The 55,703-nt window shown below is 74.6% G+C and carries 51 protein-coding genes, 1 pseudogene and 1 riboswitch (1 of these 53 running past the window's edge); of the genes and pseudogenes, 27 read left to right on the plus strand and 25 right to left on the minus strand.

From position 1 onward, the window contains the following. Positions 1-272 precede the first annotated feature (272 nt). Both ADL22_RS06105 and ADL22_RS06110 read left to right on the plus strand, forming a co-directional pair. Positions 273-1,394: a hypothetical protein gene (locus ADL22_RS06105; RefSeq protein WP_159048585.1), complete on the plus strand. Its 1,122-nt coding sequence runs from the start codon at positions 273-275 to the stop codon at positions 1,392-1,394. Between the two features lie 56 nt (positions 1,395-1,450). Next, positions 1,451-1,539: riboswitch (ZMP/ZTP riboswitch) on the plus strand. 27 nt (positions 1,540-1,566) lie between these two features. Next, on the plus strand, positions 1,567-2,436 hold the full coding sequence (locus ADL22_RS06110; RefSeq protein WP_066974456.1) for a bifunctional 5,10-methylenetetrahydrofolate dehydrogenase/5,10-methenyltetrahydrofolate cyclohydrolase: 870 nt from the start codon (positions 1,567-1,569) through the stop codon (positions 2,434-2,436). 7 nt (positions 2,437-2,443) lie between these two features. On the opposite strand, the gene ADL22_RS06115 is transcribed toward ADL22_RS06110, so the two are convergent. Continuing rightward, a complete protein-coding gene (locus ADL22_RS06115; protein WP_159048586.1) occupies positions 2,444-2,905 on the minus strand; it encodes a hypothetical protein in 462 nt (153 codons plus the stop codon). A 363-nt stretch (positions 2,906-3,268) separates the two neighbouring features. Here ADL22_RS06115 and ADL22_RS06120 point away from each other — a divergent pair, with 363 nt between their 5' ends. After that, complete coding sequence (locus ADL22_RS06120) at positions 3,269-4,654, plus strand: DUF5685 family protein (RefSeq protein ID WP_066974460.1); 1,386 nt, start codon at positions 3,269-3,271, stop codon at positions 4,652-4,654. Positions 4,655-5,077: 423 nt separating this feature from the next. Continuing rightward, positions 5,078-6,403 carry a bifunctional class I SAM-dependent methyltransferase/N-acetyltransferase gene (locus tag ADL22_RS06125; protein WP_199836229.1) on the plus strand — a complete coding sequence of 442 codons (1,326 nt, stop codon included), beginning with the start codon at positions 5,078-5,080 and terminating at the stop codon, positions 6,401-6,403. Positions 6,404-6,526: 123 nt separating this feature from the next. On the opposite strand, the gene ADL22_RS06130 is transcribed toward ADL22_RS06125, so the two are convergent. Both ADL22_RS06130 and ADL22_RS06135 read right to left on the minus strand, forming a co-directional pair. Further along, positions 6,527-7,750 (minus strand): cytochrome P450, encoded by a 1,224-nt coding sequence (locus ADL22_RS06130; RefSeq protein WP_066974462.1) that lies wholly within the window; start codon positions 7,748-7,750, stop codon positions 6,527-6,529. Positions 7,751-7,849: 99 nt separating this feature from the next. Next, complete coding sequence (locus ADL22_RS06135; RefSeq protein ID WP_079063875.1) at positions 7,850-8,221, minus strand: cupin domain-containing protein; 372 nt, start codon at positions 8,219-8,221, stop codon at positions 7,850-7,852. Positions 8,222-8,292: 71 nt separating this feature from the next. On the opposite strand from ADL22_RS06135, the gene ADL22_RS06140 reads away from it, so the two are divergent. Continuing rightward, complete coding sequence (locus ADL22_RS06140; protein ID WP_066974464.1) at positions 8,293-9,252, plus strand: helix-turn-helix domain-containing protein; 960 nt, start codon at positions 8,293-8,295, stop codon at positions 9,250-9,252. Between the two features lie 202 nt (positions 9,253-9,454). Beyond that, complete coding sequence (locus ADL22_RS06145) at positions 9,455-10,465, plus strand: hypothetical protein (protein ID WP_066974466.1); 1,011 nt, start codon at positions 9,455-9,457, stop codon at positions 10,463-10,465. 108 nt (positions 10,466-10,573) lie between these two features. On the opposite strand, the gene ADL22_RS06150 is transcribed toward ADL22_RS06145, so the two are convergent. After that, positions 10,574-11,614, minus strand: coding sequence for an alcohol dehydrogenase catalytic domain-containing protein (locus ADL22_RS06150; protein WP_066974468.1), 1,041 nt, complete (start codon positions 11,612-11,614; stop codon positions 10,574-10,576). Between the two features lie 180 nt (positions 11,615-11,794). Next, the gene (locus ADL22_RS06155) at positions 11,795-13,219 is read right to left on the minus strand and encodes an aspartate aminotransferase family protein (protein WP_079063876.1); all 1,425 of its coding nucleotides are present in this window, start codon (positions 13,217-13,219) and stop codon (positions 11,795-11,797) included. Positions 13,220-13,327: 108 nt separating this feature from the next. Here ADL22_RS06155 and ADL22_RS06160 point away from each other — a divergent pair, with 108 nt between their 5' ends. Beyond that, positions 13,328-14,074, plus strand: a complete 747-nt coding sequence (locus ADL22_RS06160) for an SDR family oxidoreductase (RefSeq protein ID WP_066974470.1) — start codon at positions 13,328-13,330, stop codon at positions 14,072-14,074. Positions 14,075-14,104: 30 nt separating this feature from the next. Here the strand turns inward: ADL22_RS06160 and ADL22_RS35980 are convergent. Beyond that, positions 14,105-15,382: pseudogene (locus ADL22_RS35980) on the minus strand (DUF6309 family protein); the annotation flags it as partial. Between the two features lie 351 nt (positions 15,383-15,733). Between ADL22_RS35980 and ADL22_RS06170 the strand changes: the two are divergent. Together ADL22_RS06170 and ADL22_RS06175 are read left to right on the plus strand one after the other, a co-directional pair. Further along, entirely contained in the window at positions 15,734-17,182 is a 1,449-nt protein-coding gene (locus ADL22_RS06170; protein WP_066974474.1) for a glutamate decarboxylase, read from the plus strand. Positions 17,183-17,330: 148 nt separating this feature from the next. After that, complete coding sequence (locus tag ADL22_RS06175; protein ID WP_066974476.1) at positions 17,331-18,065, plus strand: DUF4389 domain-containing protein; 735 nt, start codon at positions 17,331-17,333, stop codon at positions 18,063-18,065. Here ADL22_RS06175 and ADL22_RS06180 read toward each other — a convergent pair. From ADL22_RS06180 to ADL22_RS06195, 4 genes are all read right to left on the minus strand, one after another. Then, complete coding sequence (locus ADL22_RS06180) at positions 18,052-18,813, minus strand: GNAT family N-acetyltransferase (RefSeq protein ID WP_066974478.1); 762 nt, start codon at positions 18,811-18,813, stop codon at positions 18,052-18,054. The genes ADL22_RS06175 and ADL22_RS06180 overlap by 14 nt on opposite strands. Before the next feature lie 244 nt (positions 18,814-19,057). Beyond that, positions 19,058-23,437: a type VII secretion protein EccCb gene (gene eccCb / locus ADL22_RS06185; protein WP_066974480.1), complete on the minus strand. Its 4,380-nt coding sequence runs from the start codon at positions 23,435-23,437 to the stop codon at positions 19,058-19,060. 57 nt (positions 23,438-23,494) lie between these two features. Beyond that, positions 23,495-23,947, minus strand: a complete 453-nt coding sequence (locus tag ADL22_RS06190) for a hypothetical protein (protein ID WP_066974482.1) — start codon at positions 23,945-23,947, stop codon at positions 23,495-23,497. 135 nt (positions 23,948-24,082) lie between these two features. Further along, positions 24,083-25,282 (minus strand): FAD-dependent oxidoreductase, encoded by a 1,200-nt coding sequence (locus tag ADL22_RS06195; RefSeq protein WP_079063877.1) that lies wholly within the window; start codon positions 25,280-25,282, stop codon positions 24,083-24,085. A 198-nt stretch (positions 25,283-25,480) separates the two neighbouring features. Between ADL22_RS06195 and ADL22_RS06200 the strand changes: the two genes are divergently transcribed. Together ADL22_RS06200 and ADL22_RS06205 are read left to right on the plus strand one after the other, a co-directional pair. Next, on the plus strand, positions 25,481-26,092 hold the full coding sequence (locus tag ADL22_RS06200; protein WP_066974484.1) for a TetR/AcrR family transcriptional regulator: 612 nt from the start codon (positions 25,481-25,483) through the stop codon (positions 26,090-26,092). Between the two features lie 271 nt (positions 26,093-26,363). Next, positions 26,364-26,819 carry a hypothetical protein gene (locus ADL22_RS06205; RefSeq protein ID WP_066974486.1) on the plus strand — a complete coding sequence of 152 codons (456 nt, stop codon included), beginning with the start codon at positions 26,364-26,366 and terminating at the stop codon, positions 26,817-26,819. A gap of 71 nt (positions 26,820-26,890) precedes the next feature. On the opposite strand, the gene ADL22_RS06210 is transcribed toward ADL22_RS06205, so the two are convergent. From ADL22_RS06210 to ADL22_RS06235, 6 genes are all read right to left on the minus strand, one after another. Further along, positions 26,891-27,118: a hypothetical protein gene (locus ADL22_RS06210; protein WP_159048587.1), complete on the minus strand. Its 228-nt coding sequence runs from the start codon at positions 27,116-27,118 to the stop codon at positions 26,891-26,893. Between the two features lie 801 nt (positions 27,119-27,919). Continuing rightward, positions 27,920-29,116: a rod shape-determining protein RodA gene (rodA, locus tag ADL22_RS06215; RefSeq protein ID WP_066974490.1), complete on the minus strand. Its 1,197-nt coding sequence runs from the start codon at positions 29,114-29,116 to the stop codon at positions 27,920-27,922. 180 nt (positions 29,117-29,296) lie between these two features. After that, positions 29,297-30,055, minus strand: coding sequence for a class I SAM-dependent methyltransferase (locus ADL22_RS06220; RefSeq protein ID WP_066974629.1), 759 nt, complete (start codon positions 30,053-30,055; stop codon positions 29,297-29,299). 382 nt (positions 30,056-30,437) lie between these two features. Continuing rightward, positions 30,438-32,087 (minus strand): APC family permease, encoded by a 1,650-nt coding sequence (locus tag ADL22_RS06225; RefSeq protein WP_066974492.1) that lies wholly within the window; start codon positions 32,085-32,087, stop codon positions 30,438-30,440. A 160-nt stretch (positions 32,088-32,247) separates the two neighbouring features. Then, on the minus strand, positions 32,248-32,502 hold the full coding sequence (locus ADL22_RS06230) for a hypothetical protein (RefSeq protein ID WP_066974495.1): 255 nt from the start codon (positions 32,500-32,502) through the stop codon (positions 32,248-32,250). A gap of 128 nt (positions 32,503-32,630) precedes the next feature. Further along, positions 32,631-33,296 (minus strand): C39 family peptidase, encoded by a 666-nt coding sequence (locus ADL22_RS06235; RefSeq protein ID WP_066974501.1) that lies wholly within the window; start codon positions 33,294-33,296, stop codon positions 32,631-32,633. On the opposite strand from ADL22_RS06235, the gene ADL22_RS06240 reads away from it, so the two are divergent. Then, entirely contained in the window at positions 33,295-34,065 is a 771-nt protein-coding gene (locus ADL22_RS06240) for a maleylpyruvate isomerase family mycothiol-dependent enzyme (protein ID WP_079063878.1), read from the plus strand. The two genes, ADL22_RS06235 and ADL22_RS06240, sit on opposite strands and share 2 nt — an antisense overlap. On the opposite strand, the gene ADL22_RS06245 is transcribed toward ADL22_RS06240, so the two are convergent. The 3 genes from ADL22_RS06245 to ADL22_RS06255 all read right to left on the minus strand — a co-directional run bounded on the left by ADL22_RS06245 (position 34,058) and on the right by ADL22_RS06255 (position 36,522). Then, positions 34,058-34,777 (minus strand): MBL fold metallo-hydrolase, encoded by a 720-nt coding sequence (locus ADL22_RS06245; protein WP_066974503.1) that lies wholly within the window; start codon positions 34,775-34,777, stop codon positions 34,058-34,060. The two genes, ADL22_RS06240 and ADL22_RS06245, sit on opposite strands and share 8 nt — an antisense overlap. Positions 34,778-34,787: 10 nt before the next feature. Next, the gene (locus ADL22_RS06250) at positions 34,788-36,020 is read right to left on the minus strand and encodes an MFS transporter (RefSeq protein WP_066974505.1); all 1,233 of its coding nucleotides are present in this window, start codon (positions 36,018-36,020) and stop codon (positions 34,788-34,790) included. Between the two features lie 76 nt (positions 36,021-36,096). Continuing rightward, positions 36,097-36,522: a carboxymuconolactone decarboxylase family protein gene (locus ADL22_RS06255; RefSeq protein ID WP_066974507.1), complete on the minus strand. Its 426-nt coding sequence runs from the start codon at positions 36,520-36,522 to the stop codon at positions 36,097-36,099. Between the two features lie 191 nt (positions 36,523-36,713). Between ADL22_RS06255 and ADL22_RS06260 the strand changes: the two genes are divergently transcribed. Further along, positions 36,714-38,213, plus strand: a complete 1,500-nt coding sequence (locus tag ADL22_RS06260; RefSeq protein ID WP_066974509.1) for a PLP-dependent aminotransferase family protein — start codon at positions 36,714-36,716, stop codon at positions 38,211-38,213. Positions 38,214-38,345: 132 nt separating this feature from the next. Here the strand turns inward: ADL22_RS06260 and ADL22_RS06265 are convergent, their stop codons facing one another. Further along, positions 38,346-38,924: a nucleotide triphosphate diphosphatase NUDT15 gene (locus tag ADL22_RS06265; RefSeq protein WP_324615510.1), complete on the minus strand. Its 579-nt coding sequence runs from the start codon at positions 38,922-38,924 to the stop codon at positions 38,346-38,348. Between the two features lie 101 nt (positions 38,925-39,025). After that, positions 39,026-39,547: a GNAT family N-acetyltransferase gene (locus ADL22_RS06270; RefSeq protein WP_066974511.1), complete on the minus strand. Its 522-nt coding sequence runs from the start codon at positions 39,545-39,547 to the stop codon at positions 39,026-39,028. Between the two features lie 204 nt (positions 39,548-39,751). On the opposite strand from ADL22_RS06270, the gene ADL22_RS06275 reads away from it, so the two are divergent. Both ADL22_RS06275 and ADL22_RS06280 read left to right on the plus strand, forming a co-directional pair. Continuing rightward, on the plus strand, positions 39,752-41,008 hold the full coding sequence (locus tag ADL22_RS06275; protein ID WP_066974635.1) for an SLC13 family permease: 1,257 nt from the start codon (positions 39,752-39,754) through the stop codon (positions 41,006-41,008). 64 nt (positions 41,009-41,072) lie between these two features. Further along, complete coding sequence (locus tag ADL22_RS06280; protein ID WP_066974513.1) at positions 41,073-41,567, plus strand: universal stress protein; 495 nt, start codon at positions 41,073-41,075, stop codon at positions 41,565-41,567. 122 nt (positions 41,568-41,689) lie between these two features. Here ADL22_RS06280 and ADL22_RS06285 read toward each other — a convergent pair whose 3' ends face one another. Further along, positions 41,690-42,757, minus strand: coding sequence for an aldo/keto reductase (locus ADL22_RS06285; RefSeq protein WP_066974516.1), 1,068 nt, complete (start codon positions 42,755-42,757; stop codon positions 41,690-41,692). 181 nt (positions 42,758-42,938) lie between these two features. Between ADL22_RS06285 and ADL22_RS06290 the strand changes: the two genes are divergently transcribed. Beyond that, positions 42,939-43,802: a helix-turn-helix transcriptional regulator gene (locus tag ADL22_RS06290; protein WP_066974518.1), complete on the plus strand. Its 864-nt coding sequence runs from the start codon at positions 42,939-42,941 to the stop codon at positions 43,800-43,802. 70 nt (positions 43,803-43,872) lie between these two features. Here ADL22_RS06290 and ADL22_RS06295 read toward each other — a convergent pair whose 3' ends face one another. Beyond that, positions 43,873-44,727 carry an oxidoreductase gene (locus tag ADL22_RS06295; RefSeq protein ID WP_066974520.1) on the minus strand — a complete coding sequence of 285 codons (855 nt, stop codon included), beginning with the start codon at positions 44,725-44,727 and terminating at the stop codon, positions 43,873-43,875. Between the two features lie 221 nt (positions 44,728-44,948). Between ADL22_RS06295 and ADL22_RS06300 the strand changes: the two genes are divergently transcribed. The 4 genes from ADL22_RS06300 to ADL22_RS06315 all read left to right on the plus strand — a co-directional run bounded on the left by ADL22_RS06300 (position 44,949) and on the right by ADL22_RS06315 (position 48,046). Next, the gene (locus tag ADL22_RS06300) at positions 44,949-45,821 is read left to right on the plus strand and encodes a helix-turn-helix transcriptional regulator (protein WP_066974522.1); all 873 of its coding nucleotides are present in this window, start codon (positions 44,949-44,951) and stop codon (positions 45,819-45,821) included. A gap of 117 nt (positions 45,822-45,938) precedes the next feature. Continuing rightward, positions 45,939-46,670, plus strand: coding sequence for an HNH endonuclease family protein (locus ADL22_RS06305; protein WP_066974524.1), 732 nt, complete (start codon positions 45,939-45,941; stop codon positions 46,668-46,670). Between the two features lie 56 nt (positions 46,671-46,726). Next, positions 46,727-46,960, plus strand: coding sequence for a hypothetical protein (locus tag ADL22_RS06310; protein WP_234430565.1), 234 nt, complete (start codon positions 46,727-46,729; stop codon positions 46,958-46,960). 228 nt (positions 46,961-47,188) lie between these two features. Next, positions 47,189-48,046, plus strand: a complete 858-nt coding sequence (locus tag ADL22_RS06315; protein ID WP_066974528.1) for a S1 family peptidase — start codon at positions 47,189-47,191, stop codon at positions 48,044-48,046. A 102-nt stretch (positions 48,047-48,148) separates the two neighbouring features. On the opposite strand, the gene ADL22_RS06320 is transcribed toward ADL22_RS06315, so the two are convergent. Then, positions 48,149-48,607 carry a DUF4345 domain-containing protein gene (locus tag ADL22_RS06320; protein ID WP_066974530.1) on the minus strand — a complete coding sequence of 153 codons (459 nt, stop codon included), beginning with the start codon at positions 48,605-48,607 and terminating at the stop codon, positions 48,149-48,151. Positions 48,608-48,624: 17 nt separating this feature from the next. Further along, a complete protein-coding gene (locus ADL22_RS06325) occupies positions 48,625-49,056 on the minus strand; it encodes a protein-tyrosine phosphatase family protein (RefSeq protein ID WP_066974532.1) in 432 nt (143 codons plus the stop codon). 332 nt (positions 49,057-49,388) lie between these two features. Here ADL22_RS06325 and ADL22_RS34525 point away from each other — a divergent pair, with 332 nt between their 5' ends. The 7 genes from ADL22_RS34525 to ADL22_RS06355 all read left to right on the plus strand — a co-directional run. Further along, the gene (locus ADL22_RS34525; protein ID WP_066974534.1) at positions 49,389-49,673 is read left to right on the plus strand and encodes a hypothetical protein; all 285 of its coding nucleotides are present in this window, start codon (positions 49,389-49,391) and stop codon (positions 49,671-49,673) included. A gap of 235 nt (positions 49,674-49,908) precedes the next feature. Next, positions 49,909-51,135, plus strand: coding sequence for a helix-turn-helix domain-containing protein (locus ADL22_RS36610; RefSeq protein ID WP_066974536.1), 1,227 nt, complete (start codon positions 49,909-49,911; stop codon positions 51,133-51,135). Then, on the plus strand, positions 51,132-51,635 hold the full coding sequence (locus ADL22_RS06340) for a hypothetical protein (RefSeq protein WP_066974538.1): 504 nt from the start codon (positions 51,132-51,134) through the stop codon (positions 51,633-51,635). Before ADL22_RS36610 ends, ADL22_RS06340 begins: the two co-directional genes overlap by 4 nt. Before the next feature lie 397 nt (positions 51,636-52,032). Beyond that, positions 52,033-53,973, plus strand: coding sequence for an ABC transporter ATP-binding protein (locus ADL22_RS06345; RefSeq protein WP_234430561.1), 1,941 nt, complete (start codon positions 52,033-52,035; stop codon positions 53,971-53,973). A gap of 248 nt (positions 53,974-54,221) precedes the next feature. Then, positions 54,222-54,398 (plus strand): hypothetical protein, encoded by a 177-nt coding sequence (locus ADL22_RS35660; protein ID WP_199836228.1) that lies wholly within the window; start codon positions 54,222-54,224, stop codon positions 54,396-54,398. 225 nt (positions 54,399-54,623) lie between these two features. Beyond that, the gene (locus tag ADL22_RS06350) at positions 54,624-54,953 is read left to right on the plus strand and encodes a hypothetical protein (protein ID WP_066974540.1); all 330 of its coding nucleotides are present in this window, start codon (positions 54,624-54,626) and stop codon (positions 54,951-54,953) included. A gap of 119 nt (positions 54,954-55,072) precedes the next feature. Next, positions 55,073-55,703: the 5' portion of a hypothetical protein gene (locus ADL22_RS06355; protein ID WP_066974542.1), read on the plus strand. The gene runs 491 nt beyond the window's last position; only the first 631 of its 1,122 coding nucleotides appear in the window; its start codon is at positions 55,073-55,075; its stop codon lies off the right edge, out of view.

Raw genomic sequence — 55,703 nt, forward strand, 5'->3', positions numbered from 1 at the left:
GCCCGGGGGTGGGGGGAGTGGACTGCTCAGCCGGGGGGCGGGGGGCGAAAGCGGTCCGGCCGTGGCCGGCGACCGTGACGGATGAGGGAGCACTCATGGTCGTAGAAACGATTCGCCCCGGCGATTGGTCACTGCGCGCACCCCCGGCCGGCCCCGCGCGCTTCCTCTCATACCATCCCAAAGCACTGGGTGAGAGCCGGGCAATATCACCTCTTACAGTGATCTCTCCGTGAGAACCGGACCAACCTCGGCCAAAAAGCGTTGTCGCAAACATGGAACCGAGGGAGTTGTGGGAGCGCCACGCGGTACTCGCCCAGGCGTTTTGCATCAGCGATGACGAGGTCCGCCGGACGCAAGGACTCCTCGACGAGGCCGAGGCCCGCCGTTCGCGGACCCTGGCCGCCTTCGCGGTGACCGTGGGCAGCGACGAGGTGGTCGCCGACCTGCTCGGCCTGGACGCCCGCGAGGTCCGCCTGGCGCGCCGTACGGTCGGCAAGGACGACGCCCGCGCGGTGGCCAAGAACCTGCTCGAGGAATCCGCCCGGGAACGCCGCGCCGCGCTGCGCTCCCACCCTCCGGAGCAGCCCGAGCCGCCCCGCCCGGCCCCGGCCGGCGGCGGTACGGGTACGGGCACCGGGACCGCCGGCGCACCGGGCAGATCCTGGCCCGCCGCCGGTACGACCCCAGCGCCCCCGGCCCAGCCGCAGGCCCAGGCTCCTGGCCAGTACCAGCCCCAGCCGCAGCATCAGGCGCAAGCCCAGCATCAGCCGCAGTCCCAGCCCCAGGCCCCTGATCCCGCGCCCCGCGTCCCTCCCCGCCCGGCTCCCCAGCCTCCCGCCCCGTCCGCGCCCGCCACCGAACCGGCCTGGTCGCCGGCGCTCGACGCGGTCCTGGTGCACAGCCACCACACCGGCGCCGACCTCACCGCGCTCGCCGCCGAACTCGGCCTCGACGTCACCATCCTGGCCGCCCGCGCCCACCAGCTCTCCGCCGAGGCCCGCACCACCCGCGCCGCGCCCTCGGACCGCATCGGCCGTCACCGGCGGATGACCGACGTCCCGCCCGCCGCCGACCACGGCTCCTTCCCGCCCACCGACGCCCCGCCGCACCAGGCCCCGTACGAACCGCACGCCACCTGGGCCTCACCCGCCCACCCCACCCCCTGGGCCCCGCAGGACTCCTACGCCGCCTGGGCGCCACAGGACGCACACTCCGCCTGGGCGCCGCAGGACCAGCACGCCGCCTGGCCGACGCCACCGTCCCCGATGCCCTCCGCCCCCACCTGGGACCCCAGCGCGGTCACCGTCGCCCAGCACGACTGGGACGGCATCCTCAGCCAGTGGGAGGCCGCGACCGCCGCCCCGCACCCCTCGCCCGGCCAGCAGTCCCCCTGACCCCAGGGCGGCCCCTCCCACCCGGCTACGGGGCCGCCCGGCCATCGCCTACAGTGGTGCCGAGCCGTGACTGGCGCTTGGGTGGAGTACCACCGGGGAGCGGCTCGGCCGAGACCGGCCGCTGCCGTGCGCCTGGGCGATTCCGTACGACGTACGACGCTCAGGAGGCGCCATGTCGCAGACCACGTCCCCCACCGCCCGCCTGATGGACGGCAGTGCGCTCGCCGGCCGGATGGTCGAGGAGGCCGCCGCGCGCGCCGCGGACCTCACCGCCCGCACCGGCCAGGCCCCCTGCCTCGCCACCGTCCTCGTGGGCGACGACCCCGCCTCGGTGACCTACGTCCGGATGAAGCGCAACCGCTGCGCCAAGGCCGGCATTCTGTCCCGGCACGTCGCGCTGCCGGCCGCGACCACCACCGCGGGACTGGTCGGCGCGCTCCGCGAACTGTCCGAGGACCCCGGTGTGCACGGCATCCTGCTCCAGCACCCGGCCGGACCGCATATCGACGAGCGCGCCGCCTTCGAGGCCATCGCCCCGGAGAAGGACGTCGACGGCGTCACCGCGCACTCCTTCGCCGCGATGAGCCTCGGCATGGACGGCTTCGTGTCCTGCACGCCCGGCGGCATCATGCGCCTGCTGGACCACTACGGCGTCGAACTGGCCGGCAAGCACGCGGTGGTCGTCGGGCGCAGCGCGATCCTCGGCAAGCCGGCCGGCATGCTGCTGCTCGGCCGCGACGCCACCGTCACCTACTGCCACTCCCGCACCGCCGATCTGACCGCCCGCACCAGGGAGGCCGATGTGCTGATCGCGGCCGTGGGCCGGGCCCGCTTCCTGCGCGGCGACCAGATCAAGCCCGGCGCGGTCGTGATCGACGCCGGCTACAACCCCGGCAACGTCGGCGATGTCGACTTCGATTCGGCCGCCGGGGTCGCCGGCCTGATCACCCCCGTCCCCGGCGGCGTCGGCCCGATGACCATCGCCACCCTCCTCACCCAGACCGTGGACGCCGCGGCCCGGCAACTGGGCGCCGAGAGCTGACGAGCCGTCAGCGCACCCGGACGGTGGTCCGCCATGACAGGACCGCCTGGGAGCAGACGTGGCCGGGGGCGGCGCGGCAGGTGCGGTGCGCGGTGAGCGCGGAGGTGCCCCGGCCGACCGCCGTGAAGCGCGCGGCGGCGCCCCCGGTCGGCGTCCGCCCGGCCGCCGTCCGCCGCAGCACCGCGGGCGCGTTGGACACCGGGAGGCTCCAGGTGAACGTCGTACCGCGCCCGCGCGCGCCGGTGAGCCGCACCTCGACCACCTCGCCGCGGCGCACGGACAGCGCCCGGCCGTTGTCCCGCTCGGTGAGCACCACCCGGTGGGGCGCAGGGGCCGAACGCTGACCGTGGGGGGCCGGGGCCGGGGCCGGGGCCGGGGCCGGGGACGCGGCGGCTGGTCCGGTGGCCAGGACCGCGGCCGTGCCGAGCGCCGCACCCGCGGCACACACCACTGACAGATACCTCGTCATCGCCATGACTCTCCAAATGTGAGCGGATATACGGGAGTTGGGGCCGGTCGCGGGCGGCGTCCGGGCGTCGGTCCGGACGGCGCGTGCGCGACGGCGCGGTCATGCTGTCAGTAAGGGATGAACGGGTGGTATCAGCAGAAAGGGTGAAACCGGCCGGTGTGCCGTCCCCTGGGGCGCGCGGTGGCCGTCTTCCGGGGCGCGGGGTGCCCGTCTCCTACGGCGCGGAGTGCCGGTCCCGCGGGCCCGACATGAGCCGGATGTTCCCCGGCGCCGCGATCGTGTGCGCAGGTCACGGAGGCGGTGGGTAGCATGCGCTGCGGCCGCGCTGTCGGTCATGTCCATGCCATACGGGGGAAGTTCTACGTGTTCGGAATCGTCAGGCCCTGCGCCCACCGCCTCTCGCCGGATCTCAAGGCGGAGTGGGTGGCGCACCTCTGCGGCCTCTGTCTCGCCCTGCGCGCCGATCACGGCCAGTTGGCCCGGATCGTCACCAATTACGACGGGCTGATCGTGTCCGTGCTGACGGATGCCCAGTCCCGGCGGTCGGACCTGCGGCGCCGCACCGCCGGGCCCTGCCCGTTGCGCGGGATGCGCACTGCCTCGGTTGCCCGGGGCGCGGGCGCCCGGCTCGCCGCGTCGGTCTCGCTCGTGCTCGCCTCGGCCAAGATCCGCGACCATGTCGCCGACGGGAACGGCGTGCTGCGCCGCCGCCCCATGGCCGCCGCGGCCCGCCGGGTCGCCGCGGGCTGGGACCGGGCCGGTGCCCGCACCGGCGCCAGGCTCGGTTTCGACACCGCCGTACTGGTCGACGCGGTCGACCGCCAGGTGGGCATCGAGCGGCTGGCCCGGCCCGGCACGCCCCTGACGGTGATCACCGAACCGACCGAGACGGCCACCGCCGCGGCCTTCGCGCACACCGCCGTGCTGGCCGGGCGGCCGGGGAACGCCGAGCCGCTGGCCGAGGCCGGCCGGCTCTTCGGCCGGCTGGCGCATCTGCTCGACGCGGTGGAGGACCGCGCCGCGGACGCCGCCGAGGGCGCCTGGAACCCGCTCACCGCCACCGGCGCCGGTCTGGCCGAGGCGCGCCGGCTGTGCGACGACGCCGTGCGCGGGATCCGACTGGCCCTGGGCGATGTGGAGTTCACCGACGCAGCGCTGGTCCACGCGCTGCTGGTGCACGAACTGCGCCGCTCGGTGGACCGGACCTTCGGCACCACCTCCTGCTCCCACGTGGGCGAGGGCACGTCGGGGTCGTACGACGGGCAGGGCGGCGCCGCGTACCCCGGTAGTCCGTACTCCAGCAACCCGTACGGCGGCGGGCCCCAGGGGGCGTCGGCGGGCGGGCCGTACGCGGCCGGCCGGCAGCATCTCAACGCTCCGCAGGCCCCGTACGGCGGCGGCCCGATTCAGCCGGGCGGGCCGGGCGGGCCGGGCGGCCACGGGGGAGGCCACGGCCATCCGCCGCACGGTCCGAAGAGGCCGCAGGCGCCGCGGGGTTTCTGGGCGGGGTGTGCGCTCGCCATCGGGCTGTGCTGCACCTGCAAGGTCTGCTGCGCGTCGGAGTTCGAGGGACCGTGGTCGGGCAAGAAGCGCGAGGGGTGCTGCCACGCCTGCGACGGCTGCGGCGGCGACACCGGCTGCAGCAGCAGCGATTGCGAATGCTGTGGCAGCTGCTGCAATGGGTGCAACTGCTGTGGCGACGGTGGGTGTTGTGATGGCTGCTGCTGTTGTGATGGTTGCGACTGCTGAATGCTGCCTGCTGACTGATCGCTGCCTGCTGAGCGGGGGAGGGCATGTGCGGCGCACGGCACTTCGGGCGGAAACCGTTGGTGGGGTGTGTGGCGGGACTGTTAGCGTCAGGGCCGCCGGGCGCTAGCGCGCCCGCGGGCCTGGAATGAAGGGGAGATGAGTTGATGACTGTCATGGAGCACACCGCCGTGTGCGGTGCCACGGGTCGTCCTCAATTCCTGGGCCCCCTGCTGACCTGAGCCTTCGCCCGCCGGTGCCGGCCGACCGTGCGCTACGCCGGTTGGGCGGTTCTGCTCAGGTGCGCCCTGGGGCCCCTTCCTCCCAAGGGTTTCTCCGTTGTCCCAGCCTTTGTCGCCCCGATCTTCGCCGCCCCGATCTTCGCCGCCCCGATCTTCGTCATCCCAGCCTCTTGCCGATCCGGTCATCGACGCCTTCTTCGCCCTGCACCGCGGGCTGCCCCGGCAGAGTGCCGGGTCGGATGCCTCCACCCGGCACCTGCTGCGGCTCGCCGGGCCGCTGCCGCCGCGCCCGCGCGTCCTGGACCTGGGCTGCGGACCGGGCCGGTCCGCGCTGGTGCTGGCCGCCGATACCGGTGGGCAGGTCACCGGCATCGACCTGCACCAGCCCTTTCTGGACGAGCTGTTCGCCGCTGCCGAGCGGCGCGGTCTGCGCGACCGGATCACCGCGCTGAACTGCTCCATGGGCCACCCACCCTTCCCCGACGGCGCCTTCGACGTGCTCTGGGCCGAGGGCTCGGCCTACGCCATCGGGTTCGACACCGCCCTGCGGAACTGGCGCCGGCTGCTGGCGCCCGGCGGCGTCCTGGTCGTCACCGAGGCCGAATGGACCGGTCCCGACCCGTCGCCGCAGGCCCGCGCCTACTGGGCCGAGGTGTACCCCCTGCGCACCGCCGACCGGAACATCGCGGCCGCGGAAGCCGCCGGCTACCAGGTGGCGGCCCACTGGCCGCTGCCGGAGAGCGACTGGTGGGACGAGTACTACACCCCGCTCGCCCAGCGGCTGGCCACCGCCGACCGGACCGGGCCGGGCATGGACCAGGCCCTCGCCGCCCTCGACCGGGAACTCACTCTCCGCCGGGAACACGGCACGGACTACCGCTACGCGGGGTATGTGCTGCGCCCCCGCACCGGGTCCGCCCCAGTGCCCGTCCACGCGCCCGCCTCCGCCCTGGAGGACGGGATGACCATGGCCGCCGAGGCCGACGCTGCCACCGCCCGGACCGCTCGTCCCGAGACGCCCGAGGACGCCGCCGCGATCCGCGCGGTCAACCTGGCCGCCTTCCCGACCGCCGGTGAAGCCGACCTGGTCGATGCCCTGCGCGCCGACCCCGATGCCTGGATCGACGGGCTCTCGCTGGTCGCCGAGGCGCCGGACGGCACCGTCGCCGGGCACGCCCTGCTCACCCGCTGCCGCATCGGCGGCCGGCCCGCCCTGGCCCTGGCGCCGTGCGCGGTGCTGCCGGACCACCAGCGGCAGGGCGCCGGGACGGCCGCCGTCCGGGCCGCGCTCGCCGCCGCCCGGGAGCGGGGCGAGAGCCTGGTGGTGGTCCTCGGCCACCCCGGCTACTACCCGCGGTTCGGCTTCGCCCCGGCTTCCCGCTTCGGCATCCGGGCACCGTTCGACGTCCCCGACGAGGCCCTGATGGCTCTCAGCCTGGACGCCTCCCGTCCCGTGCCGTCCGGGGCGATTCGCTACCCGGCGGCGTTCGGCGAGGTGAGCGGGGGATGAGCGGAGGGTGAATGCGGCCGGGGGCCCGCCGGGCGGCGGCCTGGTGGGGCCCCGGCGCGCCCGTTAGGCCGCTGGCGGGGTACGCCGGGGTGCCCCGCCGGCGCCGCGACCGGTCCGGGCGCGTCAGGCGGCGTCCCAGGTGACGGGCAGACGCCGTACGCCGTGCAGGGTCAGGTCCGTTCGCAGGGGCACCTCCTCGGCGGGTATGGCCAGCCGCAGGGTCGGGAAGCGGGTGAGCAGCGCCGGGAAGGCGACCCGCATCTCGACCCGGGCCAGCTGCTGGCCCAGGCACTGGTGGATGCCGTGGCCGAAGGACAGATGGCCGGTCGCCTTGCGGCGCAGGTCCAGGCGGTCGGGATCGGGGAAGCGCAGCGGATCGCGGTTGGCGGCCTGCACCGAGACGGTGACCGACTCGCCGGCCCGGACCAGCTGCCCCGCCACCTCGACGTCCTCCAGCGCCGTGCGTATCCCGGTGTGCGTGATGCTGAGATACCGCATCAGCTCCTCCACCGCCTGGTCGGCCAGGCCCGGGTCGGCGCGCAGGGCGTCGGCCTGCTCCGGGTGGGTCAGCAGGGCGAAGGTGCCGAGCCCGATCATGTTCGCGGTGGTGTCCAGTCCCGCGCCCAGCAGGAAGCTGCCCAGACCGGCCACTTCCTCCTCCGTGAGGTCGCTGCCGGCCAGGTCGCTCAGGAGATCGTCGGTGGGCCGCGCCCGCTTGGCGGCGACCAGTTCCCGTACGAACTCCTGGAGCGCGGCCATGGCGGCGTACTGGTCCTCGACCGTCCCGCCGGTGCTGCTCGCGGCCAGGGCGTGGTGCTGGAAGCGGTCGCGGTCGGCATAGGGCACACCGAGCAGTTCGCAGATCATCAGCGCGGGGACGGGGTGCGCGTACGCCGCCACGAGGTCCACGGACGGGCCCTGGCGCTCCATGGCGTCGAGGTGATCGGCGGTGATCTGCTCGACGCGGGAGGTCAGTTCGCGCATCCGGCGGACCGTGAACTTGCCCATGAGCAGCCGGCGGTAGCGGGTGTGGTCGGGCGGGTCGATGCCGGTGAGGTCGCCGACCGGGGCCGGCGGGATCGTGGCGCCTTCCATGCCCGGGAAGGGGAAGTGCATCAGCTCGTAGCGCGAACTGAAGCGGGTGTCGGCGGTGATGGCGCGGGCCGCGGAGTAGCCGGTGGCCAGCCAGCCGAGGTGCCCGTCGGGATAGCGCATCCGGCGGAGCGGCTGCTGCTCGCGCAGGGCCGCCAGCTCGGCGGGCGGGTCGAACGGGCGCCCCGCGGGGCGCGCGGTCGGCAGCCCGTCGAGCGGCGTGGACGGTACGGGTGTGGTGGCGAGATCGTTCATGACGCCATTGTGGCACATGAATGGCGCCATGGCGAGAGTTATGGCGCCGAATTTGGCGCCATGCGGTGCCGCGTGGCGCCATGGTGGCGTCCTGGGGTGTCAGCCCTCCGGGTAGAAGACGAACAAGGTGCAGCCCGTCGTCGTCTGCGGGACGTGCCAGGAGCCGGCGGGGGCGTGGAGGAAGGTGCCGGCCGGATAGTCCCGTCCGCCGTCGTTGAAGACGCCGGAGACCACGAAGACCTCCTCCGGGCCGGGCTCGTGGACATCGATGCCCTCCCAGTGGCTGCCCGGGTCCATCTCCAGGACGTGCGCCGAGGCGCCGTTCTGCCCGGTCCACAGCGAGCGGACGCGGATGCCGGGGAAGACCTCGCGGACCGGCGCGTCCGCCACCTCGGACCAGGCGTAACCGACCTGATCGTGCGGCTTGTTGGAGTCGGTGGAAGTGCGCGGTATCTGCTGGTGCGTCGTCATGGGGACAGCGTTGCGGAGTGCCTGGGTGCCGGCCGAGTGTCAGGAAAGACATCCTGCGGTACTTTTCTGTCATGAATGCCGTCCACCGTGTCGTCGCCCTCGTCCGTCCGCCGCAGTCGACCTTCGAACTGGGCTGTGCGGCCGAGGTGTTCGGGATCGAGCGCGGGGGCGTCCCGGTCCGCTACGCCTTCGGGGTGTGCGCGGAACGGCCCGGCCCGGTGGCCACGCTCGCCGGGTACGACATGCACGTGACGGAGGGACTGGCCGCCCTCGAGCGGGCGGACACCGTCGTCATTCCCGGATGGCTGCCCCCGGAGGCCCCGCCCTCACCGGCCGTCATCGAGGCCCTGCGGCGGGCGCACGGGCGCGGCGCGCGGCTGGTCAGCATCTGCTCGGGCGCGTTCGCGCTGGCGCACACCGGCCTGCTGGACGGGCGGCGGGCCACCACCCACTGGGCGCGCGCCGGCCAACTGGCCGAGCGGTTCCCGGCCGTCCAGGTGGACCCGGACGTGCTGTACGTGGACCACGGCGACGTGGCGACCAGCGCCGGAGCCGGGGCCGGGATCGACCTGTGCCTCCACCTGGTCCGCGTTGACCACGGGGCCGGCTACGCCGCGCGGGTCGCCCGCAGCATGGTGATGCCGCCGCACCGCGAGGGCGGGCAGCTCCAGTTCACCGCCCCGCCGCACCCGGTCCAGATGGACGGCTCGCTGGCGCCCCTCCTGGAGTGGATGACGACCCGGCTCGCCGAACCGTTCACGGTCGACGAACTGGCCGCCCGCGAAGGGATGTCGGCCCGTACGCTGGCCCGCCGGTTCGCCGACCAGTTGGGGGAGAGCCCCGGCCAGTGGCTGCTGGCCCAGCGCATCGCCGCCGCCCGCGAACTGCTGGAGACCACCGATCTGCCCCTGGAGGCCATCGCCCGCCGCGTCGGCCTCTCCTCGGCGACCAACCTCCGCCGCCGGTTCCTGCGCGCCCTGGGGACGACACCGGGCGCCTACCGGCGGGCGTTCCGGACCACCACGGGGTGACCGTCCCGGGGCGTGCCGCGGCTGTGGTGTGATGGGCGGTGGGCGTGTGCAACACGGGTGGGCGTGCGCAATGCCGGTGGGTGTGCGCAACGCCCGTGCGTCGGGCGCCGGACACCCGGCGCGAACGGCCCGGCGGGCGGCCGTCCGCGCGCCGGACAGCGCGCCCCGTGCCCCTGGAAACGATGGGAGGTTCAGGTTCCGGATGAGTGTGCGCTACTCCGCGGAGCGGGCCGAGGTCCGCTGCGACCAGTGCCCGGGCCGCCCGGTCCTGCCCACCCACCGGGAGGAGACCGACCCCCGCCGCTGTGTGCGCTGCCAGGGCGAACACCGCTGGCTGCCGCAGCCGCACCCCGAGGACCACCTGTGCCGGGTCTGTCGCCGCGAGTGCCCCGGCTGCCAGGCGCTCACCCCGGACGGCGGCCCCTGCCGGGCCTGCCGGGGCCTGTGCCGGACCTGCTCGGCGCCGCTGCCGCATCGCGGCCCGGAGGCGGACGAGGTGGTGCGGATCGCTCCGGAACGCCGCAAGGACCACCGCCACCGGTGGGCCCGCACCTACTTCCCGCGCACCTGGGACCGCGACCGGTGCGACGCCTGCCAGGAGGGGCCGGCGGCCTCCGACCCGGTGCGCGCGGTGCTGTCCGCGCTGCCGGCCAAGGTCGTCCGGGCCTGCGGCGGCGCCGTCCCGCCCGCCGTCGTCGAGACCGCCCGGAGCGAGCTGCGGCACCGGACGGCCCGCCAGCTGGTCGCCCGGATCGAACGCCGCTGGTGGGGCGGCTGGGCCGCGCGGCCCCTCAGCCGCCCGGAATCCGCCGACCGGGAGGGCTACCGCCCCGACGACGTAGCGCTGTGGCTGCTGGCCCCCACCCCCTGCGCCGGGGGCTGCGAGGACGGCTGGCGCCTGACCGGCCGGACCGGCACGGAGGACGTGCCCTGCCCGGTGTGCCGGGGCGGCCGGCGGCCGGCCGAGCGGCCCGGCGCGGACGACGACGAGGAGCGCGAGCCCGCCGCGGCCGCCGACCGGACCACCGCCGAGGCCGTGGCGTACCGGCCGCCAATGCGCGAATGCCCCGGTAAGGACGGCACCTGCGGCGTGCCCGTCGCCGACCCCTACCCCCGGTGCCCGGCCTGCCTGGACTGGCCCTGGTGCGACTGCCGCCGGCGCCGCTACGACCCGGATCGCGCCACGTCCTGCCCGGCCTGCGCGGCGCGGTGACGCGGCGAGGGGCGGGAGGCCGGACAGGCGGTGCGGCCGCGCCACGCCGCTCCCGTAAGGAAGCCACGACGCACCGCACGGCCCCCTAGGCCACGAGCCGCCGCCCGTTCACCCCGCGCGCCCCGCCTCCGTGTGCGCGAGGACCATCCGGAAGCGCGCGGTGCCGGCGAGCATCTTGCCGTACGCCTCGTTGGCCTGCTCCAGCGGCATGGTCTCGACCATCGGGCGGATGCCCTGGAGGACGCTGAACGCCATGGTGTCCTCGACGTCCCGGGCGGTGCCCGACGGGTGGCCGCGTACGACCAGGCCGGGCATCAGCAGCTGCGCCGGGGTGATCGTCAGCGGCTCGGCGTCGGCGCCGATGACGACCAGCTCGCCGCGGTGCGCGAGCCCGTCGACGGTGGCCGAGATGGCGGCGGAGTTGGCCGCCGTGGCCAGCACCACCCGGGCGCCGCCCAGGGACCGCAGCGCCTCCGCGACGGGTGTGCCGGCCGTGCTGTCGATGTAGTGGTGCGCGCCCAGTTCCTCGGCCAGCTCCGCCTTGTCGGCGCCGCGCGCGATCGCCACCGTCTCGAAGCCCATCGCCGCGGCGAACCGCACGCCCAGGTGCCCCAGGCCGCCCAGGCCCAGCACCGCCACCAGATCGCCCGGCCGGGCCGGGCTGCGCCGCAGCCCGTTGTACGTGGTCACGCCCGCGCAGGCCATCGGGGCCGCCTCCGCCGCGGACAGCCCGGTGGGGATCCGCGCCAGCGCGTCGGCCGGTGCGATCACCTCCGCGCCGAAGCCGCCGTCGTACGACCAGCCGGGCACCTTCAGCTCCTCGCAGACCACGAAATCGCCCTGCCGGCAGGCCGCGCAGTGGTGGCAGCTCCCGCCGAACCAGCCGACCGCCACCCGGTCGCCGACCTGCCAGTGGCCGCCCGTGCCGTCCCCGGTCTCCGCCACGCGCCCGGCGATCTCATGGCCGGTGACCAGCGGGAACTGGACGTCCGGCAGGGCGCCGTTGACGAACATGGCGTCGCTGTGGCAGATCCCGCAGGCGTCCACGGCGATCCGCACCTCGTGCGGGCCCGGCCGCCGCGTGGTCCGCTCGGTGATCTCGAAGGGCGCCCCGGCGGCGCCGACCTGCGCGACTCGGTAGCTGCTCATCTGGAACTCTCCCCTGTGCCGGCTCTGCTCGTGCCTGCCGGTGCAACGGCCTCCTCTCCCCAGCACAGCAGCTCCGGGCCGATCACGCGCGGCGAGGTGGACAGCGGGGCGTGCGGGGCGCGCACGGGGCGCGTACCGGGCCCGCGCGCCGCCCGGGGGCGCGTACGGTCCGGCCGCCGCTCAGCGCAGGGCGGGGAACGCCTCGGCGATCGCGGCGCAGGTCTCTTCGATGTCGTCGTCCGTCAGGACGGCCGGGACGAACCAGCAGGCCAGGCCGTACGCGTTGATGTGCACACCGCGGCGGAGGAGTTCGTGGCGGAGGGTGTCGTAGCGGTGGCCGTCCAGCGCGAAGAGGTCGCGGTACTGGCGGGTGGGGGAGCCGTCCGGGCTGAAGACGATCTGGAACATCGCGCCGACGCCCTGGACGGCGCACGGCACCCCGTTGTCGTGCGCCGCCCGGCGCAGCGCGGTCATGATCCGCCGCCCGGCCTCCTCGATCCGCGCGGTGACCTGCGGGTCCGCGAGCCGGTCGAGGGTGACCAGGGCGGCCGTCGCGCACAGCGGGGAGCCGTTGTAGGTGCCGCCGTGCTTGGTGTGGTTGCTGCCGACCAGCTCCATGATGTCCCGGCGCCCGGCGAACGCCGCCAGGGGCAGACCGCCGCCCAGCGCCTTGGAGTAGACCGCCAGATCGGGGACGACACCGAACAGGGCCTGGGCGCCGCCGGGGCCGGTGCGGAAGCCGGTGCACACCTCGTCGAAGATCAGCACGACGCCCCGGCGGTCGCACTCCTCGCGCAGGGCCGCCAGGAAACCGGGCGCTGGCATGGTGCAGGCGTTGTTGGCGACGATCGGTTCGCAGATCACCGCGGCCAGGTCGGCGCGGTGGGCGTCGAGGGCGGCGCGCAGGGCCGGCAGGTCGTTCCAGGGGCAGACGACGACATCGTCGACCACACCGGGCGGGATGCCGTGCGAGTGCGGCAGCCGGGCCGGCGCGTCGTACGGGCCGACCTCGGCCGCCGACGGCTTGCTGGAGACCGCGAGGGTGTCGGCCCAGCCGTGGTAGTGGCCCTCGAACTTGAGGATCTTGCTGCGGCCGGTGAAGCCGCGGGCGGCCCGGACGGCGCCCTGGACGGCCTCGGAACCGGAGTTCGCGTACCGGACGAGATCGGCGCAGGGCACCAACGCGCAGATTTTTTCGGCCAGTTCGACCTCGGGCACATTGCAGGTGCCGAACATGGTGCCGGTCGCCAGTACGCCCGTCAGCGCGTCGGTGAGCAGGGGATGGGCGTGGCCGAGGATCGCGCTGCCGTAGGAGAGGAGGAAATCGAGGTAGTGGTTTCCGTCGAGGTCCCAGATACGGGGTCCGGAGCCGCGGGTTATGTAGAGGGGGTGCTGCTCCCGGCCGGTGGTGGTGATACGGGACGAGGAACTGGTGCCGCCGGCGAGGGACTTCTTGGCGCGGTCGAACAGGGCGCGGCTGCGGTGCGTCGCGTGCAGCCCGGGGGCGTTTTCCGGGATGGGCGGGAGAGTTGGAACGGTGTCGGTGCGGGGCGGTCCGGTGCGGATGACGGTGGTGCCTGCGCGGGCCTTTTCGGCGTTTTCCATCGGGCTCCCCTTTTTCCGGTGGTGCGGGAATGCGCTGTTGACAGTGGCGGGCGGCGGACCGCAGACTCCCCGTCCATGCGTTCCCCGTCGAGCGGAGGAGAAGCGGGCATGGCCGAGAAGATTTCCGTGATTACCGGAGCCGGCAGCGGAATCGGGCGGGCGTGCGCGCTCGGGCTGATAGCGGACGGCTGGACGGTGGTGCTGGCGGGCCGCCGGTCCGCGCCGCTGGCGGAAACCGCTCGGCTCGCCGGAGCGAATTCCGACCGGGCGGTGCCGATCACCGCCGATGTCACCGATCCCGATTCCGTCACCCGCCTTTTCGCGGCCGTCCGGGAACGCTTCGGCCGGCTCGATCTGCTCTTCAACAACGCCGCCGACACCATGCCCTACATTCCCACCGAGGAGGTGGCGGTGGCGGACTGGCACCGGGTGATGGATTCCATCGCCACCGGCTCGTTCCTGTGCGCGCAGGCGGCGTTCCGCCTCATGAAGGAGCAGTCCCCGCGCGGCGGCCGGATCATCAACAACGGGGCGCCGTCAGCGCAGGTCCCGCGGCCGGATTCGATCGCCTTCACCGCCGCCAAGCACGCCGTCGCCGGGCTGACCCGCTCGCTCTCGCTCGACGGCCGCCGGTACGACATCGCCTGCGGCCAGATCGACGTCGGAAACGTCACCCCGGTCGGCCGGGAGCAGCCCGCCGTCCGGCAGGCCGACGGGAGCACGCGGGTCGAGCCGACCATGGACGTCCGCCATGTCGTGGACATGGTCGTCACGATGGCCAACCTGCCGGTCGGGGTGAACGTCCAGTCGGTGCTGGTCTTGCCGAGCGCCATGCCGTACGTCGGCCGCGGCTAGACCGGCCACGTAGGCGGGGATGCTCTCGCCCTCGGGGAGCTGGGCCCAGGCCGCCCAGGCGAGCATGCGGTGCAGGCCGTCGAGGTGGGTGAGGCCGTCCTTCACCCGCAGGCCGTCGTAGTCCTCGCCGGTGACGGCCCGGGCGCTGAGGAAGAGCGGGGTGGGCGGCGCGGCGCGGTGGTGCAGCAGCTTGGCCCAGCAGACCGGGTTGGTGCGCGCGTAGTCGTCCTGCCGCTGCCGGCCGCGGAGCAGGGCGGCGGCGTCGGCGACGGTCAGCCCGGTGCGCGGGACGAGTTCTCGGCCGCCGCCCTCGCCCAGGTGCCAGGGCAGCATCACCCCGAGGACGTCCCGCCGGCTCAGCAGGACCCGGGTCCACCGGCCCAGCAGGCGCTCGGCGTTGCGGACGTGCCCCTCGGCCTCGTCGTTGGTGTTGCCGTCGTGCGCCCGGTCCGGCGGGTGGTCGGTGCGGAACTGCCGCAGAACGGCGTCGAAGCTGACGGTTTCCAGAATTCTCATCCACTCGGGTCGGCCGGGGTATGCGGTGAAGTGATGTTCCGCGAAAAGTTCCGGCCACTGGCCGTGCGCCAGGCTCAGTTCCCTCGCCCGGCGCAGCATGGACCGCCAGTACGGTTTCACCGGGCGCCAGCGGATTCCGCCCTGGCAATAGGAACTGTCGACCATGTACCGCGGAAGAATACCGGGCTCAGGCGAGGGGCGGCGGGCGTGGAAGACGGCGGAATGGATCAGCACCGTCGAGCCGGGCGGCAGGCGGTCGATGACCACTTCGCCGGGGAGCGGGGCGGTGCCGAGATGTTCTCGGGCGGTTTTCCCGGCGATCTCCCGGTGGGATCCGGGGAGGACGGCGAGACTTCCGACGGACGGGTCCAGCCCGCCGAGGTAATGCAGGGCGTGCACCATCGTATGGGTGCGCGGGCCCGGCCGGTCCTCCTCGTAATCGTGGTGCCAGGCTTTTCCGGCGGAGTCCGGCGGGCGGCGGTCGCTGTGCAGATGGTGGAAGGCGAAGACCGGGCCGAGCAGCCGCGCCAGAATGTCCAGCAGCGGCCGATATCCGAGGAGTTCGCCGTGGGCGGGCATTTCCAGCTCCATGAGCGGTGGCGGTGCGCCCGTTCCGGTGGAATCGCGGCAGGCCGCTATCGAGCGCTCCTTGAGTCCGCTGTCCACCCAGTGGTCGGTCTCCGCGGCGAGCCGCTTCACCAGCGTATCGGGGAGGAATCCGGGGAGGACGAGATAGCCCCGCTCGGCGAATTGCCGGATCCCGGAGGCGTCCAACGCCCGTAACCCGGACATTTCGCACGTGGTGCCCTCGCACTCGCTTCTCACCGGAGACCCCTCCCGTAGAAAGCTTCCGTTGCGCGGAAATTCTTTCCCATTCACCGGATTGCGCGTCACCGAGATTTTCCACACCGGTCAGGCCGCGAAACGACCGTCTTTACGGAATGGCCAATTCCGTGCCGGCTGGCCGGAATTGACCGCCGCGGGCGGTGGTGAGCCGCGGGCCGTGGCGCCGTGGCGCAACCCCACCACCCCCGCACAGTCACAGCCGTTACCCTGGCCGCCGCGCGTGAACCGGCCAGGCCGGGCGGGAGAGCCGGCCGGGCCGCTCGCCGCACGGACCGGTACGCACCGAAAAGGACACTCATGCCTCTGAAGCGCCCGCACCAGCACCGCGACAGCCGCCCGCACCTCAACGTGAACCCGGTCTTCAGCCGCCAGCCCGTCCACGTCCCCCGCTACGAGCTGCCGGCCGGCGGTATGGACCCGGACACCGCCTACCAGATCGTCCACGACGAACTGATGCTGGACGGCAACGCCCGGCTCAACCTCGCCACCTTCGTCAGCACCTGGGCCGAACCGCAGGCCCAGCGGCTGATGGCCGAGTGCGCCGAGAAGAACATGATCGACAAGGACGAGTACCCGCAGACCGCCGAGATCGAGGCGCGCTGCGTGCATATGCTCGCCGACCTCTGGCACGCCCCCGACCCCCATACCGCGGTGGGCTGTTCGACCACCGGATCGAGCGAGGCGGCGATGCTGGCCGGCCTCGCCCTCAAGCGGCGCTGGCAGCACCGCCGGCGCGCCGAGGGCAAGCCCGCCGACCGCCCCAACATGGTCATGGGCATCAACGTCCAGATCTGCTGGGAGAAGTTCGCCAACTACTTCGAGGTCGAACCGCGCTACGTCCCCATGGAGGGCGACCGCTTCACCCTCTCCCCGGAGGAGGCCGTCGCACTCTGCGACGAGAACACCATCGGCGTGGTCGCCGTCCTCGGCTCCACCTTCGACGGCGCCTACGAGCCGGTCGCCGAGATCTCCGCGGCCCTCGACGCCCTCCAGGAGCGCACCGGCATCGACATACCGCTCCACGTGGACGGCGCGTCCGGCGCGATGATCGCCCCCTTCCTCGACCCCGAGCTGGAGTGGGACTTCCGGCTGCCGCGGGTCGCCTCCATCAACACCTCCGGCCACAAGTACGGCCTGGTCATGCCCGGTGTCGGCTGGGCGCTGTGGCGGGACGCCGAGGCCCTCCCGGAGGACCTGGTCTTCCACGTCAACTACCTCGGCGGCGATATGCCGACCTTCGCCCTGAACTTCTCCCGGCCCGGCGCCCAGGTCATCGCCCAGTACTACAACTTCCTGCGGCTGGGCTTCGACGGCTACCGGGCCGTCCAGCGGACCAGCCGGGACGTCGCCACCCGGATCGCCGCCGAGATCGCCGCGATGGGCCCGTTCACCCTCCTCACCGACGGCAGCCAGCTCCCGGTCTTCGCCTTCCGGGTCCGCGAGGACATCACCAACTTCACCGTCTTCGACGTCTCCGCCGCGCTGCGCGAACGCGGCTGGCAGGTGCCCGCCTACACCTTCCCCGCCAACCGCACCGACCTCGCCGCGCTCCGCGTGGTCATCCGCAACGGCTTCGGCCACGACCTCGGCGACCTCTTCCTCGACGACCTCCGCCGCGTCCTGCCGCGCCTGGAGGCCCAGCAGCGCCCGCACCGCGACTCCGCCGACGCCGGAGCCTTCGCCCACGGCGCCGAGACCAAGCAGTCCGGCCGCCCGGCCATCCCGGAGCAGCCGGCCCGCGGCTGACCTGGGAAGGCGGTGCCCGGCCCGTAGGCCGGTGCCGGACGGTCCCGCCCAGGGGCGCCCGGCACCGGCTACGCTGCAAGGAGGGGCCCGCCCCGTGTGAGCCCCCCGCATCCCCCGGGTGCCCCCCGGGCGGAGGGAGCTGACGGCCATGGCGACGCTCGCCGAGGAGTACCAGCCGGTCCGGGTCGAGGCGGAGCTGGACGAACCGCTGTCCCGCTGGCTGTGGGCGATCAAGTGGCTGCTGCTCGTCCCGCACCACGTCCTGCTCTCCGCGCTGACGATCGGCTTCCTGATCGCCACCGCGCTGGCGTTCCCGGTGGTCCTGTGCACCGGCCGCTATCCGCGGCCGCTGTTCTTCCTCACCACCGGCGCGCTCCGCTGGGCCTGGCGGGTGGCCTTCTACTCGTACGGGGCGCTGGCCACCGACCGCTATCCGCCGTTCAGCCTCGGCGCCGTGCCCGACTACCCCGCCCGGCTGTTCATCGACCGCCCGGAGCGGCTGCCGCGCGGGCTGCTGCTGCCGGTGTCACGGCTCCGCGCGCTGCCGCAGCTCGCGCTGCTGCTGGTGTTCGTGCTGGCGTTCCGGCTCGTGTGGTGGCTCGGCGGGCTCTCGGCGTTCCTCGCGCTGCTCATCGTGGTGGTGCTGGCCTTCACCTCGCCCGCCGCCGCGCTGCTGCGGACCGGCCGCTACCCCCGGCGGCAGTTCGGCCCCCTCGTCGCCTTCAACCGCTGGCTGCTCCAGGTCGTCGCGTACACGTTCTTCCTCACGGACGCCTGCCCGCCGCCGCACCCGCAGGGCGGCGGCCGCCTGGCCGGCCGCCTGCACCACCGGCCGCACCGGCACCGCGCCCCGGCCGCCGCCGGACCGGTCAGCGCCCACTGATCCGCGCGGACACGCACGGGTCCTCGTTGCGGTAGCCGAGCCGGGTGTAGAGCCGCTCGGCCGGGGCGTTGTCGGCGAGCTGCCACAGGGTGCAGAAGCCGTGCCGGCGCACCGCGTAACGGGTCAGCCAGGACGTCAGCGCCGCCCCCAGGCCCTGGCCGCGCAGCGCCGCGTCGGTCGCCACCGACGCCATCAGCGGCGCCCCGCTGTCCCGCAGGGTGCTCAGCGCGCCGCAGGCCACCAGGTGCCCGTCCGCGCCGCGGATGCCCGCCCACAGGCGTACGTCCGCGGAGCCGGGCCCGGTCGAATGCGCCGGGCTGTGCTCGGTGAGGAAGTCCAGCAGCTCGCCGTGGTGCGCGGCGCCCAGTGCCACCACCCGGTCCTCGGCGGGGTGGGCCGGCGGCTCGGCGAGCGTCCAGCGGAACACCCAGGACACCGGGTCGGTCACCACCAGATGGCGGCCGAGCAGCGCCTCGGTGCCGCGCGGACCGGTGAACTCCCTTACGGTGTCCGGGAGTTGATGGGCGGCGCGGAGGACGAGACCGGCCGCCGCGGCCGGCTCGCCGACGCTCCAGACATGGCCGCGCGGCGCGTCCAGCCAGGCCACCGCGCCGTCGCCGGACCAGCTGATCCGGTCGGCCGGGCGCCGCCGCGCGGCTCCGAAACGCAGCAGCGCCGAGCCGGCCTGCCGCTCCAGGCCCTGGGTGAACAGGTCCGCGGTCCGGGGAAGAAGAGTGGTCGCCTGCATCGCTCTCTGGGAAGGGATCGCTCGCTGGGGAGGGGAGGACGGACGGGCAGGTGGACGGCCCGGTTCCGCGCGCGCGAGCGCGGCGGAACCGTCGTCCAGGAGATGGGGGTTGTCGGGGGATCCGGTGGCCACCGCCGCACCCGGCGGCGGGCCCGACCGGCCCGGCTGTCCACTGTCGCACACCGCCCCCGGACCGGCGCAAATCGACCTCCGGCGGCCGCCCGTCCGCCCGTAGTCCCGGCCGTTATTCGCTCGGCAACCAGGCCGTTTGCACCAGCCGTACGTCCCGTCGGCGGGGGATGAACCGCGCCCGGCCCGGCGGCAGCCGCACCGGCCGGTGCGGACCGGCCAGCGGCCCCTCCGCGGGATCGCCGGAGAACAGCAGCGCCTGCGCGCCCAGCTCCATCGTGCGCAGCAGCACCGGCTCGAACCCCGCCCGCCCGGCGCCGGACGAACTGCGCGCCAGGACCATCCGCAGCCCCAGATCCCGGGCGAACGGCAGATACTCCAGCAGCGGCTGGAGCGGATTGCCGGTGCTGGTTGCCACCAGGTCGTAGTCGTCGACGAGCACGAACACGTCCGGCTGGTCGTACCAGCTGCGGGCGCGCAGCTGCTCCGTCGTGACGTCCGGCCCCGGCATCCGCCGGCCCAGCGCCTCGGCGAGCGCGCGGACGGTCTCCGCCAGCGCCGGCCCGTTGGAGCAGTACGCCAACAGATGCCCCTCCGGGACGGCGCCCAGCAGCGCCCGGCGGTAGTCGCCGACCACCACGAGCGCCTCGTCCACGCCGTGCCGCTCGGTGACCTGCCGGGCCAGCAGCCGCAGCAGCGACGACTTGCCGGACTCCGACTCGCCGTACACCACCAGCAGCGGGTCGGCCTCGAAGTTGATCGCGACCGGGGCGAGCGCCGCCTCGTCGATCGCGAACGGGATCACGCACCGCCGCCCGCCGCCCGGCGCCCGCTCCGGCTCCGGCAGCTCGCCGGCCGGGAACACCGCCGGCAGCATCCGCACCGGCGGCGCCCCCGGACCCGTCCAGTGCTCACGCACCGACCCGACCAGTTCACCCAGCGCCAGGCCGAGGTTGTCGCTCTCGGCGGTGTCGTCGACGCGCGGCAGCGCGGTCAGGAAGTGCGTCCGCTCCGCCGACAGGCCGCGGCCCGGGCGGCCGGCCGGGACGTTGCGCGCCTGCCGCCGGTCGATCTCCGACTCGAACGGATCGCCCAGCCGCAGCTCGACCCTGTTGAGCAGCAGATCGCGCAGCGCCGGGCGGATCTCGCCGTAGCGGTTGGCGGTGACGATCACATGGACGCCGAAGGCCAGCCCGCGCCCGGCGATGTCCGACAGGGCGGCGTCCAGCTCGTCGAAGTCCGAGCGGAACGAGGCGAGCCCGTCGATCACCAGGAACACATCGCCCCACGGCTCCCCGGCGAACTCCCCGGCGGCCCGGCGCCGCCGGTAGGTGGCGATCGAATCGACGCCGTGGGCGCGGAAGAACTCCTCGCGGTGGTCCAGCACCGCGCCGACCTCCGCGATCGTCCGGCGCACCCGGTCGGGGTCCAGCCGGGAGGCGACCCCGCCGACATGCGGCAGCCCCGCCAGGTCGGCGAGCCCGCCGCCGCCGAAGTCCACCGCGTAGAACTGCGCCTCGCGCGGGGTGTGGGTGAGCGCGAACGCGGCGATCAGCGTGCGCAGCGCGGTCGACTTGCCGCTCTGCGGACCGCCCACGATCAGCCCGTGCCCGGCCGCACCGGCGAAATCCAGCACCATCAGCTCCCGGCGCTGCTCGTACGGCTTGTCGAGCAGCGCGACCGGCACCGCCAGCCGGCCCTCCCCGGGGTACGCGTCCGCGTGCAGACCGCGCTCGGCGGAGGCGGTGAGCGGCGGCAGCAGCTGGTCCAGTGTCGGCGGCTCGTCCAGCGGCGGCAGCCACACCTGGTGCGCCGGCGGCCCCTGGCCCGCCATCCTGCGGACGAGGACGTCCAGCACGGTGTCGGCCAGCGGATCGGCGGCGTCCCCGGCCGTCCGGCGCGCCCCCGGCGGGCGGTGCGCCGCCGACACGTAGGCGCTCTTGAAGCGCAGCAGGGCGTCGCCGTCGTACCGGAGCAGGGCCACACCGGGCGTGCTCGGCAGGTGGTACGCGTCCGGCACGCCCAGGACGGCGCGCGACTCGCTCGACGAGAACGTCCGCAGTCCGATGCGGTACGAGAGGAAGGTGTCCAGGCCGCGCAGCTTGCCCTCCTCCAGGCGCTGCGAGGCGAGCAGCAGATGGACGCCCAGCGAGCGGCCGATCCGGCCGATCTGCACGAACATCTCAATGAAGTCCGGCTCGGATGTGAGGAGTTCACCGAACTCGTCGACGATGACGACGAGGGAGGGCAGCGGTGCCAGCGGCACTCCGGTGGCCCGGGCCCGCTCGTAGTCGTGGACGTTCGCGTAGTTGCCGGCGTCCCGCAGGACTTCCTGGCGGCGCTGGAGCTCGCCGGTGAGCGCCTCCCGCATCCGGCCGATCAGCGTGCTGTCGTCGGCGAGATTGGTGATGACCGCCGCGACGTGCGGCAGCTCCGCCATACCGGCGAACGTCGCGCCGCCCTTGAAGTCCGCGAGGACGAAGTTGAGGTGCTCCGAGGAGTGGGTGACCGCCAGCGCCAGGACCAGGGTGCGCAGCAGCTCGGACTTGCCGGAGCCGGTCGCGCCCACGCACAGGCCGTGCGGGCCCATCCCGCCCAGGGCGGCCTCCCGCAGATCCAGGAACGCCGGCTGCCCGTCCGGGGTGACCCCGATCGGCACCCGCAGCCGCTCCTCGGGCGCCCGCCGGCCCCAGAGCCGCGAGGGCTCGAACGTACTGGCGTCACCGAGCCCCAGCAGGTCGGCGAAGGACCGCCCCTCCTGGGGGACGGCGGCGGGCGCGGCTGGTTCATCCGTGGCGTGCGGCGCCCAGCCGCCGCGCACCCGGGCGCCCAGCTCGGCCGCGGCGGACGCCAGATCGTGCACCGCGGCCACGCCGTCGGTCCGCGGCAGCGCGATATGGACGTACCGCTTCTCGGCCCGGTCGCTGCACAGCGCCACCCCGGGCGTGGCCGGGGTCAGCTGGGCGGCCAGCTCCGGGTGGATCAGCGATTCGTCGGGGGAGCTGAGGGCCAGCTCGAAGCGGGTCAGCATGACGTCCAGCAGCGGCCGGGGGAGGGCCGCCCAGCGGGACGTGCTGACCATCAGGTGGACGCCGTGCCGCAGGCCGGTGGCGGCGACGCCGTGCAGCGCCATCGCGAGGTCCTGGAAGTTCTCGGCGAACTCCGGCCAGCCGTCGACGAGCAGGAAGAGGTCGGCCACCGGCTGGTCGGCGAGCTGCCCGCGGGCCCGCGCGCCGCGGTACGCCTCGATGGAGTCGATCGCCGGGAGCCGCTGGAAGTCGTTCTCGCGGCGGGTGTTGAGCGCCACGGCCTGCGCGACCATCCGGTGCACCCCGTCCGGGTCCTGGCGCCGGGCGAAGCCGCGGACGTGCGGCAGATGCGTGAGCCGGTGCAGTCCGCCGCCGCCGAAGTCGATGCAGTGGAACTCGACCTCGTGCGGGGTGTGGGTCAGCGCGAGGGAGGTCACCAGGGTCTGCAGCAGCAGGGTTTTGCCGCTGCGCGGGCCGCCGGCCACCGCGACGTGCCCGGCGCCGCCGGACAGGTCGACGTAGTGGGTCTGCACCCGGCGGCCCTCGGTGCGGTGCGAGCGGCCGACCGGCGCGATCAGCCGCCCGTTCTCCCGCCCGTCCCCGGCGGCCAGACCGCGGTCGGGGGTCACCGCCAGCGGCGGCAGCAGCTGATCCACCGTGGCCGGCGCGGCCGTGCCGCCGGTCTCGGTGAGGCCGTGGAACGGGCGGTGCGCGTGCGGGGACGCCTTGGACAGCCGCAGCCGGGTGCCGCCCTGGATGTCGCTGCCGAAGAACGTGGGCTTCTGCTCGTGCGTACGGGCCACGGCGTCGGCCACGTACTGGTACAGCTCCTGGGCGGTGACCCAGCCGTCCTCGTCGAGATCGGCGCGGCCGGTGCTCAGCCCCTCGATCACGGCGCGGGTGAAGACCGAACTCCATTCGGCCGGGCCGCCGCCCGGTATCTCGTCCTCCAGCGCCTCCTGGACGGAGTCGGCGGCGGTGATCACATAGCTGCCGCGGTGGTCCACGAACTGCCGGGGGATGTCGTCCGCCGCCGCGCCGCCGCCCTTGGACTTGCCGAACGCGCCGGAGAAGCAGCAGTCCAGCAGCGCGATCTTCTGCCGGGCCCGGCTGTACTCCATCGACTCCTTGATGAACTCCGCCGAGACCGACGTGGACCGCACCGTCTCCCGTACCGTCCGCACGGTCGCGAAGTGCAGCCGCCCCCGGCCGTCCTTCAGCCCGTGGCAGGAGAGGTAGACCAGCGCGAGATCCACCCCGCTGTCCTGGAAGAGCCGCTCGACGGCCGCCTCGATGACCTCCTTGGACTCGTCGACCATCACCTGGACGGAGTCGAACTGGCCGACGTCCGGGTCCTCCAGGAGCGCGGCCAGCTTGCGGGCGTCCTGGACCGGTGAACGGAGCTGGGGCAGGGAGTCGTCGAGATAGCGCTCGGTGGCGATCAGCAGCGCACGGCGGTCACCCACGGGGGCCTCCCGCCGTCCGCGGCGCACCGCCGGGCCGGGCGCGGCCGGGCCGGCGCATCAGGAGTCTCCCGCGGGGCCCTCCAGCGCGGCGGGGCGCGCCGCTCCCGGGCGGCCCGCGCCGCCCGCCGACGGGTCCGCCTCGGCGGCCACCGCCTGTATCCAGGCGTCCACCGCCGCGTCCGTCGTCCGCTTCGACGCCCCCTGGATCTCCAGCCGGTGCCCGCCGCTCACCAGGACGGCCTTGCGGGCGCCGCTGCGCCGGATCACGTCCTGCACGATGCGGGTCACCGACCGCAGGACGGCGACCGAGAAGCCGCCGCCGAGCACCAGCGTGCTGACCGACTCCACCAGCCCGCTCTTGCCGCCGGCCGCGCCCGCCTGCCGCGCCCGGGCGACCTCCGGCAGCTCCAGCTCCCGCAACTCGTCCGCCAGCTGACGGGTCGTCGCGTCCAATTGCTCGTCACCGGCGTCGTCGTGCACGACGACGGTGACGTCCCCCGTGATCGTCATGGCCCACCTTCTTCGCGTTCTCGCAGGATACTAAAGCCATTCCGGCCCTGGGCGGGCTGTGGAAATGTCTCAACACCGCTGCGGAACGGGTGCAGTTGGGCGGTCGGCGGCGGTGTCGGCCGGCACCGGTTGGCGTCAGACGGCGCGCATACCGGGGATCTCCGGGTACGGCTGCTCGGCGCCGGGGGACTCCGGGAGCAGATGGGCCAGGCCCTCGGCGCACTCGGCGGCGGTCTCGACCGAACGCGGCAGCATCACCTTCTCGTAGGCGCGCACCGCGTCCGCGACGGACTCCTCGCGGACCAGCGCCTGGGCGAGTTCGGCGCCGTCCAGCATGGCGAGGTTGGCGCCGACACCGAGCGGCGGCATCAGGTGGGCGGCGTCGCCGAGCAGGGTGCGGCCGGGGGCGTGCTCCCAGGTGTGCGGTACGGGCAGCGCGTACAGCGGGCGGGGGATGAACTCGGCGTCGCCGCACCGCAGCAGTGCGAGCAGGCTCTCGTCCCAGCCCGCGTAGCGCGCCAGGAGATGGGCGCGGACGGCTTCCGGGTCGGTCAGGTCGAGGCCGGCGTGCCAGTCCTCGGGGGCCCGGAAGGCGCTGTAGACCCGGATCTGGCCGTTGCTGTTGCGCTGGGCGAACAGCCCCTGGCCGCCGTCCTTGGCCATCAGGGTGCCGGGGCCCACGAGGGCGGCGAGCTCGGGGTGGCGGCGGTCGCAGTCGCTGACGTACGACTCGATGAAGGCGACGCCGGTGTAGTCGGGCCGGGCGCCGGAGACCGCGGCCCGGACCCGCGACCAGGCCCCGTCGGCCCCGATGACCAGGTCGTAGTCCTCGGTGGTCCCGTCGGCGAGGGTCACCCGGCAGGTGCCGTCGCCGAGCGGGGTGACGGCCTCCACGCCGGCGTTCCAGCGCACGGTGCCCTCGGCGAGGGAGTCCAGCAGCAGGCCGCGGAGCTGGCCGCGGTCGATCTCCGGCCGGGCCGGCTCGCCCTCCTCGGGCACCAGGTGGCGCAGCATCGCGCCGGTGCGGTCCATCAGCCGGTACTCCTGGCCCTCGGGCCGGGCCAGGGCGCTGAACTGCTCGAACAGGCCGCAGGCGTGCAGCGCGTCCTGCCCGCTGCCGGGGTGGAGGTCGAGGCTGCCGCCCTGTGTACGGGCGGTGGGCGAGGACTCGCGCTCCAGGACGGTGACGGGCTGCCCGTGCAGCTGGAGCACGCGGGCGCAGACCAGGCCGCCGAGGCCGCCGCCGGCGATCGCTATCCGGGGCGGACGGCCGTCCCGGGAGGCGGTCAGGGGCGCGGACCGGTGGGCGGGCGGGTGTGCGGACGTGTTGGACATGAGGGAACCCCCCGGTTCGGAGAAAGGGACGTCGAAAACGTGGAAAGGCCGGGCGGTACGGGCGGCGCCGGATCGGCGCGGCCCCGGTGCGGCGGCCCATGGCAAGAAGAGCACAGGGAGCACCAAAAGTGCAACCGCTAAACTTTCGTAGCGGTGCAACATGCTGATCGGTTAAACCGTGCGGCTAGGATGGCTCCCATGACCGAGACGATGGGGCGCCGAGAGCGCAAGAAGGCCCGCACCCGCCAGGCGCTGGCGGACGCGGCCCTGCGGCTCTTCCTGGAGCGCGGCTACGACAGCGTCGGCGTGCGGGAGGTCGCGGAGGCGGCGGATGTGTCGGTGACCACGCTGTTCAAGCACTTCCCCAGCAAGGAGTCGCTGGTCTTCGACCTCGACGAGGATCTGGAGGCGGGCATGGTCGCCGCGGTCCGCGACCGGGCGCCCGGCCGCTCCGCCCTGGACGCCCTGTGCGAGCACCTGATGTGCACCCGACTGGACCTGCACAGCGACGAACCGGACGTCAAGGACTTCTACGCGATGGTCGAGACGACCCCGGCGCTGCGCGACTACCAGGACCGCATGTGGCTGCGCCACGAGACCGCGCTGGCCGCCGCGCTCGCCGAGGCCGCCGGGGCGGCCGAGGGCGATCTGCGGTGCGCCGCGCTGGCCCGCTTCGCCCTCCAGGCGCCGCAGTTGGTCCGCGGTACCGACGACCCCGACGGCGCCATGCGCGAGATCTTCGATCTGCTGGAACGGGGCTGGGGGAACGGCGGCGGGGAGGCGGACGCGGCGCGGGATCGGCGGGACTGAGCGGGGCGGTGGTCGGCGGATGGCGGGCGGCGCCGGGCCGGGCGTGGGCCCGACCGGGCGGTGGTCGGCGCCGGGGCGGGGGTGACCCTGAGACGCGGTGGCGCGGCCCGTACGGGTCGGCCCCGATCCATCCCTGAGACGGAGCGCCGCGGGAGTCGTCCGCGAGGGTGATGAACGCGCCGTACGGCGGGCGGATGCTGAAAGCGACCGTGCGGGGCAGGGCGCGAGGCCCCTCCGCCGCCAACTCGCCCACGACCGAAGGATGATGACGATGAACGCCCGGAGCGCGCGCCCCACCGCGGTTCCCGCCGAAGCGCTGCGCCACCCGCGCAGCGTGGCCGCCCTGCGCAGCGTCAAGCTGCTCGTCGGCGGCTACCTCGCCCTCAGTGTGCTCACCCTCGCGGTGATCTGTCTGCTGCGCGGTGACGCCGCGGCCGTGAACGACGCGGTGTGGGTGCGCGCCGGCATCGTCGTCCTCAGCGCCCTGCTGACCTTCGCTTTCGCGGTCCGTACGGCCAGGGGCTCGCGAGGCGCCTACCGCCGGCTGCGGATCGTCTCGGCGGTCATGACGGCCGCCATCGCCGTGATCATCGCGCTCCCCGGACCGTTCCCGCTCTGGCTGAAGATAGAACAGGGCGTCTGCGGGCTCGCACTGCTGGGCGTACTGGCCATCGCCAACGGCAGCCGTCTGCGCGGGATATTCGCCGCGCAGCGGACGGAAGGGTGACGGCAGGGTGACGACAGGACCGCGAATCGGTCCGCCCGTCACCTGCCACGCCTCCTGCCGTCAGGCCCGCCTCACCCCGCTGACCGGTCGAGGGCCGGGTGGGTGCCGTGGTCGGCGCCCGGGGCGGTCGATGCCGGGGCGCTGTGGGCCGGGCGGGGGCCGGGTGGCCGCTGGTCCGGGGCGCCGTGGAGGTGGGTGCCGATCCAGTAGCCGGTCAGCAGACCGGCGATGCCGAAGAACTTGTGCCGGTTGGCCTTCCACCAGCCGGGCGGTGCCGGTTCGGTGACGACGCCTAACACGGTCGGGGTGGCCTTCATCGAGGTCATCTCCTCTCGGTCGGGGCGGATGCCGGGCCCGCGCACGGCAAGGAAGGGGACGTGGGCAGGCGGGGGCGAAGATGCCGGGCGAGCGGCGAGGCAGATGGGGGGTGGGTTGATGCGATAACGGCACCGGGGCCGGTGGTCCTGATGCCCAATGTGCCGGTGCGGCACGGCCGAAGACAACAGAATTACGCCCGGCGGGAGCGGACGCCCTGGAGGACGGCCGTGACCCCCGCAGGTCCCGCTGAACGCACCGCGACCCGGCGTGTGGTGCCCGGGGCGGGCGGCTCGTATGCGGCCGGCGGGACGAAACCCCGCCGTTCCAGCGGCGGCTCCGGCCTCGCCGGCAACGGCGAGATCTGCTCGTCCGGCTACGCGGTGCGCGAGAGCGGCGGCACGGTGTTCGTGACCACCGCCGGGCACTGCTGGGAGAACGGCGCCACCGTCGAGACCGCAGGCCGCCGGTTCACGTACGGGAAGGTCTCCGATCGGCGCCTGCCCGGCCCCACGTCTACCGTAGTTCCCTGGGCCAGTGCGGGGACTCGGGCGGGCCCTTCTACGCCGGGGACGCCAAGGGCGCCCACATCCGAGGCAACGTCATCGCGCACGGCGGCGGCAACGGCTTCGCCCAGCCGTGGACTGAGGTGGCCTCCCCCCTCAAGGCCGCCATCGTCACGAGCGGGATCGCGGCGCGCTGAGCCCGCCGGAGCGCCGCCGGGGCCCGTCGCCGGGGCCCGCCGGCGCGACCGTAAGCCCACCGCCCCGGCGCCGGCCGCCCGATCAGGCCGACATGAGGCGTTGGGTCTTTATCGACTGGAGGAGACCGATGGCGGCCCAGCCGGCGAACATCGACGAGCCGCCGTAGCTGACGAACGGGAGCGGCAGCCCGGTGACCGGCATGATGCCGAGGTTCATGCCGATGTTCTCGAACGCCTGGAAGGCCAGCCAGCCGACGATCCCGGCCGCGACGACCGTGCCGTACAGATCGGGGCACTGCCGCGCGATCCGGCAGGCCCGCCAGAGCACCACCCCGATGAGGACGATGATCAGGCCCGCGCCGAGGAAGCCCAACTCCTCGCCGGCGACCGAGAAGACGAAGTCGGTCTGCTGCTCGGGCACGAACTGCCCGTTGGTCTGGGCGCCGTGGAAGAGCCCGGAGCCGGTCAGGCCGCCGGCGCCGATGGCGATCCGGGCCTGGCTGGTGTTGTAGCCGACGCCCGACGGATCGAGCTGCGGGTCGGCGAACGCCGCGAACCGGTTGATCTGGTACTGGTCCAGCAGATGGAACTGCCAGACCGCCAGGCAGCCGGCCAGCCCGGTCCCCAGCAGCCCCAGGATCCACCGCTTCGGCGCCCCCGCCGCGGCCAGCATGCACAGCACGATCGCCGCGATGCCCATGACCTGCCCCAGATCCGGCGTCAGCAGGATCAGTACGGCCGGCACACCGCCCAGGGCCAGTGCCCGGACGATGCCGCGCCGGTCCGGCGCGGTCAGATCACCGGCGTCCACCCGGGCGGTGAGCGCCACCGCCAGGGCGACCACGATCGCGATCTTGACGAACTCGGCGGGCTGCACCGACATCCCGCCGCCGATCAGGATCCACCGGCGGGAGCCGTTGATGGTCGCGCCGACCGGCGTCAGCACCAGCGCCACCAGCAGCACCGTCACCGCGTACAGCACGGCGGCGGTGTCGCGCAGGCGCCGGTGCCCGTACCAGAGGGTCAGCGCGCCCAGGGCCAGGCCGATGCCGGTGTTGAGCACATGCCGGACCACGAAGAAGTACGGGTCGCCCTGGTTGAGTTGCATCCGGCCGCGGGTCGCGGAGAAGACCAGCAGCGCGCCGATCCCGGAGAGCGCGAACGCGGCGCCGAACAGTATCCAGTCGAGCCGCCGGACCAGCGACCCGCGCCCGAGCATCCTGCCCCAGGCCGATTTGGCGCGCGTGGTCCCGCGCACGGGAAAGCTGACCGCGGTCATCCTGGCCTCCTGTACGGACCGACCCATGGAGTCGACGACAGCCCGACAGTACCCCCAAGACTTGCGCAACTACTAAAGCGTGGGGTGGTGTCGGGTCGGTGCGGCGCCCGGTGCGGTCGGCGGATGGCCGGTCCGACGAGGGCTGGCTACGCGCCACGGCTCCCGCCGTCCCGCCGGCGGCTACGCCCCGCCTCCGCCCGTCCCGCCGGGCCGCCGGAACAGCGCCGTCCACAGGAACCGTTCGCCGAACCGCCCGGACTCCGGGGGCTCGTCGCGCATCCGGCGCAGCTCCACCTCGGTCAGCCCGGCGAAGATCCCGCGCAGCGCCTCCGGGGTGTACGCCAGACCGCCCTCCAGCCGGGACCGGCGGTAGAACGCGGCGTCGGGCAGCTCGGACCCCATCTCCCCGGCCGCGAAACAGGTCAGCCCGAAGTGGCCGCCGGGGGCCAGCACCCGGTCGAGCAGGGCGAGATAGCTGATCCGGCGGTGCGGCGGCAGATGGTGGAAGCACCCGGAGTCGTAGACCAGGTCGTACGGGCCGGCCAGCGGGCCGTCCGGGGCGGTGAGGGCGAAGGCGTCCCCGTGGTGGAAGCGGACCGCCGCGCCGGCCGCGCGGGCCCGGTCCCCGGCCCAGGCGAGGGCGGCCGGCGAGAGGTCGACGGCGTCCACCGCGAAGCCCAGCCCGGCCAGGTGCAGGGCGTTGCGGCCCGGACCGCAGCCCAGGTCCAGCGCCCGGCCGGGCGGGACCAGACCGCGCGCCACGTAGGAGACGAGGTTCTCGTCCGGTTCGGCGACGAAGAACGGCACCGGCCGGTCGCGGTCGCCGTAGAAGCCGTCCCACCAGTCGGCCGCCCCCGCCGTCCAGCGGTCCGCGTCCGGCGCGAACAGGCCGTCCAGCAGCCGGAGTACGTCCTCCACCGTGCGGATGTCCCGCTCCACCCGCACCTCGCCGCCGGTCCGTTCCGGCTCCGTCTCCCCGTCCGTCGCGCGCATACCGCCCCCTGGTCCCGTCGTCCGGCGCAGATGTCCCTGCCGGTGTCCGTGTCCGATGTCCCTGCGAGGGTAGGGTGGAAGGGTACATTTGCCCAGGTCAGCGACGTGGGGCGGAAGCGCTCACCGGCCGTCTGGCGCCCTGCGGGGTGACGGGTGACCGGATCCCCTCGGGGTGCCACCGTAACCCCGGCGCACGCCCCGTCCGGCCCCTGCACGGGGGCGATTCCGGCCGCGCCAGGCCCGGTTTCCGTACGGATACGGCGGGCGTTCCCCCGGTACCACGGCCGCTCCCCACGTACGTCGGCCGCCGCCCCCGCCCGGCCCCCGCTCACCCCCCGGGCACCACCTCCACCGACCCGATGTACTCCTGGGTCTCCGCGGCCGGCAGCCGTACCGCCTGCGCCCAGAAGTAGATGGCGAGGCTGAAGACCGCGATCAGCGCCATGTCCCACCACAGCGGAAGCGCGTCCGTCGCCCCGCAGGACGCCCGGGATGCCGGGCCGGTGCTGCAGAAGCCGCCCTGCCAGGAGATCACGCCCATGCCGAGCAGATACACCGGCAGCCACTGCGCGCTCCGCCAGTCCGGGTGCGGCACCTTGGGGTTGAGCCGGAACAGCGCCGAGGCGCCGAGCAGCAGATAGCCGAGGACGATCGCCACGCCCAGCCGCCACAGCGTGTCCCAGCCCGCCCAGTAGATGATGAGGTTGGCGACGATGAAGGCCACCGGCGCCCAGAACAGCCCGCCGGGCAGCCGGTACGGGCGCGGCCGGTGCGGATCCTGCTTCCGCAGGCACCCGAACGCGAGCGGGGCGCCCGCGTACATCAGCACACTCGCCGAGGTCACGAACCCGACCAGCTTCTGCCAGGTGGGGAACGGCAGGAAGACGACCAGCCCGATGACGAACGCGGTCAGCAACCCCAGCCACGGCACCCCGCGCCCGGTGGTGCGCTCGAACGCGGCCGGCACATAGCCGTTCCGCGACAGCCCGTAGGACACCCGGGAGGTGGCGGTCACGTAGATCAGGCCCGTCCCGGACGGCGAGATCACCGCGTCGATGTAGAGCAGGGTCGCCAGCCAGCCGAGCCCGATGGTGCCGGCCAGGCCGGCGAACGGGCCCGCCTTGCCGCTGAACGAGAGGTCCGCCCAGCCGCCGTGCGCGAACGCACTGTGCGGCAGCGCCCCGATGAACACCACCTGGAGCGCCACGTACACCAGCACCCCGATGAGGATCGACCCGATGACCGCCCGGGGGATGTCCCGCGCCGGATCGCGGCTCTCGCCCGCCAGCTGGTCCGCCTGCTCGAAGCCGAGCAGCGCGAAGATGATGCCGCTGGTGCTGATCGCGGAGAGCACGCCCTTGGCGCCGAACGGCGCGAAGCCCTGGTGGCCGAAGTTGCCGGGATGGAAGACGGCGGCGCCCATCACCACGATGGTCAGGACCGGGACGGCCACCTTCCACCAGGTCGCCACGCTGTTGGTGTGGGCCAGCCATTTGATGCCGAAGGAGTTCACCACCACGAAGAACGCCATGAAGGCGACCGCGAGGCCGTAGCCGGCCGGGGTGAGGTGGTTCTTGCCGGTCTGCACCCAGGGGGCGTGCACGCTCAGGTAGTTGAGGGACGCCATCACCTCGATCGGCGCCACGGTCACCGCCTGGAGCCAGGAGAACCAGCCGAACGACGCGCCGGCCGCGCTGCCGAACGCGTAGTGCGGGAAGCGCGCGGTCCCGCCCGCGACCGGGTACATCGCACCCAGCTCGGCGTGCACGAACGCCAGGATGACGATCGCCACCGCGCCGATGCCCCAGGAGACCAGCGCCGCCGTACCGGCCGCCTGGGCCGCGAACAGCGCGCCGAACAGCCATCCGGAACCGATGATGGACCCCTCGGAGGTCCAGATCAGGCCCACCAGCCCGATGTCCCGTTTGAGGCCGGGGTTCCTGGGCGCTGCCGGGGCGGGCGGTCGGTGCATCTCCATGGGGCGGGCCCTCGTTCGTCCGGAGGAGGGGCGGGGCGCGCGCCGTAGCCGGGAAGGGCTCCGGCGGTGCGCCCCTTTTGTCCCGACACTCTAGGAAGCGGGGGAGGCGGGAGTGGGGGCGCCGCGCCGGGCCGCCCGCCCTGGGGCGCGGCCGGCCCGGTCACCGCGGACGCGACCGCGGATCCGGGCCGGGGAGGCCCGCGGGACGCGGGGCCGGGACCGTCGCCGGGGTGGCCACCGGGCGGAGGGTGTCCGCGCCGGACGGGGCGACCTCCACCCCGGACTCGTCCAGCCCCGCCGCCCAGGCGATCCCGGCGACGCTGAGCACGAGCGCCAGGCACAGGCCGATGGCTCCGTAGGGGATGCCGTGAGGCCGCCGCTGCCGTCGCTCGGTCGCGCTGTCGCTCTCCCGCATGTCCCGCCCCCCGTGGCCTTCCAACGCCTGGCGTGCGCCCCATATTCCCTTGTCGGAGCGGGAGTTGGCCATCACCCGTCGGGGTAGGGCGGCGGCCCGGGCCGGGCGGCGCGTGCCCCCGGAGGCGGTCAGTCGCCGGGGCCCAGGACGATGCCCCGGCGCGCGTAGACGCGGTCCAGCGTCTCCCAGGGGACGTGGGCGAACTCCTGGGAGCGGCCGGGCAGTCCGGACGGGTTGTGGACCACGATCGCGTCCGGCGTGACCCCGACGGCCAGCACGAGGTGGCCGCCCCGGTGCGGTGGGGCCGGGTCGGCGTCCCGGATGGACGGGTGGACGGAGAGCAGCACCAACTGCCCGGCGCGCAGCAGGGCGGGCAGCCGGGCCGGGGGGAGGTCGGGCCGGGACCGGGCGGGCAGGCCCCAGCGGCGCTCCACGTAGGCGGCGAACGGGGCGTGGATCAGGCCGTGCAGCCCCTCGGCGTGGCGTACGTAGGCCCCGGCGGCCAGGCACTCCGCGGCCAGCTCCATGGCGGTGGGCGCGGCGCCGCGCCAGAAGCCGAGCGCCATCCGCAGGCAGGCCACCCCGCACAGCCGCCAGGACCACCAGGCGTACTCTTCGGGGTCGTTGGCGCCGTACTCGGCCCAGCGCGGGTCCTCGGCGGCCGGCCGGGACCCGTCCAGGATCGCCGGTACGAGGCCGGGCGAGGCCCACTGGGAGTGGTAGGGGACGGGGTGGATGACGGTGGACGCGGCAGGGGCGGCGGGCGCGGGCGCGGCCGGGGAGTCGGAGGCCATGGTGCAGGGTAGCGGCGGGGCCGGCGCGGCCCGGCTCATCGAGGAGATCACGCGGTCCGGCGCGCGGTTCGGCGCGACCGCCGGCGGGCTCACCGACGCGCAGGTGCGCGCCCCCTCCCGGCTCCCCGGCTGGACCCGCGGCCACGTCCTGACCCATGTGGCGCGCAGCCTCGACGTGTACACCTGGCTGCTGGGTCTCGCCCGGACGGGCGTCGAGCCCGGGCCGCGCGCCGGGAAGGACGAGCTGGCGCGGGCGGTCGCGGACGGGGCGGGGCGCCCGGCGGCGGAGCAGGCCGCGGACGTGCGAGGGGCGCTGGGGCGGCTCATCGCGGACGCCCGCGCACTGCCCGCCGAAGCGTGGCCCAGGCTGGTCACCGCGCTGGCCGGGTGGGCGCATCCAGCGTGGTTCACGCTGTTCCGGTGCCTGCGGGAGCTGGAGACCCACCACGTGGACCTGGACGCCGGCTACGGGACGGCGGACTGGCCCGCCGGGTATGTGCTGCGGGCGCTGGAGACCACCGTTCCGGCGCTGGCGGCGCGGGAGTTCCCGGTGGCCCGGATCGAGGCGGTGGACCTCGGCCGGACCTGGACCGTCACCCCGGGGGCCGGGCCGGTGGCGGCCGGGCCCGGGCACGCCCTGCTGGCCTGGCTGGCCGGCCGCGCCCCCGGCGCCCCGGTGGCGGTCGGCGGCAACGGCCTCCCGGTGCCGCCGCCGTGGCCGCTGCCCCCGGTGCCCGGCTGGGGCGGTACCGGGGCCAGCGTCAGCTGAGCCCGATCGGCTCCCACACCGACGCGTCGTGCGCGAAGTGGACGCGGCGCGGGTCGAGGGCGGCGAGCCGGTCGAGCCAGGGGGCGTAGTCCGGGAGCGGCGGGACGGCGCCGTCGAGGGCGGCCCGGCGCGCCAGTTCACCGGCCGCGTGGTCGGAGGCGGTGTCATGGGCCTGTCCGGCCAGCACCACCGTGCCGCCGTCGGCGCGCCGGACGACCAGCGACTGGTGGCCGTCGGTGTGCCCGGGGGTCGGGACGACCAGGACGCCCGGCCAGATCTCGGCCTCGCCGGAGAGCTCCTCGTAGACCGCGCCGGGGAAGTCGATCAGGGCGTCGACGGTGTAGCCGCCGCGGCGGGCGGTGGCCAGCTCCACGTCCTGGACGACGACGGGCGTGCCGGCGAGGAGGGGGTTGCCGCCGCAGTGGTCGAAGTGCAGATGGCAGTTGACGACGAGCGCGATGTCCCCGGGGGCCGCGCCGGCGGCGGCCAGCGCCTCCGGGAGCGGGCGGCGCCGGGGCCGGTAGTGGGCCTCGGTCTCCGGGTCGGCGGCGCCGATGCCGGTGTCGAAGAGGAGCAGCCCCCGCTCGTGCTCCACCAGATAGCCGAGGGCCGGCTCCACCCGGGGCCGCGGGCCGCCGGTCTCCGACGCGGGCCGGATGAAGTAACCGAAGTCGAGGCGGCGCACCGCCGGCTGCGCTGAGGTCGTCCGCATGGCCCCATGATCACCGGTCGGACCGGGCGTCCGCAGCCGTTTTCGCGACGGCCCGCCGCCCGCCGTACGACGTCGCCGCGACCGTCGCCAGCGCGGCCAGCGCGAGCGCCGCCCCGGACCACAGCGCGGACGCCACCGGCAGCGCGTCCACCAGCACACCGCCGGACAGTGCGCCCAGGGCGATGGACACGTTGAACACCGCCACGTAGAGCGCGGACGCGGCCTCCCCGGCAGCCGGCGCCGCCCGCATCGTCCAGGTCTGGAAGGTGACCGACACCGCCCCGTACCCCAGGCCCCACAGGACCAGCAGCGCCAGCGTGCCCGCCGTACCGCGGCCGGTCGCGGCCAGCGCCGCCGGCGCCACCGCCAGGACCGCGGCGAGCCCGGCCGCGGTGGCGCGCGGCCGCCGTCCCGCCAGCGCCCCGGCCGCGAAGTTCCCGCAGATCCCGGCCGCCCCGAACGCCAGCAGCGCGAGCCCCGTCAACTCCTCGGCCGTACCGCGGTCGTGCAGCACCGGCCGGACGAAGGTGTACGCCAGGAAGTGCCCGGTCACGACGAGGAACGTCAGCGCCAGCCCGGTGCGCAGGGCCGGGTGGGAGCGCAGCGCCCGGGGCAGGGCGCGCAGGGTCGGCGCGTGCTCCGGCGGCAGGGCCGGCAGCAGCACGGCCAGCCCCGCCGCGGCCAGCAGGCCCAGCCCGCCGACCGCCGCGAACGCCGCCCGCCGGCCGGCCAGATCACCGAGCAGCGTGCCTGCGGGCACCCCCAGCACGGACGCGGTCTGCACCCCGGCGAAGATCACCGCGGTGGCGCGCGCCACCCGCCGCGGCTCCACCATCCGCACCGCGAGACCGCCCGCCAACGACCAGAAACCGCCCACCCCGACCCCGACCAGCACCCGGGCCGCCAGCACCACCGCGAAGTGGCCGGCCAGCGCGGAGACCAGATTCGCCGCGCCCACCAGGCCGATCAGCAGCACCAGCACCAGCCGCCGGTCCAGCCGCCCGGTGGCCACCGTCACCAGCGGCGCGGCCACCGCCGCCACCAGCCCCGGCACGGTCACCATCAGTCCGGCGGTGCCTTCCGGGACGGCCAGCGCCGCACCGACCGGGGTGAGCAGCCCGACCGGCAGCAACTCCGACGTCATCAGCGCGAAGATGCCCAGCGCGACGGCGAGGACCGCGCCCCACCCGCGGGCCGGGGAACGCTCCCCGAGGAGCGGCGGGGCGGTGGTGCCGGTGGTCATGGGGGTGTCCGGTTCCTGGTCGAGGGGCGGGCGCTCGGGTGCCAAGCGGGCATCGGTGCCAACCGGGCGTGGGTGCTCAGCGGGTGCCCGGGACCCGGCGGGTGGTGACGTTCATGCGGTTCCAGGCGTTCGCGGTGAAGATCAGCGCGATCAGCTGGGCCAGCTCCCGCTCGCCGAAGTGGCGCGCCGCCTCGTCGTAGACGGCGTCCGGAACGCCCTCCGGGAGCCGGGTGACCGCCTCGGCGAGGGCCAGCGCCGCGCGCTCCTTCGCCGTGTAGACACTGGCGTCCTCCCAGGTGGCGAGCTGGTCCAGGCGCTCGGCCCGCTCGCCCGCCGCCCGGGCGTCGGCGAGGTGGTAATCCACGCAGTACGCGCACCCGTTGACCTGTGCGGTCCGGATCTGTACGAGTTCCAGCAGCACCGGGTCCAGCCCGGCGCGGGCGGCGGTGTCGAGGGCGAGCACGGCCCGGAAGACCTCCGGGGCGACGCGCGGGAAGTCCATCCGCTGCGGAATCCGCACCGGCTCACCGGCCCCGGTCGTCCCTGCGGCCCCCGCCGCCCCCACTGCCCCATCTGCCTCGCCGGTCCGAACTGCCACCGCCGCCTGACCTGCCACTGCCGTCCGAACTGTCTCATTCGCTGTCATGACCAGAACGTTAGGCCGCGAATAGCCCCACGGTATGGTGCATTTCCATGGCGGATCGTTGGGGCAATTCACGGGTCGATTCCCGGGGGAGCGGTGCGGACGGCGGGGAGCAGGCGCCGGGCGCCGACCTCCATCTGGAGCTGGCCGGCCCCGGTTCCAAACGCGACCGGCTGATGCGCGCCCTGCGCGAGGCCATCAGCAGCGGCCGGCTGGCGCCCGGCACCCGGCTGCCCCCGTACCGAAGCCTCGCCCGTGACCTCGGCATCGCCCCCAATACCGTCGGCGCCGCCTACGGCGAACTGGTCGCCGAGGGCTGGCTGACGGCCCGTCAGGGCTCCGGTACGCGGGTCGCCCGCCGCGGCACCCCCCTCCCGCGGCAGCGCCCCCACCACACCGCCGCACCGCCCCGGCGGCCGGCCTACGACCTGCTGCCCACGTCCCCGGACGCCGCCGCCTTCCCCCGCGCCGACTGGCTGGCCGCCACCCGCCGCGCCCTGGCCGCCGCCCCCCACGACGCCTTCGGCGTGGGCGATCCGCGCGGCCGGCCCGAACTCCGCGCCCAGCTGGCCGAATACCTCGCCCGCGCCCGCGGCGTCCGCACCGCCCCGCACCGGATCATCGTCGTCGCCGGCGTCGCCCAGGCGCTGTCCCTGCTCGGCACGGTCCTGCGCGGCCCGGTGGCCGTCGAGTCCTACGGCCTGGAGTTCCACCGCTCACTGCTCGCCGCCGGCGGCCGCGACCTCGTCCCGCTCGGCGTCGACGCGCACGGCGCCGACATCGCCGCGCTGCCCGCCACCGGCGCGGGCGCCGTCCTGCTCACCCCGGCCCACCAGTTCCCCACCGGCGGCCCGCTGCACGCCGAGCGCCGCGCCGCCGTCATCGACTGGGCCCGCACCACCGGCGGACTGGTCCTGGAGGACGACTACGACGGCGAGTTCCGCTACGACCGGGAACCGATCGGCGCCCTTCAAGGACTCGACCCCGACCGCGTGGTCTACCTCGGCTCGGTCAGCAAAAGCCTCTCGCCCGCCCTCCGCCTCGGCTGGATGGCGGTTCCGGACCACCTCGCCGACGCGCTGACCGCCGCCAAGGGCACCCGCGAACTGTGGGTCGGCTCCGTAAGCCAGCTCACCTTCGCCGAATTCCTCGCCGCCGGCGCCTACGACCGCCATCTGCGCCGCACCCGCCGCGTCTACCGGCGCCGCCGCGACCAGCTGGTGGCCACCCTCGCCGCGCACGCCCCGCACCTCACGGTCTCCGGCATCGCCGCCGGACTGCACGCCGTCCTCGACCTGCCGCCCGGCACCGAACCGCAGACCCTCCGCGCCGCCGCCCGCCTCGGCCTGGCCGTCAACGGCCTGTCCCCTTACCGCCACCCCGGCAGCCCCGTACCCGCCCGCGACGGTCTGGTCCTCGGCTACGGCACCCCGCCCGAGCACGCCTTCGCGGGGGCGCTGGAGGCGCTGTGCCTGGCGCTGCCGCCGGGGCCGGCCCCGGGGCCGGCCCCGGGGCCGGGGCCGGGCGTGGCGGGGGAGCGGGGTGCCTGAATCCGGGCGGTGGCAGTTGGCAGCCTGGCCCTCGCCCGGTCGTCCCCGCCCGGTCGTCCCCTCCCGGCGCCCCTTACGCCGCTCCCGAGCCCAGGTGGCCTTCCCCTGGCGCCCGTTACGCCGCTCCCGCCCTCACGTCATCCCCACGCACATCACGTCCAGCCGGTGCGCCGCGGGCGCGCTGATCGGCAGCTCCGGGCGCCAGACGGTGAGAACCTGCGCGGACGGGGTGAACAGCGGGCCGGGCAGCGCGCCGGGGGAGTGCCACTCCCACCGGTCGACGTGCTGCGGCTCCGCCGCGTACGGCGTGCCCCGGTGGCGGGTGACCAGGGCCGCCATCGTGATGCGGTTCAGGCCGTGGCCGTGGAGGTCGTCGTGCAGCATCGCGAAGACCCGGACCTCGTCCGGCTCGGTGACCAGCCCGGTCTCCTCGCGCAGCTCCCGGGCCGCCGCGGCGCGCACGCTCTCACCCGGATCGACCTTGCCGCCGGGCAGTTCCCACGTGCCCGCGCGGTGCCGGCCGAGCAGCACCCGGCCGTCCGTGTCCAGCACGATGACGCCGACCCCGAACACGGCCTGCGCGTGCGGCGGCCGATCACCGCGCTGACGGCTCCTCACCTGCCCGTCCGGCGCCCCCGGCAGCGTGCCCGTCGCCGCGCCCGCTTCCGCATCCGGTCGGGTGCCGCTCCCCATGTCCGTCGCCTCGCCCATCTCCTGTGACCTCTCCACTCCGCGGTGACCTGTCCCGGCCGGCCCCGGGGCCGGCACCACTGTGCCCCACCTTGGCCCACTCCGGGGGGCCACCCCCTCATTCACGCCGATCCGCGGAGCAGGGTGGCCGGTTCGCACCTCATCCGGTACACCTGACGGGAGCCGCCCTCCGGCCCCGGCGGGGCGGGCTCGGCGGGGGTGAAGCCGAGGGACTCGTAGAAGCGGCGCGCCCCGCTGGCCTCGGCGCCCGGGTGGTCGCTCCCGAAGGCCACCACCTCCACCGTGCCCGGCCGGCTGACGAACCGCCGTACCGCGTCCGCCAGCAGCGCCCGGCCCACGCCCCGGCCGCGGCATCCCTCCGCCACCACGAGCCAGTTGACGCGGTGGCGGTCCGGGCCGGGCGAGCCGGCGGCGGGCGGCCCGAACAGCAGGCCGCCGAGGAGGCCCGGCGCCTCCGGGGACGCGCCGCCGGCGGCGACCAGCGCCGCGCCGCGGTCGATGTGCCGCTCCACCGCCGCCCGGAAGCCGGGGTCCCCGACCATCGGGCCGAACCACTGCTCGACCTGCCCGGCCAGGCGGAGGAAGCCCGGCACGTCCTGGTGCACCGCACGTCTGATGATCACCGGGGAAGTGTCCCAGGCGGCGAGCCCGGGCGGCAGTCGGCGGACGTCAGCGGTCCCACCGGGCCTGGCGCATAACCGACCCGGCCCCCCGCCCCCCCCGCGGGCGCCGCCCGGCGGGTGCCCGGCAGATCCCGAACGCCCGGAAGTTACCGTTGCCTCCTCCCGCCCCGAGGCGCCCGCCGCCCCCTCCCCAAGGAGCCGATCCTGAACACGTCGCTGGCCGAAGCGCTCTCCGCCGGCCTCCTGGTGGCCGTCCTGGTCTGCGCGGTGGTACGGCCGTGGGGCTGGCCCGAGGCGGCGGTCGCGGTCCCGGCCGCCGCGGTGCTGATCGCCGTCGGCGCGGTCCCGCCGGCCCACGTCCAGGAGGAGGCCGCGCGGCTCGGCCCGGTGATCGGCTTCCTGGCCGCCGTCCTCGTACTGGCCCAGCTGTGCGACGACGAGGGGCTGTTCCGGGCGTGCGGCGCCTGGATGGCGCGGTCCGCGCGCGGCCGCCCGCGCCGGCTGCTGACCCAGGTGTTCGTCGTCGCCTCGGCCGTCACCGCCGTCCTCAGCCTGGACGCCACCGTCGTGCTGCTCACCCCGGTGGTCTTCGCCACCGCCGCGCGCCTGGGGGCCCGCCCCAAACCGCACGTCTACGCCTGCACCCACCTCTCCAACACCGCGTCCCTGCTGCTGCCGGTCTCCAACCTCACCAACCTCCTCGCGTTCGCCGCCAGCGGCCTGACCTTCACCCGCTTCGCCGCCCTGATGGCGCTGCCGTGGCTGGCCGCGATCGGTGTCGAGTACGCCGTACTGCGCCGCTTCTTCGCCACCGACCTGGACGCCGGGGCGCCCGTCCCGGCCCCCGCGGAACCGCCCCGGCTGCCGCTGTTCGCGCTGGTCACCGTGGCCGGCACGCTGGGCGGTTTCGTCCTGACCTCGGTGCTCGACGTGAACCCGGTGTGGGCGGCGCTGGCCGGCGCCCTGGTGCTCGCGGTCCGGGCGCTGGTCCAACGCCGCACCACCCCGGCCGCCCTGGTCCGCTCCGCCGCCCCGCTCTTCCTCGCCTTCGTCCTGGCGCTCGGCATCGTGGTCCGCGCGGTGGTCGACAACGGACTGGCCGCCGGGCTGGCCCACCTCGTCCCGCACAGCGGCTCCCTGCCCGCCCTGCTGGCCCTGGCCGCGCTCGCCGCCGTCCTGGCGAACGTCATCAACAACCTGCCCGCCACCCTCGTCCTGGTGCCGCTCACCGCCCCCGCCGGGCCCGGCGCCGTGCTCGCCGTCCTGCTCGGCGTCAACATCGGCCCCAACCTCACCTACGCCGGCTCCCTGGCCACCCTGCTGTGGCGGCGGATCGTCCGCGAGCACGAGACGGAGGTGGCGCTGGGCGAATTCACCCTGCTCGGCGTGCTCGTGGTACCGGCCGCGCTGGTGCTCGCCGTGGTAGCACTGTGGCTGTCGCTGCACGCCCTCGGGGGCTGAGCACGTGCTCGGGGGCCGTTACAGAGGGCCGCTCTCGGGGGCTGACGAGGGAAGGACCGGCCACGTGACCGTCATCGTCTGGATCGTCGAGGGCACCTGGCCGGCCTGCGTGGACGCCGCCCGCCGCCACGCCCCCCAAGGCGCCGAGCTGGTGCTGCTGCACGTCTCCGCCCCCGACGCCCCGGCCGCCGCGCACGGCGCCTACGCCGGACTGCTCGGCCGCGGCCACCGCGAACGCGACCCCGGCACCCGCCTGGAGGACCTGGCCGCCTCCTCCGCCGGGGAACTGCTGCGCGCCGCCGCCGAACGCCTCGGCCGGCCCTGCACTACGCAGGAGCGCACCGGCCGCCCCGAACGCGCCGTGGTCGCCGCCGCCGAGGGCGCGGACCTGCTGATCCTCGCCCGCGACGGCGACCGCGCCCACCTCGGCCCGCGCAGCCTGGCCCCGGCCAGCCGCTTCGTGGTCGACCACGCGCCCTGCCCGGTCCTCCTCGTCTGGCCGGAACCGGCTCCCGACCTGGGCACACTCCCGCCCCCACCACCGCACGAACGGCCGTGACGCGCCAGGCATCCCAGGCACGCCAGGCACCGTACGAGCGGCCGTGACGCGCCAGGCACCCCGAAGCCCCAGGCACCGTACGAGCGCCCGCAGCGCCCTGCGCGCTCTGCCGTGGCGGGCCGTCAGGGCTGCGCCGGCCCGCTCCCCGCCCCCGTCGCGGTGATCACGGCGGCGATCTCCGCCAGGTCCGCCGCGGTCAGCCGCAGCCCGCCCGCGTTCCGCCACCCGTCGACCTGGGCGGCCGTACGGGCGCCGACGATCGCGCCGGTGATCCCCGGCCAGGCCAGCGTCCAGGCGATGGCGACCTCGGCGACGGTCGCGCCGTGCCGCTCGGCCACCGGGCGCAGCCCCTCCGCCAGCGCGACGTTCGCCGCCAGCTGGGTGGTGAAGTCGTGGTGCGACCGGCGCCAGTCGTCCGCCGGCAGCCCCGCCACCCGTTCCGCCGAGAACGTCCCGGTCAGCAGCCCCGACTGGAGCGGCGAGTAGACGATCACGCCGGTGCCGTTGGCGGCGGCCCAGGCGATCTCGTCCGCCGCCGAGCGGTTGATCGCCGAGAACGGCGGCTGGATCGCGTCCACATGCGCCACCCGCTCGGCCGCCGCGAGCTGCTCCGGCGAGTGGTTCGACAGGCCGATCGCCCGCACCTTGCCCTCCGCCTTGAGGTCGGCCATCACCTGCCAGTACTCCTCCAGCGGCGTGGCGTCCGGCGAGACCGGCCCGCTGCCGTCCCCGGCGTACTCCAGGGACGCACCGGTGTCCGGCCAGTGCACCTGGTAGAGGTCGATGCGGTCCACGCCCAGCCGCCGCAGCGAGTCCTCGACCTCCCGGCGCACACTGGCGGGCCGCATGCACCGCCGGGGCGCGGCCTGCGGATTCTCCGGATCCCACACCAGCCCGGCCTTGGTGAAGACGAACGGGCGGTCCGCCTCCGGGAGACCGGCGATCGCCCGGCCGACCAGCTCCTCGGAGTGGCCGAGCCCGTAGACGGCGGCGGTGTCGATCCAGTTGACGCCGGAGGCGATCGCGTACCGGATCGCCGCGACCGACGCCTCGTCATCGGTCGCGCCCCAGCCGAACTGCCAACCGGCCCCGGCCACCGCCCAGGAACCGAAACCGACACGGGTGATCTCCATACCCGTCCCGCCGAGCGGAAGGGTGGGAAGGGCGGACGTACTGGTGGTCGTGCTCATGCGTAACTCCCGTATTGCGAAAGGGGTTTGGTGGATAACGGGTGGCAGTCGGAGCCGTGTCCGGCGCCGATCACCACTGTGGCGGCCCGCCGCCGTTCCACCCAGTGCCGGGCCGTGCCTGGGCATGGCATGACCAGGCTGAGCGGTCCCGGGCCGGCCGCCTGCGCGGGATACTCGGGGCATGGCATGGGACCGACGTGAAGAACTGGGGGAGTTCCTGCGCTCCCGCCGCGCCCGGCTGCGGCCGGCCGAGCTGGGACTGCCCGACCACGGGAGCCGGCGGCGGGTCCCCGGGCTCCGCCGCGAGGAGCTGGCGCAGCTCGCCGGCGTGAGCGTGGACCACTACATCCGCCTCGAACAGGGCCGCACCCTGCACTTCTCCGAGGCGGTGCTGGACGCCGTGGCGCGGGCCCTGCGCCTGGACGACGTCGAGCGCGCCCACCTCTACCGGCTCGCCCGCCCCTGGGACGGGCCCGACCGCGCGGACGGCCCGCAGCGCGCGCAGACCGTACGCCCGGGCCTGCGCCGGCTGCTGGACTCCGCCGCCGACGTGCCCGCCTACATCGTCGGCCGCAACACCGACGTGCTCGCCTGGAACAGCCTCGCCGCCGCCCTGATCACCGACTTCGGCGCGCTGCCCCCGCACCGCCGCAACCTCGCCCGCCTGGTCTTCCTGGACGAGGGCATGCGCGCCCTCTACGACGACTGGCGCGCCAAGGCGAGGGATGTCGCCGCCTATCTCCGCCTCGACGCCGGTCGCCACCCCGACGACCCGGACACCGCCGCCCTGCTCGATGAACTCTCCGCCGCCAGCCCCGAGTTCCGCGACGCCTGGGCCGAGCACGGGCTCAAGGACAAGACCCACGGCCGGTACGTCTACCACCACCCCGTCGTCGGCCGCCTCGACCTCGGCTTCGAGACCCTGCGCCTCCCCGACGACCCCGACCAGGCACTGATCGCGCACACCGTGGAGGAGGACTCCCCCTCCCACACCGCGCTCCAGCTGCTGGCCACCTGGGCACACGACCGGATGGTGGCCCGCTGAGCCGTGCGGCCGGGTCCGTTCCGGGCCCCGGCCGCACCGGACGAGCTCGGTGACGACGGCGAGAGTGGCGTCAGACGGACCGGCCGACGACGTCGTCGAAGTCGGTGGAGGCCGACAGCTCGGCCCAGGCCAGCATCTCGCGGTCGAAGGCGTCGCGGCCGGCCCGGACGAGCCGCAGCGCGTCGGTGCCGAGCAGCAGGCGCGCCGGCGGCTGGTCGGCCGCCACGATGCGCAGCACCGCGGCCGCGGCCTTGTCCGGGTCGCCCGGCTGGGTCCCGCGGCCGTGGATGCGCCGGGCGCGCAGCGGCTCGAACAGCTCGTCGTAGTCGGCGATCGCACGGGGTGCGCGGACCATCGAGCGGCCGGACCAGTCGGTCCGGAAGCTGCCCGGCTCGACGGCGGTGACATGGATCCCGAAATCGGCGACCTCCTTGCCGAGCGTTTCGAGGATGCCCTCCACCGCGAACTTGCTGCCGTGGTAGAAGCTGAGGCCCGGCATGGTGACCAGCCCGCCCATCGAGGTGACGGCGAGGATGTGGCCGCGGCGGCGCTCGCGCATATGCGGCAGCACGGCCTTGACCACCGCCACCATTCCGTAGACGTTCACCTCGAACTGGCGGCGCAGGTCGTCCATCGAGGACTCCTCGAAGAGGCCCTCATGGCCGTACCCGGCGTTGGCGACGAGGACGTCGACCGGGCCCAGGTCGCGCTCGGTCCCGTCCACGACCGCGTCCACCGCGTCATGGTCGGTCACGTCCAGGATGCGGGCGTGCGCGTCGCCGGCGAGCGCCTCGAAGGCGCGGGCGTCGGCGGGCGTGCGCACCGTGCCCACCACCCGGTGGCCCGCGGCCAGCGCCGCGCGCGCCAGTGCGCGCCCCAGGCCGGTGCTGACGCCGGTGATCAGGAATGTCTTGGTCTCCGACACAGGAGTTCCCTTCGTGCGCTACGAACAGAGGCCGACCGACAGGCAGTTGGCCCGATCGGTCTTGACACGATCCACTTCAGCACCGGAATCGGCCGCTGACCGGCCTCCGGGGGGTCCGCTCCGCCCCGGGGACCGGCGGACCCGGCGACAGCCGGACCGGGGGACTGCCAGTGCCCCTTTCACGGGCCGCAGGGGCGCTCTCCGGCCCTATCGTGAACGGCATGGACCGCAACACAGCACTCGGTGAATTCCTCCGCTCCCGGCGGGCACGGATCCCCCCGCGCCAGGCGGGCCTGTCCGACGACGGCGGCCCCCGGCGCGTGCCGGGACTGCGCCGCGAAGAGATCGCCCACCTGGCGGGCGTGAGCGTCGACTACTACGTACGCCTGGAACGCGGACGCCGGCTGAACGTCTCCGAGACCGTGCTGGACGCCATCTCCCGCGCGCTGCGCCTCGACCCCGTCGAACGCGCCCATCTGTTCCAGCTCGCCAAGCCGGCCGCGGGCCGCCCCCGCCGCACGCCGACGCGTCCCCAGGCGGTCCGCCCGGGGCTGCGCGACGTGCTCCGGATCCTCGACCACACCCCCGCCCTGGTGCTGGGACGGCGGCTGGACGTCCTCGCCTCCAACCAGATGGCACGTGCGCTGCTCACCGACTTCGAGGCGCTGCCGCACCGCGAGCGGAACCTCGTACGGTTCATGTTCTGCGACGAGACCGCCCGCTCGCTGTACGCCCACTGGGACACCCACGCCCACGACATCGTCGCCTCGCTCCGGCGCTACGCCGGACGCCACCCCCACGATCCGCTGCTGGCCGAACTCGTCGGCGAACTCTCCATCGCGGACGAGGACTTCCGCCGCTGGTGGGCCGACCAGAACGTGTACCGGCACACGCACGGCAGCAAACACTTCCACCACCCGGTCGTCGGCCCGCTCACCCTCAACTACGAGTCCCTCACCCTGCCCGCCGACCCCGACCAGCGGCTGAGCGTCTACACCGCCGAGGCCGGCTCCAGCTCCGAAGAGGCGCTGCGGCTCCTGGACGCCTGGATACGCCAGCCCGAGACCCCGCACGGACAGCACGCAGACCACTAGTCACCAGACGCCTGCCCTAGCCGACAACCACCCCAACCGAGGCCGCAATACCCGGAATTCCCCTCCATGGAGTGAATAACGGGATGCAGAACCGTTTCGCCGGGTGATGCTCTCCGCGTGTTGACTCACGCCTGGTGGCGCCGCGCCGCCACCACCACCGCCCTGATCGCCGCCGTCGTTCTCCCCGCCGCCTCCACCCCCGCGACAGCCGCCCCCGCGCCGGACCCGGTGCCGGTCTCCGCCGACTGGCCCGCCGGCGGGCCCGCCGACACGGTGGACGACGCCGTTCCGCTCAGGCTCCCGGAGCCGCCGTCCGCCGGCGTCGCCCGCAAGGAGCTCGCCATGCTCCACGTAGCGCGGCCGCATTCGATGAACGGCTACAGCCGCGCCAAGTTCCCGCACTGGATCAAGCAGCACGGCGAATGCGACACCCGCGAAGTCGTCCTGGCCCGCGACGGGGAAGACGTCCAGCAGGACGAGAAGTGCCGGGCGGTCTCCGGTACGTGGTTCAGCGAGTACGACGCCAAGACCTTCGACCGCTCCGGTCAGCTCGACATCGACCACATCGTGCCGCTGGCCAACGCCTGGCGGTCCGGTGCCGACGAGTGGACCACCCCCGAGCGCCGGACCTTCGCCAACGACCTCGTCCACTCCCAGCTCATCGCGGTCTCCGCCGCGTCCAACCGCCAGAAGGGCGACCAGTCCCCGGACCAGTGGTCCCCGCCCCGGCGCGCCTACTGGTGCACGTACGCCCGGGCCTGGACCGACGTCAAGCACGTCTACCACCTGAACATCACCGAACCGGAGAAGGCCAAGCTCTCCGAGATGCTGGACACCTGCGAGCAGTGAGCACCCCGCAATCCGGCGCGCGCACCGGCCGGGTCACCGCCGGTCCCGGTGGAGCGATGACGGTCGAGGTCGGTGTCATCACCGGCGATCTGACCGTCACCACCACCGACCGGGGCGACGGCACGGCCGGTGTCAGCGTCCAGTACACCGGCGCCGAGGACCACTACGCCCTCGAAGGCAGCCCGGCACCCATCCCACCGGGCGGTCTCGACGCACTCCACGAGGCGGTCCTCGACGCGGTACGAACGGGAGACGCGGCCCAGGTACCCGGCACCCTGCCCGGTTCCTGACCCGCTCCCGGCCCGGCCCCTCTCCCTTTCCGTACGCAACCCGAAACTCCAGCTTCCCGCGACATGCCTGGCGCGCCCCGGCCCGCCCACATCCGCAACTTCTCGAAATGCCGAGCCAGTTGTGACGTGTGTGGTGTCAAATAGCGCAAGTGGCCAGTGTGGCCACTGAGTCAGCGTGTTTGAACGGGGAGTTCATACGTGGAACGTCGCAACACACGAATATCTGCCATGAAGCGGGCGGGGCTTGCCTCGGCGGCGGGTGTGACCGTCCTGGCCGGGGCCCTGGCCACGAGTGGGACGGCGACCGCCGCGCCCGCGGACAACTCGCCGAAGATCATTGGCGGCGGTTCGGCCCCGGCCTACTCCTTCATGGTCTCGATCCAGGGAGGAGGCGCCGCCGACCCCACCCGCCACCGCTGCGGGGGCGGGCTGATCAGCGCGGACTGGGTGATTACCGCCGCGCACTGCGTGACCCTGCCCGGCACGGACGGCAAGCCGTTCGACGTCAAGCCGGCCGAGCAGTTCACGCTGCGGATCGGCTCCAACGACCGTACGACGGGCGGGACCCTGGTCGGTGTCGACCGGATCGCGGTGCAGCCCGGCTACATCGCCTCGGACGACCGCAGCTCCGGAAACGACCTGGCGCTGATGCACCTGAAGACCCGGGTCGCGCAGCGGCCCGTGGCGCTGGCCGGTACCGCGACCCCGGCCGGCACCCCGGTCCGGGAGATCGGCTGGGGCTACGACGACCCGGCGAGCGCCGGCGACTACAGCAAGCTGCCGACGCTGCTCAAGCAGCTCGACACCAAGACCATCCCCGCCGACACGCCCAAGTGCGTCAAGGACCCGGCGGACGGCAGCGATGCCTGGGGCATCCGGCCCGGTGACGTCTGCGCCGACAACCCCCAGGACACCCAGGGTCCGTGCAACGGCGACTCCGGTTCCCCGCTGCTGCGGCAGGTGGCCGGCCGCTGGGAGATCGTCGGTGTCGACAGCCGCGGCGTCGGTTCGGTCTGCGGGACGACCCCGGACATCTACACCGAGATCCACGCCTTCAAGAAGTGGGTGAGCAGCGTCCGGGGCTGACCCGGACGGGGACGACCCGGTGAACGGGCGGGGGCGCGGCCGACCGGCCGCGCCCCCGTGCGCCGGGGCCACCGCCCGCCGCCTTCGCAGCCGCGAAGCACCTCAGTCGCCCGGGACCTCCGACGCCCCGGCCCCCGTCGTTCCGGGCCCCGCCGCTCCCGCCTCCGCCCGCCGAGCCGCCGCCTTCTCGTCCGCGTCCGCCAGCCAGAAGTACACCGGCGGCAGGCCGAGTTCGAGCACCGCCAGGGGGATCTGGAACCAGTGCGGCCAGCCGTGGACCAGTACGGACAGCACCCGCCCGACCCCGCCGAGCAGGAAGACCGCGGTCAGTACGCGGACCGCCGCCGCCGGGATCGGGGACCGGCGGGCCGTCCAGATCCAGGCGAGCCCGAAGCCCAGGAAGATCGCGTTGTAGAAGCGCTCCCGGCTGTCGACCGTGGCGCCGGACGCCTCCTCGCCCGGCACCGACACGATGCCGAGCACCACGTGGTACGCGCCGATCGCCACACAGGCCACGCCCATCGCGAGCGCCAGCCACTTCAGAGCCTTCGCCTTGCCCATCCGCAACACCGTCCTCGTCAGGTGGCGAAGCGGCGGACATACCGCTTCTGCCAGGGGGTCTCCACCGCGTGCCGGTCGTGGTGCCGGCGGACGAACGCGACCGCCTCGTCGGGCCGTACGCCGTCCAGGACGGCCAGGCAGGCCAGCGCCGTACCGGTCCGGCCGCGCCCGCCGCCGCAGGCCAGCTCGACGCGTTCGGCCGCCGCGCGCTCCCATGCCTCGCGCAGCACGGCGCGGGCCCGCGCGCGGTCGCTCGGCAGCCGGAAGTCCGGCCAGCGCAACCACCGCGCCTCCCAAGGGACTTCGGGCGGCTCCTTGCCCAGGAGGTACACCCCGAAGCCGGGCGCCGGACCGTCCGGCAGCGGATGGCGCAGGGCGCGGCCGCGGACCAGGCGGCCGGAGGGCAGCCGCAGGACCCCGGGGGCCGATGCGTCCCACATGTCGGTCATGCGTTCACCCTAGTGCGGGCGGCGGGGAGTTGGGGTATCCGCCCCGGATCAAGGGCGGCTTCGGAGGCCGAGGCGCGGGCCCGGGAAATCGAACGGCTGTGGGGCCGGGCGGTCGATTCGCAACTGGGAAGGCAACGGCAATCGCAATCGTGCCATTAACCGACTGTAGCGTTGGTGGTCGCTTCCGTGACGATGTACCGTCCCGGGACACGAGAGGGCCCTGGCACCGGTTCCCACGCCTCGCCAGGGCCGCTCCATCGCATTTCCCACTCGATCGCGGGGGACAGCTGTCCCCCGGCCGATCACTTCACCGGCACTCCGAGGAGGCCCAGTTGAAGCGGTACGAAGCTAACATCCCTCGCGGGGGCCCGGTTGAAACCGGGACCCGCCGTGACTTCCCCGTCAACGCCCGCGCCGGCGCCCGCAGCGGCGCCCGGATCAGCGTCCGGTGCGACCTCCGGCTCGCCGCCCCGCTGGGCGCGTTCCTGGCGATCCCGTATCTGGGGAACGTCCTGGTGCACGGGGCCGAGGCCCACTGGGCGCCTGTCGCGGCCGCGGCCGGGCTGGCCGTGCTCTGCCGCTCCCGCCGCCACCACCAGCCCCGACGCGCGAACTGACGCCGCGTCGGGCGCGCCCGGCCGGACCGGATGCGGCCCGGCCGGGCGGTGGCGCGGGACCCGGGCCCGCCGCGGCGCCGGATCGCCGTCCGGCGCCGCGGCGGGCCACCCGGCACGGCGCCGGGGCCGCCCCCGGCGCCCCCGCGGGCCGGAGGACGCCGCCCCGGCAAACCGCAAATCGCCCATTTTCGCGGCGAGTTCCCGGTGGCATATCCCCCCGGAAGGATGACGACTGATGACTCCCAAGGATCCCGGTCCGGTACCCTGCCCCCGGCCCGGCTGCCCGAACGTGGTCGAGAGCGGGACCGGCCCCGGGCGGCGCCGGATGTACTGCAGCGAAGCCTGCGGCCGGGCCGTCCGCAAACTCCGCAGTTCGCGCCGGACCCCGGACACCGCGGCCCACGACGCGGACGCGCTCCGCCTCGTCGACGACATGGCCGGCCGGCTCGACGTCCTGCGCACCCACATACGGGCCGGCGACGCGCTTGCCGGGCTCCGCCAGGTCGTCGAGCTCACCAGCGACCTGGAATGCGTCACCGCCGCCGTGGTGCGGCAGGCCCGCGACCGCGGCCACAAGGGCCTGGCCATCGCCGCCGCGCTGCACATCAGCGTGGACAAGGTCGGCCGGGCGTACACCAAGGACCGCATCGTCCGGAAGATGACCCAGCGCCGCGGGCGGCGGGCGCCCGGCCCGGCCCCCGTCCCGGGAGGGATCCCGCGCCAGGCCGGCCGGACCGATCCGCCGGCCCCCGCCGCCCGCCCCGACCAGCCGCCCGGCCGGCCGAATCCCCCGGCGCCCGCCGCCCGTCCGGACGGTGAGCCGCGCCGGGCCGCCGCCCCGCCGCGGCGCGCGCACCCGGGCGGCGAGGGCGGCTCGGGCCGCGGCGGCGAAGGCGGCGGCCGGCCCGGAACGGAGAGCGGACCACCGGGCCAGGACCCCGGCACCGCACTCGCCTCCGCGCTGTCCCACCTCCAGCGCACCGGCGGCACCACGCTCCGCGGCCTGGCCGCCGAGGCCCGGGTGAGCGCCTCGTACATCTCCCGGATCCTCTCCGGGGAACGCAGCCCCTCCTGGAAGGTCACCCGGCGGATGGTGCACGCCTGCGGCGGCGACCCGGAAGCGATCCGTCCGCTGTGGGACGCCGCCCACGGGCGCCGACCGGCCCGCGCCGGGAGCCTGCACGCCGCCCTGCGCGGGCTGTACCTCTCGGCCGCCTGCCCGGCCCCCGAGCAGATCTGCCGCACCAGCGGGAACGCCCTGACCGCGGGGGAGTTCACCGGGCTGCTGCACGGCTCGCTGGTGCCCGACTGGGAGACCGTCGGCGCGATCGTCGGCGCGCTGCGCGGCCGCCCGGACGACATCCGGCCCCTGTGGGACCACGCCCGGATCGGCCAACTGGCCCGCGCCACCACCGGGTTGGTGCCCGAGCGCCGGACCCCGCGCGCCGAGGCGTTCGGATGACCCGGGCCCCGGTCCGCCGGCCGGCCGTCACCCTGCCGCCCGCCTTCGAGGCGTTCTGCGCCCTGTACTGCGAACGCTACTTCGGCTACGCGCTGGCCCATCTGCCGGAGCCGGCCGCCTCCCGGGTCCTGGGCGAGGCCATGGGCGAGATCGCCATCCGCTGGGCCGACCTCGTCCGCCGCCCCAATCCGGCCGCCGGCGCCTGGGCGCTGGTCAGCGCCCGCATCCGGGAGCGCGGCGGCGGCCCTGATAGCGGGAACCCGGCGGCCCGGCGCCGGCCGGGTGTGTTGCGCCAACCCGCCCTGGAATACGACGCGTTCGTCCTCCACGACCTGGCGGGCCACTCGGTGGAGGAGACCGCCGAGGTGATGGGCGAGGAGGCCAGCCGGGTCCGCTACGCGCTGGCGGCGGGGCGGAACCGGGCGCGGCGGAGGGCGGTGGCGGCCGGGCCTCCGGGCCGGGCCGCCGGGCCGGCCGCCCGCAATACCCCGGACGAGTGACCCGAGCTGTTCGAGTGGCCGGCGGTGGGCGGAGGGCAGGCGCTCCATGGGCTTCCGGCAGACCGGGGAACGTCTGTTCAGGATCTGCCCCCGGATCACCCGTTACGGGGTCCGGAGTGGGCCGTTCTGTAGGGCACCTGTACCCATTGCCCGCCTCGGCGGCGGAGCGCGCCGCACGGCGGACCGCGCCCCGGTGCCGTTCGAACGGCGTCCCGGCGGCCGGTCCGGGCGCGGCGCGCGGTTGACACCGGCGGTCCGGCGCGGCCCGGGCACGACCGGACCGGGCGGACGGCGGGCGCGATACGCGTGAAAGGGGTCAACTGCCGTGACAGCCAAGAGTGTTGGCGGGACACGTCGTAGCTGGAAAGGGAAACGGAAGCCGGAGCCTGAGCCTGAGGTGGCGGCGGACTCGTATCCGTCCGCCGCGGAGGAGTTGCGCTATATCGACCAGACCGGCAGCCGGGAGCGGGCCGCCCGGCAGATCCGGCTGATCGACATGGCGCGCCGGCTGCCGCGGCTGGTGCGGCGCTCGGTGGCGCTGGCCTGGCGGACCGACCCCCGGGCGGCGCTGGGGCTGCTGCTCTGCCAGGTCGCCTCCGGCGCGATGCAGGCGCTGGGCCTGCTGGCGGTGAGCGGGACGATCACCGCGCTGCTGTCCGGCGGGGACCTCTACGGCCGGCTGCTCGGGGCCTGGCCGTCGGTGGTCCTGCTGGCGGCCGCCGCCGGGGTGCGGGCGCTGCTCGGCATCGTCGTCGCCTGGCTGTCGTCCCGGCTCGGGCCGCAGATGTCCCGGGAGGCCGAGCTCCGGCTGCTGCGCGCGGTCACCGAGGTCGAGCTGTCGGCGTACGACGCGCCGGGCTTCACCCACCGCAAGGAGGCCGCCGACCGGGGCGCCGAGATCGTCCAGGACCTGGTGGGGGAGGGCCAGGACCTGATCGCCTCGGCCGCCTCGCTGGCGGCCGGCGCGGGTGTGCTGACGGCGCTGCACCCCGCGCTGCTGCCGCTGCTGGCCCTGGCCAGTGTGCCGCAGGCGGTGGCCCAGATCAGCGCCGCCCGGGTGCGCTATCTGGCCCGGCTGCGGGCCGGCGGCGACTACCGGCTGCTGTCGATCCTGCGCTGGCACGTCTGCGACCGCTACGCCGCCGACCAGATCCGGGCCGGCACCATGGCCGGCTTCCTGGCCGGCCGCTACCAGCAGATCACCGAGCGGATCAACCGCGCCGACCGCCGGGCGGCCAACACCGGGGCGCGGATGTCCCTGGTGGGCGCGGTCTGCGGCGGACTGGCCTCGGCGGTGGTCTGGGCGGCGGTGGTGTGGCTGCTGGCCACCGGCCGGATGAGCGTCGGCCACGCCGGTACGGCGGTGTTCGCGCTCCAGACGGCCGGAACGGCGCTGCGCGGCCTGGTCACCGGCGGCGCCCGGATCATGCGCACCGGCCTCTACATGGACGACTGGTCGCGCTTCCTGGAGGAGGCCGGCGGCTTCCGGATGCGGCGCGGCACCCTCGTCCCCGCCGCCCCGCGCGAGATCCGCGTGACGAACCTGGTCTTCCGCTACGAGGAGGCGGCCCAGGACGCGCTGCGCGGCGTCTCGTTCACCCTGCGGCGCGGCGAGGTCGTCGCGCTCGTCGGCTACAACGGCAGCGGCAAGACCACACTGGCCAAGCTGCTGAGCGGCCTCTACCTGCCCACCACCGGGGAGGTCGCCTGGGACGGCGTACCCACCGGGGACCTCGACCCGCAGGCCATGTGGGAGCAGGTGGCGCTGGTGCCGCAGGACTACGCGCGCTGGCCGCTGACCGCCCGGGAGAACATCACCCTGGGCCGGCCCACCGAGGGCGGCGACGCCGATGTCCACGCCGCCTGCGCGCGGTCCGGCGCCGACGAGGTGCTCGCCGAACTCCGGTCCGGCCTCGACACCGTGCTGGCCCGCGACTGGCTCGGCGGCCAGGAGCTGTCCGGTGGGCAGTGGCAGCGGATCGCGCTCACCCGGGCGTTCCACCGGCCGGCCGGTCTGCTGGTCCTGGACGAGCCGACCTCCGCGCTCGATCCGCTCGGCGAGCACCGGATCTTCGCCGGCCTCCGGGAGATCGCGGCCACCCGGGCGGTGGTCCTGATCACCCACCGGCTGACGAACGTCGCGGTCGCCGACCGCATCCTCGTCCTGGACAAGGGCGAGGTCGTCCAGCACGGCACCTTCCCCGAACTGGTCGCCCGGCCGGGCCTGTTCCGCGACCTCTGGGCGTACCAGCACACCCGGGAGACGCGCGGGGCGGATGCGTCCGGGGCCGGCCTCCTCCTCGGCGACGAAGCCGGACCGGACACACGCCGGACGTGAGGCGGCCTGCCCGGCCATGGGCTACCGGGTCGGTCACGGCCCGGTAGCCGGTGCCCTGTGGCGGGTGGGCCTTCGGGGAATTTGCAGGGTCGCAATAGCGAAACTACGGAGAGCTGACTTTCGGTCAAGTATGGCCGACAGGCCGACGGACCCTTACCCAATGGCACACGTTCCGTAATAGGTTGTCCACCCAGCGCAGTCGGCGGGAACGGCCCGCCGCGGAGATCTGTCCGTCCACGGAGGAACCGATGCCACAGGGAACCATCGTGCTGTTCAACAAGAGCGACTGTGTGGGCATCATCGCCGACGAGCACGGGGTCAAGCTGCCCTTCTCGGGCATGGAGACGCAGACCACCGACGTCGGCCAACAGGTCATCTACGACGTGCACGGCGCGAAGGCCACCAACGTCATGGCCATGCGCTGACGTTCCGGCGGCCGCGGACGGCACCACCCCCAGGCCGTCCGCGGCCCCTCACTCCGGCTACCGGCCCGGAGCCTCGCAAGGCGGTGGTGGGGGCCGAAACGTTGGCGTTGCTGACGCACAGCCGGTGGGACGGCCGCATGCTGCGGTGCGCGCGCTTGACCTCAAGTCCGGTTGAGCTTCTAGGTTCTGGGGTGCGCCCATGTCGACGTACCCGAGAGGAATGCCATGAGGACGCTGGTACTGGGAAGGACGCCCGCCAGGGTGGCGGATGTGCTGGCCACGCTGCGCGCGGACGGCTTCGAGGCGGCGGGGGTGAGCACCGACGAGGAGGCCCGGAAGTTGCTGGAGTCCGAGGAGTTCGGGGTGCTGATCATCGGCGGGGGTGTGGAGCCGGACTCCCGCGCGGCGATGAAGGAGCTCGCGGCCGAGCGCCGGGTGCGGCGGGTCATCGACGGCGCGCTGACGGAGCCGTTCGACGCCTACGTACGGCGGGAGTTCGAGCCGCTGATCCGGGAAGCCGCCTCCCAGCGGGAGCCGGGCAGCGCGCATATGTGAGGGACAGAAGGCTGGAAGGCTGGTACATCCTCAGGTATCAGGGTGGTATCGGGTCGCATATGCGGTCGGTGGCTGGTTTACGATCTGCCGCGGCGCGACGTCGTCCACAGCGAGTGGGGATGTCCATGGTGGGGTTCGAGCAGATGTCGGCGGCGGGGTCGGAGGTCGTGGCGGGGCGGCGGGGTTTCCTGCGCCTGTCCGCGGGTGCGGCCGGTGCTGTCGGGGCGGGTGTGCTGGGTGTGCCGGTGCTGTCGGCGTGCAGTGCGGAGGCGCCCGGGAAGGGCGCGGGGAAGGAGACGGGGGACAAGGCGGCGGGGAAGCCGGGGAGCAAGCCGAAGGACGGTTCGCTGGTGCGGCTGATCAGCGTTCCCACCGTCCGGGACGGCGGTCTGTACGACGTGCTGCTGCCGGAGTTCGAAGCGAGGAGCGGATACCGGACGCGGCTGACGGTCGCACAGGACGTCTACGGGCCGGCCCGCGCGGGGCAGGCCGACATCGTGCTGTCCCACTTCGGGCACAGCGAGGTGGACACGTTCGTGACGGGCGGGTACGGGAAGTGGCCGCGCACGGTGCTGTCCAACCTGGTGTGTCTGGCCGGGCCGGCGTCCGATCCCGCCGAGGTGCGCGGGCTGACGGACCTGGTGGTGGCGTTCCAGCGGATCGCGCGGTCGGGCCGGCCGCTGGTCGTCAACAACATCGACGGGATGACGTACCTGGCGAAAACGACCGCCCTGGCCGCGAAGGTGCCCG

It is taken from the genome of Streptomyces sp. NRRL F-4489 (assembly GCF_001509485.1).
Taxonomy (GTDB): Bacteria; Actinomycetota; Actinomycetes; order Streptomycetales; family Streptomycetaceae; genus Streptomyces.

Coding starts and splice junctions, on each gene's coding strand:
- ADL22_RS06310 (WP_234430565.1), top strand. CDS start 46,727: ATGACGGTCGAGGTCGGTGTCATCACCGGCGATCTGACCGTCACCACC.
- ADL22_RS06320 (WP_066974530.1), bottom strand. CDS start 48,607: ATGGGCAAGGCGAAGGCTCTGAAGTGGCTGGCGCTCGCGATGGGCGTG.
- rodA (WP_066974490.1), bottom strand. CDS start 29,116: ATGACCGCGGTCAGCTTTCCCGTGCGCGGGACCACGCGCGCCAAATCG.
- ADL22_RS06350 (WP_066974540.1), top strand. CDS start 54,624: ATGAGGACGCTGGTACTGGGAAGGACGCCCGCCAGGGTGGCGGATGTG.
- ADL22_RS06285 (WP_066974516.1), bottom strand. CDS start 42,757: ATGAGCACGACCACCAGTACGTCCGCCCTTCCCACCCTTCCGCTCGGC.
- ADL22_RS06340 (WP_066974538.1), top strand. CDS start 51,132: ATGACCCGGGCCCCGGTCCGCCGGCCGGCCGTCACCCTGCCGCCCGCC.
- ADL22_RS06115 (WP_159048586.1), bottom strand. CDS start 2,905: ATGACGAGGTATCTGTCAGTGGTGTGTGCCGCGGGTGCGGCGCTCGGC.
- ADL22_RS06225 (WP_066974492.1), bottom strand. CDS start 32,087: ATGGAGATGCACCGACCGCCCGCCCCGGCAGCGCCCAGGAACCCCGGC.
- ADL22_RS06190 (WP_066974482.1), bottom strand. CDS start 23,947: ATGACGATCACGGGGGACGTCACCGTCGTCGTGCACGACGACGCCGGT.
- ADL22_RS06135 (WP_079063875.1), bottom strand. CDS start 8,221: ATGACGACGCACCAGCAGATACCGCGCACTTCCACCGACTCCAACAAG.
- ADL22_RS06170 (WP_066974474.1), top strand. CDS start 15,734: ATGCCTCTGAAGCGCCCGCACCAGCACCGCGACAGCCGCCCGCACCTC.
- ADL22_RS06195 (WP_079063877.1), bottom strand. CDS start 25,282: ATGTCCAACACGTCCGCACACCCGCCCGCCCACCGGTCCGCGCCCCTG.
- ADL22_RS06180 (WP_066974478.1), bottom strand. CDS start 18,813: ATGCAGGCGACCACTCTTCTTCCCCGGACCGCGGACCTGTTCACCCAG.
- ADL22_RS06205 (WP_066974486.1), top strand. CDS start 26,364: ATGAACGCCCGGAGCGCGCGCCCCACCGCGGTTCCCGCCGAAGCGCTG.
- ADL22_RS06245 (WP_066974503.1), bottom strand. CDS start 34,777: ATGCGGACGACCTCAGCGCAGCCGGCGGTGCGCCGCCTCGACTTCGGT.
- ADL22_RS36610 (WP_066974536.1), top strand. CDS start 49,909: ATGACTCCCAAGGATCCCGGTCCGGTACCCTGCCCCCGGCCCGGCTGC.
- ADL22_RS06265 (WP_324615510.1), bottom strand. CDS start 38,924: ATGGGCGAGGCGACGGACATGGGGAGCGGCACCCGACCGGATGCGGAA.
- ADL22_RS06290 (WP_066974518.1), top strand. CDS start 42,939: ATGGCATGGGACCGACGTGAAGAACTGGGGGAGTTCCTGCGCTCCCGC.
- ADL22_RS06250 (WP_066974505.1), bottom strand. CDS start 36,020: ATGACCACCGGCACCACCGCCCCGCCGCTCCTCGGGGAGCGTTCCCCG.
- ADL22_RS35660 (WP_199836228.1), top strand. CDS start 54,222: ATGCCACAGGGAACCATCGTGCTGTTCAACAAGAGCGACTGTGTGGGC.
- ADL22_RS06300 (WP_066974522.1), top strand. CDS start 44,949: ATGGACCGCAACACAGCACTCGGTGAATTCCTCCGCTCCCGGCGGGCA.
- ADL22_RS06145 (WP_066974466.1), top strand. CDS start 9,455: ATGAGTGTGCGCTACTCCGCGGAGCGGGCCGAGGTCCGCTGCGACCAG.
- ADL22_RS06140 (WP_066974464.1), top strand. CDS start 8,293: ATGAATGCCGTCCACCGTGTCGTCGCCCTCGTCCGTCCGCCGCAGTCG.
- ADL22_RS06235 (WP_066974501.1), bottom strand. CDS start 33,296: ATGGCCTCCGACTCCCCGGCCGCGCCCGCGCCCGCCGCCCCTGCCGCG.
- ADL22_RS06155 (WP_079063876.1), bottom strand. CDS start 13,219: ATGGAAAACGCCGAAAAGGCCCGCGCAGGCACCACCGTCATCCGCACC.
- ADL22_RS06240 (WP_079063878.1), top strand. CDS start 33,295: ATGGTGCAGGGTAGCGGCGGGGCCGGCGCGGCCCGGCTCATCGAGGAG.
- ADL22_RS06105 (WP_159048585.1), top strand. CDS start 273: ATGGAACCGAGGGAGTTGTGGGAGCGCCACGCGGTACTCGCCCAGGCG.
- ADL22_RS06325 (WP_066974532.1), bottom strand. CDS start 49,056: ATGACCGACATGTGGGACGCATCGGCCCCCGGGGTCCTGCGGCTGCCC.
- ADL22_RS06150 (WP_066974468.1), bottom strand. CDS start 11,614: ATGAGCAGCTACCGAGTCGCGCAGGTCGGCGCCGCCGGGGCGCCCTTC.
- ADL22_RS06175 (WP_066974476.1), top strand. CDS start 17,331: ATGGCGACGCTCGCCGAGGAGTACCAGCCGGTCCGGGTCGAGGCGGAG.
- ADL22_RS06110 (WP_066974456.1), top strand. CDS start 1,567: ATGTCGCAGACCACGTCCCCCACCGCCCGCCTGATGGACGGCAGTGCG.
- ADL22_RS06315 (WP_066974528.1), top strand. CDS start 47,189: ATGAAGCGGGCGGGGCTTGCCTCGGCGGCGGGTGTGACCGTCCTGGCC.
- ADL22_RS06260 (WP_066974509.1), top strand. CDS start 36,714: ATGGCGGATCGTTGGGGCAATTCACGGGTCGATTCCCGGGGGAGCGGT.
- ADL22_RS06160 (WP_066974470.1), top strand. CDS start 13,328: ATGGCCGAGAAGATTTCCGTGATTACCGGAGCCGGCAGCGGAATCGGG.
- ADL22_RS06130 (WP_066974462.1), bottom strand. CDS start 7,750: ATGAACGATCTCGCCACCACACCCGTACCGTCCACGCCGCTCGACGGG.
- ADL22_RS06255 (WP_066974507.1), bottom strand. CDS start 36,522: ATGGACTTCCCGCGCGTCGCCCCGGAGGTCTTCCGGGCCGTGCTCGCC.
- ADL22_RS06200 (WP_066974484.1), top strand. CDS start 25,481: ATGACCGAGACGATGGGGCGCCGAGAGCGCAAGAAGGCCCGCACCCGC.
- ADL22_RS06230 (WP_066974495.1), bottom strand. CDS start 32,502: ATGCGGGAGAGCGACAGCGCGACCGAGCGACGGCAGCGGCGGCCTCAC.